Below are 56085 nucleotides of genomic sequence, written 5' to 3'. Positions count from 1 at the left end.
GTCGAGGGGCGCTGGCTGGACTGGAAGACCGCTGCGGCCACGACCGAGGACGGACAGCTCATCGGCTACGGCACGGACGCCGGACCCCAGGGCGTCTGCTACCGCGCCGACCTCTTCGAGAAGGCCGGCCTGCCGAGCGACCGTGAAGCCGTCGCCGAGATGCTCAACGGCTCGTGGCAGGACTACTTCGACGCGGGCAAGAAGTTCGTCGCAGCCAGTGACGGCGTGGCGTGGTTCGATTCCGCCGGAGCGACCTACCAGGGCATGATCAACCAGGTCGAGAACGCGTACGAGGACGACGACGCCACCGTCATCGCCACCGAGAACCCCGAGGTCAAGGACATCTACGAGCAGGTCCTGCAGGCATCCGTCACCGACGGCCTCTCCGCGCACCTCACGCAGTGGGAGGACGACTGGGTGGCCAGCTTCCAGTCCGACGCCTTCGCGACGAAGCTCTGCCCGGGCTGGATGCTCGGAGTCATCGAAGGAAATGCCGAAGGCGTCGAGGGCTGGGACATCGCTGATGTCTTCCCCGGCGGCGGCGGCAACTGGGGCGGGTCCTACCTGACCGTTCCTACCCAGGGCGAGAACCAGGCAGAGGCCAAGAAGCTTGCCGAGTGGCTCACCGCTCCTGAGCAGCAGATCAAGGCCTTCGAGTCCAAGGGCACGTTCCCGAGCCAGGTCGAGGCACTCGAGAGCGAAGAACTCACGGGCCAGACCAACGCCTTCTTCAACGACGCACCCACGGGCGAGATCCTGGCCAACCGCGCGAAGGCCGTCGAAGTCACGCCGTTCAAGGGTCCGAAGTACTTCGCGATCAATGATGCGATGCAGCAGGCGCTGACGCGTGTCGACGTCGACAAGACCGACGATCCCGCTTCCTCCTGGGAGAAGTTCGTCACCGCTGTAGGCGCTCTGTAACGCATGGCAGTCACGGACCGGGTCCAATCCCCACCTCCCAACACCGACCAGCGAGGTTCGCGCGACAAAAGCGTGAAACGGCTGGCCTTCTCCCAGAAGGTGTCGAAGTGGGACGTCAAGCTGTCCCCGTATCTCTACATCTCGCCGTTCTTCCTCCTGTTCGCGATCACGGGCCTGTTTCCCCTGCTGTACACCGCATGGGTCTCGCTCCACACCTGGAACCTCATCGGAGGCCAGGGCAAGTTCACGGGGCTGGAGAACTACGAGTTCGTGCTCGCGCAGCCGTTCTTCTGGAACGCGGTAGGCAATACGTTCAGCATCTTCCTCCTCTCGTCCGTCCCGCAGGTCGTCCTCGCCATCGCCATCGCGGCAGTGCTGGACGCCAACCTGAGGGCCAAGACGTTCTGGCGGATGGGCGTCCTCGTCCCCTTCGTGGTGGCCCCCGTGGCCGTTGGGTTGATCTTCAACAACCTCTTCGCTGATCAGGCAGGCCTGTTCAACGAGCTGTTGACGGGGATAGGGCTGGACCCGGTCCGCTGGCATTCGGACTCCCTCGCGAGTCACGCCGCCATCGCGACGATGGTCAACTTCCGCTGGACCGGATACAACGCCCTGATCTTCCTCGCCGCAATGCAGGCGATTCCCAGGGACGTCTACGAGGCGGCGACCATCGACGGTGCCGGCCGCCTCCGTCAGTTCTTCTCGGTCACCGTGCCGATGCTGCGTCCGACCATCATCTTCGTGGTCATCACGGCAACCATCGGTGGACTCCAGATCTTCGACGAGGCCAGGGTCTTCGACCAGGCAGGCCTCGGCGGAGCGGACCGGCAATGGCAGACGCTCACCATGTACATCTGGGAGCTCGGCTGGGGCCAGCGCAACTTCGGCAGGGCCTCGGCGGTCGCCTGGCTCCTGTTCCTGATCATCGTCATCATCGCGATGGCGAACTTCCTCATCACCCGCCGTATCGCGAACCAGGGAGGCCGACGATGAGCTCGATCCCGATGATCGAACAGACCGCAGGGAAGGGTGCGGCCCGCGCGGCCCAGCGCGGGCTCGGCGCCCGACGCCGCGGCGCCCCCGGCGGCACCATGCGCCGCCCCGGCTTCCTGACCTACGGATTCCTCGGAGCGGTCATCCTCGGCTCGGTCTTCCCGCTGTGGTGGTCGTTCCTGGTAGGGAGCCACGACAGCTCGGTCATCAGCCAGGGCGTACCGCTCGTTCCCGGCGGGAACTTCTTCGCCAACGCGGCCACGGTGCTCGACAGCGTCCCGTTCTGGAAAGCGCTCAGCAACAGCATCATCGTCTCCACCGTCACGGCGGCTTCCGTGGTGCTGTTCTCCACCCTCGCAGGATTCGCCTTCGCCAAGCTCCGGTTCCGGGGCAGCAAGGCCCTGCTGGTCTTCGTCATCGCGACGATGGCCGTGCCCACCCAGCTCGGCGTGGTTCCGCTGTTCATCGTGATGTCGAAGCTCGGCTGGACCGGCTCGCTGTGGGCCGTCATCGTTCCCGGTGTGGTCACGGCCTTCGGAGTCTTCTGGATGACGCAGTACCTGCGAGACGCGCTGCCTGACGAGCTCATCGAAGCAGTCCGCATCGACGGGGCATCCATGATCCAGGCATTCTGGTACGTGGGTCTCCCCGCGGCCCGGCCCGCGGCGGCCATGCTCGCCCTGTTCACGTTCGTCGCCACCTGGACGAACTTCTTCTGGCCGTTCATCGTGCTGGATCCGTCGAACCCCACCCTCCCGGTGGCACTGCAACTGCTGCAGGCCGCGCACTTCGTCGATTACTCGATCGTGCTCGCCGGAGCCGTGCTCTCCACCATCCCCCTGCTGCTCCTCTTCGCGGTAGCGGGACGTCAACTCGTATCAGGAATCATGCAAGGAGCAGTCAAAGGATGAGCAGCACCGACATCACCTTCCCCGAGGGCTTCCTCTGGGGCGCGGCGACAGCCGCCTACCAGATCGAAGGCGCTGCCCAGGAGGGCGGCAGGGCGCCTTCCATCTGGGATACGTTCTCCCGCGTCCCCGGAGCGGTGGCGGACGCGCACAACGGAGACGTGGCGTGCGATCACTACCACCGTTCCGCCGAGGACGTCGCCATGATGAAGAGCCTCAACCTGCAGGCCTACCGCTTCTCGACGTCCTGGTCGCGGTGCATGGGAGACGGGGTCACGCCCAACATCGAGGGCATCCGCTTCTATTCGACGCTCGTCGACCAGCTCCTCGAGGCCGGCATCAAGCCGTGGCTCACGCTGTACCACTGGGATCTCCCGCAGGCCCTCGAGGACAAGGGGGGTTGGACCAACCGCGACACGGCGTACCGGTTCGCGGAGTACGCGGCCGTCATGCACGAGGCACTCGGCGACCGCGTGCGGGTCTGGACCACGCTGAACGAGCCCTGGTGCGCCGCTTTCCTCGGTTACGCCGCGGGAGTGCACGCGCCAGGCAGGCAGGAGCCGACCGCGGCCCTCGCTGCAGCGCACCACCTCCTGCTCGGCCATGGTCTCGCGACGCAGGAGCTGCGCCGTCGCGATGCGGAGGCGACACTCGGCATCACGCTGAACCTCACGGTCCCGGACCCCCTCGACCCGACCAGCGACGCCGATCGCGACGCCGCCCGACGGATCGACGGACAGTTCAACCGCATCTTCCTGGACCCCGTGCTGCGCGGCGAGTACCCGGAGGATGTCCTCCGCGACGTCGAGCACCTGGGGCTGACGGACCACATCCGCGAGGGTGACCTGGACATCATCGGCACTCCGATCGACGTTCTGGGCGTGAACTACTACCACGGAGAGGCCGTCACGAAGACGCCGTCGGACGAGGCCGTGCCGCAGGAGGGGCACGCGCCCCTCGAGCGCCCCGTCTCCTCGCCGTACGTTGCCGCTCACGGTGTGCGTTCCGTGCCACGGGGCCTGCCGGTCACTGCCATGGACTGGGAGGTCCAGCCCGAAGGGCTCCGACGCCTCCTCAACAGGCTGCAGGACGAGTACACCGGACCCGCGGGCATCCCGATCTACATCACGGAGAACGGGGCTGCCTACAACGACTCCCCGGACGAGTCGGGTTTCGTGGACGACCAGGACCGCCTCGGGTTCTTCGACGTCCATGTGCGGGCCATGAAGGACGCCATCGACGACGGCGTCGACCTTCGCGGCTACCTCGCGTGGTCCCTGATGGACAACTTCGAGTGGGCCTGGGGCTACCACCAGCGCTTCGGGCTGGTGCGGGTGGACTACGAGACGCAGCAGCGCGTCCCGAAGGCGAGCGCCCTCTGGTACTCCCGTCTCGCCGCCTCGAACGTGGTGCCGGAACGCGCTTCATCATCGGACGCGAACCAGCGGGGTGTCGTATTGTCGAGGTGATGAAAACCTCTCCGCCCCGGTCGCTGCGGCAAGTGGCAGCCCGCCCGAGCCCCACGCTCGAGGACCTTGCCGTGGCTGCCGGGGTGTCGCGCTCCACCGCGTCGCGCGCGATCAACGGCGGGGACCGCGTCAGCCCGGAGGCGCAGGCCGCCGTGGACCGCGCAGTGCTCGCCCTCGGGTACATCCCGAACCGGGCCGCGCGCAGCCTGGTGACGCGCCGCACCTCGTCGATCGCCCTGGTCATCCCCGAACCGGATGTCCGCGTCATGATGGATCCCTTCTTCGCCGTCGTCATCACCGGCATCACGGAGGCGCTCCGCGAGACCGACGTGCAGTTGGTGCTGCTGATGTCGAGGACCGATGACGACTCGTCCCGCACCCTGCGCTACCTGCGGGGCGGGCACGTCGACGGCGCCATCGTGGTCTCGCACCACAAGGCTGATTCGTGGGCGAGATCGCTCGCCGAGACCGGCCTCCCCACCATCTTCATCGGCCGGCCGTGGGACATGACCTTCGATGTCACGTATGTGGATACCGACAACGAGGGCGGTGGCCGCCTGGCCGCGCAGCATCTCGCCGGCATCGGCCGGCGGAGGCTGGCGACCGTCGCCGGTCCGGCGGACATGACGGCCGCCGTCGACCGCCTGCGGGGCTGGCGGGCAGGACTCGCCGAGGCGGGCATTCCCGAAGGGCCGGTGGTCCACGCGGACTTCACCACGGATGGCGGGGCGGCGGCGGCACGCCGGCTGCTGGCCGACCATCCGGACATCGACGGCATTTTCGCGGCCTCCGACCTCATGGCACTCGGCGTCCTCGATGCCATCCAGGCGGTCGGCAAGACCGTTCCGGGGGACATCGCCGTGGTGGGTTACGACAACCACGCCGTGGCGGAGACAGCTCCGACGCCGCTCACCACGATCACCCAGCCCATGGTCGAGATGGCCGTGAAGGCGGGTTCGATGCTCCTCGAGGAGATCGAGGCTCCGGGCTCGCACCCGGAGCCCGTCATCTACTCGACCGAACTGGTGGAGCGCGAGAGCACCTCGGTGGCACCCAGCGCGTCCGCCACGAAGGCATAGTCCCAGGCGACGTCGCGCCAGCGGGAGTAGCGCCCGCTCGCACCGCCGTGGCCTCCGTCCATCTCGGTCTTCAGCACGATCGGCTCGCTGCCCGTCGTGGTCTCACGCAGCTGCGCCACCCACTTCGCGGGCTCCACGTACAGCACCCGTGTGTCGTTGTAGCTGGTGACCGCGGCGATGCGGGGGTAGGCCACAGGGCGCACGTTCTCGTAGGGGGTGTACTCCTTCATGTAGCGGTACACCTCCGGATCGGTGATCGGGTTTCCCCATTCCTCCCACTCGAGTGCCGACAGCGGCAGCTCCGGGTCGAGGATCGTCGTCAGGGCGTCGACGAAGGGCACCTGCGCCACGATGGCCCGGTACTTCTCGGGGGCCAGGTTCGCGACGGCGCCCATGAGCAGCCCACCGGCCGACCCGCCGATCGCCGCGATCCGCCCGGCGTCGATCCAGCCCGACGTGCCGAGGTAGCTGGTGGCGTCGACGAAATCGGTGAAGGTGTTCTTCTTCGCGAGCTTCTTGCCGTCGTCGTACCAGCTGCGACCCATCTCGCCGCCACCGCGGATGTGCGCCGTGACGTAGATGATGCCGCGATCCAGCAACGACAGGCGCGCGACCGAGAACGAGGGATCCATGCTGGCCTCGTAGCTGCCGTAGGCATAGACGACCGCGGGGTTGGTGCCGTCCTGGGCGAGCTCCGCCCGGCGGACCACCGAGAGCGGGATCAGCGTGCCGTCGGCGGCCGGGGCCCACTGCCGCTCCGCGATGTACTGGCTCGGATCGTAACCGCTTCGCACCTCCGTCTCCTTGCGCAGCTGCAGAGCGCCGTCATCGAGCAGGTAGTCGTAGACGCGCGGGGGAGTGAGGTACGAGGTGTAGGAGAGGCGGATGATCGGGGAGTCGAACTCGGCATTCGCCAGGGTGCAGGTGAACAGCTCCTCGTCGAAGTCCGGTTCCGTCGGAGGCTCCTGGGCCGACGTCCCGAGCCCCGCCAGTGGGAGGACCTGAACACGTTCGATCGTGTTCTTGCGGATGGAGAGCACCAGGTGGGTGCGGGTGACGGCTACGCCGTTCACGCGGACGGCGTCGTCATGCGTGACGACCGTCGTCCACTGCTGCTCGGCGAGCGGCTTCCCGAATTCGCTCGCGGCGACGAGGCTGACCATGGAGTTCCTGGCGTCGCGGTCGTGCGTCAGCAGGTAATGCGGGGTGCCGTCGATGCTGACCGGCTCGGCGTCGTACAGGATGCGCTCGGAGCGCGGGATCAGGGTGGTCAGTCCGCCGTCGGGCTTCGCGAAGTCGAGGACGCGGTATTCGCTGTACTCCGAGCAACCGATGCTGACGAGGAGCCGGGTCCTGTCCGCCGAGACCTCGAAGCCGGTCCACATGGCGACGTCGTCCTCCTGGTAGACGACGACGTCGTCCGCGACCGGCGTTCCCAGCGTGTGGGCCCGTACCTGGTACGGACGCCAGGAGTCGTCGACGACGGTGTAGTAGACGCGCTCGCCGTCGGGTGAGAAGGAGAGCCCGTAGAAGATGTTCGGTACCTCGTCGGGGAGCAGTTCGCCCGTTTCGAGGTCCTTGATGCGCAGCGTGAAGCGCTCGTCGCCGGCGTTGTCCTCGCAGTAGGCGAGCAGCCGTCCGTCCTCGGTGACGGACAGGCCGCCCAGGGAGAAGAAGGGCTTGCCCTCGGCGAGTTCATTGCCGTCCAGCATGACCTGTTCGCCCTCGACGGGCCGGCCCGGCACCACCTCGGGGGGCGTCCAGTCCCGGCCGAGGTCCCCGGTGTCCGCCGCAGCCACGCGGCACTGGATGCCGTACTGCTTCCCTTCCTCGGTCCGGGAGTAGTACCACCAGCCCTTCTTGCGGGCCGGAACGGAGAGGTCCGTCTCCTGCGTCCGTTCCTTGATCTCGGTGAAGATGGCTTCGCGCAGCGGCTCCTGGTGGCGGGTGACGGCGTCCGTGTACTCGTTCTCGCGCTTGAGGTGGTCGATCAGCTCGGCGCTCTCCTTGTCGCGCATCCACTCGTAGTTGTCGACGAAGGTATCGCCGTGATGGGTGCGTTCGATGGGCACCTTCCGGGCGGGCGGCGGGACGGGGACAACGAGGGTGGTGGCGTCAGCGGTCATGGCTCCCATCTTGCCACCGCCGCTCCCGGCTCCGGATGGATCGGAGCAGCTCGAAGGCACCCACCGGCAGCGGTGGGCCGGTTGACCGTACCGGAAGGGCGTGCAATTCTGGAGCAGGCTATTACAGAACGAACGTTCGGTAATTAGCCCGCCGGACCACGATGACGAGGGAGACGACCATGGCCGAGGCATTCCTGGTGGGTGGCGTCCGCACTCCGGTGGGCCGCTACGGCGGAGCGCTCTCGGGTGTCCGGCCGGACGACCTCGCAGCCCTCGTGCTGTCCGCCGTCGTGCAGCGCGCCGGCGTCGACCCGGCCGCGATCGACGAGGTCATCCTCGGCAACGCGAACGGCGCCGGGGAGGAGAACCGCAATGTCGCGCGGCTGGCCTCCCTGCTCGCAGGCTTTCCCGACAGCGTGCCCGGCATCACGGTCAACCGGCTCTGCGCCTCGGGGCTGTCGGCCATCATCATGGCCTCACAGATGGTCAAGGCGGGTGCCGCGGACGTCGTCATCGCGGGCGGCGTCGAGTCGATGAGCCGCGCACCCTGGGTGATGGAGAAGCCCGACAGGGCTTTCGCCAAACCCGGCGCCGTCGTCGACACCTCCATCGGCTGGCGCTTCACCAACCCGAGACTCGCGGCACGGGACAAGGTCACGTACTCCATGCCGGAGACCGCGGAGGAGCTGGCGGCCCTCGACCGCATCACGCGCGAGGACGCGGACGCCTTCGCCCTCCGTTCCCACCAGCGCGCGCTCGCAGCGACGCAATCGGGACGGTACGACGACGAAATCGTCGCCGTTCAGGTGAACCGCGGCAAGACGTCCTTCGCGGTCGACGCCGACGAGGGCCCACGTGCCGACACGACCCTCGAGGTGCTCGCGGGGCTCCGTCCGGTCGTCCGACCCGACGGCATCGTCACGGCGGGCAACTCGAGTTCGCTGAACGACGGCGCCTCCGCGGTCGTCGTCGCATCGGAGGCGGCCATCGAGCGCTACGGACTGACGCCCAGAGCCCGCATCCTCGACGGCGCGTCCGCAGGAGTCCCGCCGGAAGTCATGGGCATCGGCCCGGTACCCGCCACGCAGAAGGTGCTCGAGCGGACGGGGCTGTCCGTCGGCGACCTCGGCGCCGTCGAACTCAACGAGGCGTTCGCGACGCAGTCGCTCGCGTGCATCCGCCGGCTCGGGCTCGACGAGGAGATCGTGAACCGCGACGGCGGTGCGATCGCCCTCGGCCATCCGCTGGGATCATCGGGTGCTCGGATCGCCGTCACCCTGCTCGGCAGGCTCGAGCGGGAACTCGGCGGTCCGGCCCGACGGCTCGGACTCGCGACGATGTGCGTCGGCGTCGGGCAGGGCACGGCGATGCTCGTCGAGGCGGTGTGATGGCCACCGCCCTCAGGATCACCGGCGGCCCCGATCGCGTCGTCGTCGAACTCCACCGGCCCGAGGTCCGCAATGCCATCGACCGCCAGATGGTCGATGAGTTGCACGGCGTCTGCGACGACCTCGAACGCGCGCCGCGCACGCTCATCCTCGCAGGATCCGACGGCGTGTTCGCCTCCGGTGCTGACATCGCCGAGCTGCGGGAGAGACGCCGCGACGACGCCCTCGCGGGCATCAATTCGACGCTCTTCACGCGTATCGCCCGGTTGCCGATGCCGGTCATCGCGGCCCTCGACGGGTACGCGCTGGGCGGCGGGGCGGAGTTGGCGTTCGCTGCCGACTTCAGATTGGGCACCCCCCGCCTGACGATCGGCAATCCGGAGACGGGGCTCGGCATCCTCCCGGCGGCCGGGGCCACCTGGCGGCTCAAGGAACTCGTGGGGGAGCCCCTCGCGATGGAGATCCTGCTCGCCGGGCGCATCCTCACGGCCGAGGAAGCCCTGGCGGCCCGGCTCATCTCCGCGATCCACGCGCCCGAGGACCTCCTGCAGGCGGCGTACGACCTCGCGGACCGGATCGGCCGGCAGGACCCGCTGGCAGTGAGGATCACGAAAAGCGTGTTCCATGCCCCGAGGGAGGCCCATCCGGTCATCGATCAGCTGGCACAGGCCGTCCTGTTCGAGTCCGAGGCGAAGTTCGACCGCATGCAGCGGTTCCTGGACCGGAAGAAGGGCTCATGAGCACGATCCCTGCACGCGTCGGTGTCCTCGGCGGCGGACGCATGGGCGCGGGCATCGCCCACGCCTTCTGCCTCGCGGGATCCGACGTCGTGGTCCTGGAGCGGGATGACACGGCAGCACAGGCGGGTCTTGGCCGCATCACGCAGGCGCTGGCCCGCAGCATCGAACGGGGTTCGACGTCGGTGCCCCTCGTGGACCTCAGGTCGCGCGTCTCGGTGTCCACTCGGTATGCCGATGTCGGTTCCTGCGGGCTCGTCATCGAGGCGGTGCCGGAGGACCTGTCGCTGAAGCGGCAGGCGCTGACGGCTGTGGAGGAAGAGCTCGACGCCGGCGCCTGGCTCGCCACGAACACGTCGTCCCTGTCCGTCGACACGCTCGCGGAGACTCTGCGGCGTCCCGAGCGGTTCTGCGGGCTCCATTTCTTCAACCCCGTCCCGGCGTCGACCCTGATCGAGGTGGTCCTGGGCGCGAGGACGTCGCCGGAGCTCGCGTCGGCTGCCCGCTCGTGGGTCGCCGATCTCGGCAAGAACCCCGTCGTCGTGCGGGACACGCCAGGCTTTGCCAGCTCGCGCCTCGGCGTCGCCATCGCGCTCGAGGCCATGCGCATGCTCGAGGAGGGCGTAGCGAGCGCGGAGGACATCGATGCCGCCATGGTCCTCGGGTACAAGCATCCCGTGGGACCGCTGCGCACCACGGACCTCGTCGGCCTCGACGTCCGCCTGGGCATCGCCGAATACCTCGAGTCCACCCTCGGTCCGCGGTTCACGCCGCCCGCGATCCTGCGGAGGAAAGTGGAGCAGGGCCAGCTCGGGCGCAAGAGTGGCCGGGGCTTCTTCGACTGGGACGACGCCCCGCCGTCGCCCGCTACCGTCCGGGGCGAGCATCGGACCGGACACCAGCCGGACACGTCCCAGTCGGACACATCACGGCCGGCCATACCAGCAGCACGCATGAAGACCAGCGGAAACCAGCGAAAGGTGAGCGGGCCATGACAACCACCCCGGAACGAGTGCAGATCGACGTCGTCCCCAGTTTCATCGAGGACGCCTGGTGGACCCCGGAGCGGGCAGCCGCCGCCGACGACGGAACCGTGGTGCGCGATGCGAGCACCGGTGAGCACCTCGCCATCGTCAGCACGGCGGGCATCGACACCGCGGCGGCCGTCCGCTTCGCGAGGAGCACGGGCCAGGCGGCCCTCGGCCGGTTCACGTTCCACGAGCGGGCGCTGAAGCTCAAGGAGCTCGCGCAGTACCTGACCGCGCACCGCGAGCCGCTCTACGAGCTGTCCGCGAAGACCGGCGCCACGAAGATCGACTCCATGGTGGACATCGACGGCGGGATCGGCGTCCTCTTCACCTTCGGTTCGAAGGGGCGCCGCGAGCTGCCGAATTCACACGTCATCGTCGACGGTCCGCCCGAGGTGCTGTCCAAGGACGGGTCCTTCCTCGGCACCCATATCCATACGCGCATCCCCGGTGTGGCCGTGCAGATCAACGCCTTCAACTTCCCCGTATGGGGCATGCTCGAGAAGCTCGCTCCCTCGTTCCTCGCGGGCGTGCCCACGATCGTGAAGCCGGCGACGCCCACCGGGTTCCTGACCGCGGCCGTGGTGAAGCTGATCGTCGGTTCGACGATCCTTCCCGAGGGGGCGTTGCAGCTCATCTCCGGTCCGGCCCGGGACATCCTGGACCACCTGGACTATAGGGACCTCGTGTCCTTTACGGGATCGGCGTCGACCGCCAACCACTTGAAGTCCCATCCCTCCGTCGCGCAGGGCGGGGTGCGGTTCACGTGTGAGACGGACTCGCTGAACGCAGCCATCCTCGGCCCGGATGCCGTGCCCGGGACTCCCGAGTTCGACGCCTTCGTCAAGTCACTGGTGACCGAGATGACGGTGAAGGCAGGCCAGAAGTGCACCAGTATCCGGCGGTCCATCGTGCCCGACGCCCTCGTCGACGACGTCGTGCGAGCTGCCGGGGAGCGGATCCGGCAGCGCGTCACGCTGGGTGATCCCCGCGCGGAGGGCGTCACCATGGGGGCGCTCGCGTCGCTCGATCAGCTCGAAGGCGTCCAGGACGCGGTGCGGGAGCTGATCGCCGGTGGCGCTTCCCTCGCCTTCGGGTCGCTGGAGGCGCCTGACGTCGTGCTGGCGGACAATACGTCGGGCAAAGCGCCCGGAGGGGCCTTCATGGAGCCGGTGCTGCTCACCTGGAACGACGTCGAAGCCGGCGCGCTCCACACCGTCGAGGCCTTCGGTCCCGTCGCCTCCGTGATCGGCTATGCCGACCTCGCCCACGCCGTCCGCCTCGCAGCCCTCGGTTCGGGCTCACTGGTCGCGACGGTCTGCACCAACGATCCCGCCGTGGCGCAGGAGCTCGTGCTCGGTATCGCGGCGCACCACGGCCGCGTGCTCATCCTCAATCGCGAGGACGCGCGGTCCTCCACGGGCCACGGCTCGCCCGTGCCGCACCTCGTGCACGGCGGGCCCGGCCGTGCTGGCGGTGGCGAGGAACTCGGCGGCATGCGTTCGGTGCTGCACCACATGCAGCGGACCGCCATCCAGGGGTCGCCGAACATGCTCACCAGCATCACTGGCGAGTGGCACACGGGAGCGGACCGCCGGTTCGACGACGTGCACCCGTTCCGCAAGGACCTCTCGACCCTGCGTATCGGTGACGCGGTGCGGTCCGAGCTCCGCCAGGTGACTCTGGAGGACATCAGCGCCTTCGCCGGGACCACGGGCGACAGCTTCTATGCGCACACGAACGAGGAGGCAGCGGCGGCCAACCCGTTCTTCCCCGGGATCGTGGCGCACGGATACCTGCTGCTGTCCTGGGCTGCGGGGCTGTTCGTCGACCCGGCTCCCGGGCCCGTCCTCGCCAACTACGGCCTGGAGAGCCTGCGCTTCCTCACGCCGGTCGCGGCGGGAGACTCGATCCGGGTGACCCTGACCGCCAAGCGCATCACGCCGCGTGAGACGGACGAGTACGGCGAGGTGGCCTGGGACGCCGTCCTGCACAATCAGGACGACGACATCGTGGCGACCTACGACGTGCTCACCCTCGTGCGGAAGTAGCGCGCAGCAGGTGGCGCGGGGCGGCTAGCGCCGGTGCAGGCCGTCGAAGACCATCAGGATGACGTCGTCCGCCAGCTTGTCCGCAGTCAGGGGGCCGCCCGGCCGGTACCATTCGACGATCGAATTGATGGTCCCGAAGATGAGGCGCGTGGTGGTCCTGGGATCGATGTCCCGGCGGATCGATCCCTCGTGACGCGCGGCGTCCACCAGCGCGGCGACCTCGCGGTCGAAGGTCCGACGTCGTTCCAGGGCCTCGCGCTCCACGTCGGTATTGCCACGCAGCCGGAGCAGGAGGGTCACGAAGGGAAGGCGCTCCGCCAGAACGGCGAGTGTCCCCCGCAGCACGAACTCGAGCCGTGCGTCCGCCGCTCCCACCATCGCCCCGGGCCGTGTCAGCACTGACTCCAGGCCTCCGAGCGCATGGTCGAGGGCGAGCCGCAGGAGATCGCCCTTGGAGGGGACATGGTGGTAGATCGCGGACTTGCTGATGCCCAGCTCCTCGGCCAGCATCCCCATCGAGGTCGCCTCGTAGCCGTGCCGGTTGAAGGCGGCGACGGCGACGGCGAGGACGGACTGCTGGTCGTACCCGGGCCGCCCGCGGCGGGCGGCGGGGGTGGAAGGGCTTCCGGCGACGGTCATAAGCTCATTTTTGCACGACCGTTCGGTCGGGAAGGAGGCCGCCGGCGCCACTTTGCTGCACGAGCCGGGCGACGCCCCGCCTGTCGGAGTCGACGCTCTCCCCCGGCCCCTTACGTCCGCCTCGTGTCCGTGCTACTTTCTGCGCAGGTGTAGCGCCGTCCGCACGACGCGTGTTCCCGTGCAGCGTTGCACCGGTCGAGGGAGATCTATGCAACGCCTGGTAGCTGCGGATGGAAGGGCGACCCTGACGCTGCTCGCCCCCAACCTGCAGCGCCTCGAATGGGTTGCGCGGGTCAGCATCAATCCCGGAGACGCACAATCGGTCCTGGCGGCAAGCCGGGTCCTGTCCAAGGGGGAGCCCTACGCGATCCTCGTGATCATGACGTCCATCGTCGATCTTCCGCCCGATGCTCGTGCTGTCTTCAATGCCGAACCGCTCGTGGTGGCGGCGGCGTTGCTCGGTCGCGGTCCGATGGACGAGGTCCTGGCGGCTGGTGCGTGCAGGGCCGTGCATCCCACGCGGTTCTTCCTGTCGGAGTCCAGCGCTCGGGAGTGGCTCGAGCTATCACTCGCAGCGCGCTCCCCCTAGGGGAGTGCAGAGCCTCGTTGACGGCCTCCCGGCCCCATCCCTATACTGAACGAACGGTCGGTAAGTCACCGGAAGTCCAGACGAGCGAGGCAGGCACGATGACGGCACCAGCGATTGAGGCAGACGGTCGGACGGATGACGACGCCGCCGGCGAGAGGCTGTTCAACGAGCTCATCGCCCAGGACTCGCGCATCGAGCCCCGCGACTGGATGCCTGCCGACTACCGCAAGGCCCTGACCCGCCAGATCTCGCAGCACGCGCACTCCGAGATCATCGGCATGCAGCCCGAGGCGAACTGGATCACGCGGGCGCCGTCGCTCAAGCGCAAGGCCGTCCTGATGGCCAAGGTGCAGGACGAGGCGGGCCACGGGCTCTACCTCTACTCCGCGGCAGAGACCCTCGGGACGCCGCGGGACCGGATGACCGAAGACCTGATCGCGGGGAAGGCCCGGTACTCGAGCATCTTCAACTACCCTGTGCTGACCTGGGCCGACATCGGGGCCATCGGCTGGCTCGTCGACGGAGCAGCCATCTGCAACCAGGTGCCGCTGTGCCGTGCTTCCTACGGCCCGTACGGGCGCGCGATGGTACGCATCTGCAAGGAGGAATCGTTCCACCAGCGGCAGGGCTTCGAGATCCTGCTGGAACTCGCCAACGGCACGCCCGAACAGCGCGCCATGGCCCAGGACGCCGTCGACCGCTGGTACGCGCCGTCGCTCATGATGTTCGGTCCGCCGGACGAGGATTCGCCAAACTCGCAGAAGTCGATGGAGTGGAACATCAAGCGCTTCTCGAACGACGAACTGCGCTCGCGGTTCGTGGGCATGCTGGTCGAACAGGTCAGGGCGCTCGGGCTCGAGCTGCCGGACAAGAACGTCCGCTTCAGCGAGGAGACCGGCCGCTGGGAGCACGGACCCCTGGACTGGAACGAGTTCAGGGAAGTCCTTGCAGGGCGCGGACCGTGCAACGCGCAGCGCATGGAACGGCGGCGGGAAGCCCATGAGGAGGGCGCATGGGTCCGGGAAGCCGCGATCGCCTACGCGGAGAAGCAGGCACTCAGGAACGGGCGGGCGGCCTGATGACCGGTGGATCGACGACGGGCGACGACGGCGCGAACGCACCGTCGTCCGGCCCGCAGGAAGCGCGGGCGCCATGGCCGCTCTGGGAAGTCTTCGTGCGGTCGTCGCGGGGTCTCTCGCACGTCCATGCAGGGTCCCTGCACGCGCCGGACGCGGCGATGGCGGTCCGGAACGCGCGTGACCTCTACACGCGGCGGAACGAGGGCGTGAGCCTCTGGGTGGTACCGGCCGCTGCCATCGTCACGAGCGACCCCGACGCGAAGGACACGTTCTTCGAGTCCCCCCAGGGCAAGGACTACCGCCACGCCACGTACTACACCAAGAGCGAGGGAGTGAAGCACCTGTGAGCGAGTCCAGTGCCAGCGCGACCCGCATCACCCCCGGGAACGCGCTGCGACCGGAAGACATCGCGCTCCTCGACGTGAAGCCGGGCGATGCAGTCGCGGAGTATGCGCTCTGCCTGGGCGACGACGCCCTGATCCTCGCGCAGCGACTCGGCTGGTGGATCTCGCGGGCGCCGGAACTCGAGGAGGACGTGGCGCTGGCCAACATCGCCCTCGACCAGATCGGCCACGCGCGCTCCTTCCTCACCTACGCAGGCCGGGCCTGGGGTCGGACGGAGGACGACCTCGCGTACTTCCGCCGCGAGCCCGAGTTCCGCTCGGTGCATCTCGTCGAACAGCCGAACGGTGATTTCGCCAGGACCATCGCGCGTCAGTTCGTCGTCGCGCTCTACCAGTGGGAGCTCTATTCGCGCCTCGTGGAATCCGACGATCCTACGATTGCCGCGATCGCAGCCAAGGCGGTCAAGGAGGTCGACTACCACCGCGACCACAGCGTCCAGTGGGTCCTGCGCCTCGCCCTCGGGACCGACGAGTCGCGCCGCCGCATGGTCGAGGGCCTCCGGCTGACCTGGCCCTACGTGGACGAGCTGTTCGCCGATTTCCCGCTGATCGCCGCGCTCGGCGGTGCCGGCGTCCGGCCCAGCACGCTGCGCGCACCCTTCGACGCCGCAGTGCAGGAGGTGCTCGTCGAGGCCGAACTCGAGGTACCCGCAGTGCCCGGTGCCGTCGGTGGTGGGCGCCTCGGACGCCACAGTGAACACCTCGGCTACATCCTCGCCGAGTTGCAGGTGCTCGCCCGCGAACATCCCGGAGCGTCATGGTGATGCCATCGTGACGGAGGTTCATGTGCGTCCCTCGACGGCGACCGATGCTGCCGTCTGGAGCATCGCGGCAGCCATCTGCGACCCGGAGATCCCTGTCCTCACCATCGAGGACCTCGGCGTCCTGCGGGACGCGCGCGTCACGGCGTCGGGCCAGGTCCAGATCACGATCACGCCGACCTACTCGGGGTGCCCGGCCATGGACGCCATCCGTGACGATGTGACGTCAGCGCTCCGCGATGCCGGGTACGACGACGTCGCGGTGCGCCTGGTGCTCTCGCCGGCCTGGACCACGGACTGGCTCAGTGATGACGGGAAGGCGAAGCTCGCAGAGTACGGCATCGCACCGCCGACGGGTACGGCCGCGGCAGGACCGGTGCGAGTCGGGCTCAGCGTGAAGTGCCCCCAGTGCTCCTCGCTGCACACGCGCGAGCTGACCCGCTTCGGGTCCACGTCCTGCAAGGCCCTCTACGTCTGCAACGACTGCAGGGAACCCTTCGATTACTTCAAGGTGCACTGATGGCCGTTGTCCTCGCCCCCTCGACCACGCGGCGCAGCGCCTTCAACAGCCTCACGGTGCGCGATGTGCGCCGCCTCACGGAGGACGCCGTCGAGGTAACGCTCGCCGTGCCGCCGGAACTGCAGGACAGGTACGAGTACCTGCCGGGACAGTACGTCGCACTGCGCACGACGCTCCTCGTCGACGGCGAACCGAGGGAGGTGCGCCGCAGTTACTCGATCTGCGCCGACCCGCGCCCAGGCGAACTGCGGGTCGCCGTCAAGCGGGATCTCGGCGGGATCTTCTCGACCTGGGCGAACGAATCCCTCAAGGCAGGCGACACGCTGGACGTCATGAGCCCGCTCGGGCAGTTCACCCCGCGTACGGAGCCGGGGGACCGCGCCGTATCACTCGTCGCCGTCGCAGCCGGTTCCGGCATCACGCCCGTGATGTCGATCGCCCGGACCATGCTCGCCAGCGGCCCGAACGTCCGCTTCGACCTCATCTACGCGAACCGGGCGGCGATGGACGTCATGTTTCTCGAGGAACTGGCGGACCTGAAGGACCGGTACCCCTCCCGTTTCGCGCTCCACCACGTGCTCTCCCGGGAGCAGCGCATCTCGCCGCTGCTGTCGGGCAGGATCGACGCCGGAAAGCTGGAGAAACTGTTCGGGACCGTGATCGCCGCGGAGCAGGTCGACGAGTGGTTCCTGTGCGGGCCGTTCGAGCTCGTCCAGCTGTGCCGCGACTCCCTCGCCGCCCGGGGTGTACCGGCAGAGACGGTGCGCTTTGAGCTGTTCTCGACGGGCGAGCCCAGCCGCCCCGAGGGGAACACCGGGAGGCCCGTGGTGCCCTCGGACAGCGGCGAGAACTACAGCATCTCGTTCACCCTCGACGGACTCAAGGGCTCCGTGCAGAGCCCTACCCACGCGCGTGAATCCATCCTCAATGCGGCACTGAGGGTCCGCCCCGACGTCCCGTTCGCCTGCGCTGGAGGCGTCTGCGGAACCTGTCGGGCGAAGGTCGTCGAGGGAAGCGTCGCCATGACGGAGAACTACGCCCTCGAGCCCGACGAAGTGGCTGCCGGTTACGTCCTCACCTGCCAGGCCCACCCGACGAGCGACGCCGTCTCCGTCGACTACGACGTCTAGGAGCCCCCATGACCGCTGAATCGGTACCGACACAGCACGACGGCCCCGAGGGCATGGTCCGCCTCACCATCGCGGACGGAATCGCGGAAATCGTGCTCGACGCCCCCTACAGGCTCAACGCCGTGGACGAGCAGGCGCTGAAGGACCTCTCCATGGCGTACGACGCCGCGGCCGACGGCGTCCGCGACGGCACTGTGCGGGCGCTGGTGCTGCGCGGGGAGGGGCGCGCGTTCTGCGCAGGCAGGAATCTCGGCTCCATCGAGCCCGGCTCCGACGACGCATTCGGCTTCCTGGCTGCCGCGCTCACGCCGCTACTACGGAAGATGGCGGCATTCCCGGCCCCGACCTTCGCCGCCGCGCAGGGGGCGTGCCTCGGCGTCGGGCTGGGCCTGCTGATGGCGACCGACGTGGTCTACGTCGCCTCGGACGCGAAGATCGGTTCCCCGTTCGCCAACCTCGGGCTCATCCTCGACTCGGGCGGGCACTGGCTGTTCACCGAGCGGCTCGGACCGCACCGGGCGCTCGACCTCATGTACACGGGGGACCTCATGAGCGGAGCGGAGGCTGTGGCCGGAGGACTCTTCAGCCGGGCCGTTCCAGCGGGCGAACTGCTCACGCTGACACGTGCGAAGGCGGCTCGGGCCGCCGGCGGTCCGCTGCAGGCGCTCGTCGCCTCGAAGCAGCTCGTCGGCCGCATCCGCGACGAGCGGCTCGGGCTGTGGCAGGCCATCAGTGCCGAGAACGATGCTCAAGGTATCCTCGGCGCCTCCGAGGACTACCGTGAGGGCCTCGAGGCGTTCAGGGAGAAGCGGGCGCCGCGCTTCGGCGTCTAGTGCCCGACCTGCGGCGCCGCGCTCAACTCGCTGCCAGGACCGTCGCGCCGCGCATCGCCTGCGCCAGGTCCGCGGCAGCTCGCCTTGCCCGCTCGTGCAGAGCCTGTGAGGAATGTGCGCTTGCCCAGTCCGACGACGTCGCGAACACGGTTGTCGGGACGACGGCCGCCCTCAGGTAGGAGAACAGGGGGCGCAGGGCGTATTCGAGCACCAGGGCGTGCCGGAGGGTGCCGCCGGTCGCGCCGATGATCATCGGGGTGTTCGTGAGGGCCGTCGGGGCCAGCAGATCGAAGAAGGCCTTGAACATGCCGCTGAACGACCCGGCGAACACCGGCGTCACGACGATCAGGGCGTCGGCTGCCGCTACCTGGTCGAGCGCTGCGCGCAGTCGCGGGCTCGTCGGACCGGTGAACGCCGCCGCGATGTCAGCGAAGAGGGCGCGCAGTTCGATGACCACCGGTTCCAGCGGGACGCCCGATGCGGCGAGTGCGTTTACCGCCTCCTCGGCGAGGAGGTCGGCCAGCACCCTGCTCGACGACGGCGTTCCCACGCCGGCGGACAGTACCACCAGTCCGGTCCGCGGCCGTTGTGCTTCTCCATCTACATACGTTTGCATGTACCCCTCAACGGCTGCACGGCGGGCGCCATTCCCGCCCGTCGAGGTCACGGAGCGGGGATGATGTACAGCTCCGCGATGGCCTGCTCGAAATAGTCGGGATCTGCCGCGACGACGGATTGCGGGCAGGTGATGATCGTGCTCACGACACCCGTGCTGGCAGGCATAGCGCGCGTGGCGACGAACCTGACGCCGTCATCGCCGTCCAGGGTCACTCCGGGAAGGGTGGTCGTCGCGAGGTCCAGGGTAGGGCCACCCGCGAAGTTGATGCTCACCGGAACGGAGCCGGCCGTGCCCTCTGCCGTGCCACCCTCGAGGTCGGCCAGGAACTCCAGCAGGTAGGTCATGTAGCTCCGGGTCGCCGCCGCGTCGCTCGACAGGTCGTCATCGCCCTCAAGCGGTGGCATGTACGCCTGCTCGAGGAGCATGTCGCAGCTGTTCGTGTTCAGGAGGACGAACGTGCCCTCCGCCGGAGAGCCATCGAGCGTCCACGGATCGTCGGGCAGGCCCCACACAGGTCGAGTGAGGAAGGATGCAGAGGTGTCGAGGGGCTGGAGCAGAGGGGCGTCGATCATCTGACCGTCCGCCGCTCCGCCGCCGCTCGGCGCCGGCACCGAGACGGCGGTCTCCTGGAACGTGCTGTCCGCAGTCGTCGTGGCAGCTAGCCCGATGGCGAGGAGGGCCCCCAGGATTCCGATGGCACCCACCACCAGTACACCCGCTCCGATCAGGACCCAACCCCATACCGGCATGCCCCCTCGGCGCGGCGACGGATTGCCGTAGAAGGCGCCGGGACCGACGTAGGGGCCCTGTGGCGGTACGCCGCCACCGCTGGCATAGGCGCCGGGGCCGCCGTACGGGCCCTGAGGCGGTACGCCGGGACCGCCTGCAGATGGGTCGGGACCGATGTAGGGACCCTGTCCCGTCGGGTCGGATCCCGGACGCGGGGGATAGGGGCCCTTGCCGGGGGACTGGAACGGCGGAACCGGGACATGGGGTGCGGTCGTGGGACGCCCCTCGTGGTGCGCACCGGCGAGCGGGCCAGGAGGAATGGGCGGAACTCCGCCCTGTCCGTCCCCACCGGCGGCGCGCCGTTCGTCGTCGTTCCTGAAGCCGCCCGAATGGTTCGTGTCCGTCAATGGTCCCCCCAGTGGGTCTGCACGTGGCGTGCGGCGGCACAGCGAGGCCGCTCCTGTCATCATGCCGCCGCCGCGGGGTCGGCACGATGGGGAGGACTGCCCGTCCGCCGCGCGTGTCGCTGCCCGTGTCGCTGCCCGCCGAGGCGCGTCAGCGCGTATCGAGGTCCTCGAAGACGAGGAATGTCTGCGTATCGAGGACGCCCGGCATCGACTGCAGCTGGTCGAAGATGACGCGGCGCAACCCCACGTTGTCCTCCGCCCGCACCAAGAGGATGACGTCGAAGTCGCCTCCGACCAGAGCGATGTGGTGGATCTCAGGAATCCGCCGCAGGGCTTCGCGCAGTTCGCGCCAGGAGTGTTGACGCACCTTGAGCGTCACATAGGCCGAGGAGCGCAGGCCCGCCTTCGCGGGATCGATGATCGCCGTGAACCGCGTCAGCACGCCGTCCTCCGTCAGCCTGGCGATGCGTGAGTAGGCGTGGGCGCGGGAGATGTGGACGCGCTCCGCGACCGAGGTCACCGACTGCCGGCCGTCGCGCGTGAGCTCGGCGAGGATCTTGCGGTCCACGTCGTCGAGGACACCATCCACCATGCGTGCACGCTCCTTTGCGTAATGCAGGTCACATGAACAATTCGTCCACACGATACCCCTTGTCGAGCACGATCATCCACACTTCCTGCAGCTCATGGATACAAAAGCAGGGCGCTGACCATACTGGACCAACACAGCATCCAGCGTCGGAGCTACTGCCGGCGCCGTTGAAGGAGTGCCGCTCCGGCGGCCGATGATGGAGGCGGGATGAGTACGGCAACCAATGGCGGTCGCGGCAGCATGATGGGCGGAGCGTCGGGCGGAACGCCGCCAGCGGGTGCCGGTGCCCTGCTTCCTTCCGCGGAGCCCGTACAGCTGGTGGGCCCGGACGGGCAGCATGTCCATGACGATCGCTATCCCCTTCCGGACGGTGAGCAGCTGCTGCGCGCCTACGGGTGCCTCGTCGCCGGCCGCCGGATCAACGACCAGGCGAATGCGCTCGTGCGGCAGGGGCGCATGGCGGTGTATCCGTCGTCGCACGGGCAGGAGGCATGCCAGGTCGCCGCAGCCCTCGTCCTCGGGGACGAGGACTGGCTGTTCCCGACGTACCGCGATACGGTCGCGGTCATCACGAAGGGTGTGGACCCGCTCCAGGTCCTCACATTGCTGCGCGGCGATTGGCACGGTGGCTACGACCCGCACGAGCACCGCGTGGCGACCCAGGCCACTCCGTTGGCGACGCAGCTGCTGCATGCCGTCGGCGTCGCCCACGCCGCGAAGCTGCGCGGTGAGTCCACGGTGGTCCTCGCGATGTGCGGCGATGGTGCGACCAGCGAGGGGGACTTCCACGAGGCCCTGAACTTCGCAGCGGTCTTCCACGTCCCGGTGGTCTTCTTCATCCAGAACAACGAATTCGCGATCTCCGTGCCCCTCAAGAACCAGACGGTGGCGCCGTCGCTCGCGCACAAGGCCATCGGGTACGGGATGCCCGGCGAACGCGTGGACGGCAATGACCTCGCCGCCCTGCTGGCCGTGCTGGGAGCAGCGGTGAACCGGGCCCGGGACGGCGGCGGGCCCTCACTGATCGAGGCGCACACCTACCGGATGCAGGCACACACCAACGCGGACGACGCGACGCGCTACCGCTCGGCCGACGACGTCGAGCGCTGGGTGCCCAGGGATCCGATCCTGCGCATGCGCACCTACCTGCGGGCGCTGACCCTGCTGGGTGACGAGGGCGAGCGCGCCTTCGCCGATAAGGCGGATGCGATAGCCACAACGATCCGCAAGGGACTCAACACGGAGGTCGAGGTGAATCCGGCAGAGCTCTTCGAGTACGTCTACACGGAGAAGACGACGCAGTTGCGTGAGCAGGCCCAGCAACTGCGTGAGGAACTGGCGCGGGATGCTGCAGCCGACGCAGCCTCCGTCGACGCAGCCTCCGACGACGTCGAGCACCAGGGCAAAGGGGACCAGCGATGACGCAGACGACGGAAGCACCAGCCGCCCGCCTCACCCACCAGCCGGAGGCCGTTGCGGCACCCCCGGCGCGAGCCACCGCTACCTTCGCGAAGGCACTCAACGCCGCACTGGCAGACGCCATGGCGGCGGATCCCGGCGTCCTGATGTTCGGTGAGGACGTCGGCAGGCTCGGCGGGGTCTTCCGGATCACCGACGGCCTGACCGCCAGGTTCGGGGAGGAGCGCTGCTTCGACACCCCGCTCGCCGAGGCCGGCATCATGGGCATGGCCGTCGGCATGGCGATGAACGGCATGAAGCCTGTCGTCGAGATGCAGTTCGACGCCTTCGCCTACCCGGCCTTCGAGCAGATCGTCAGTCACGTCGCCAAGATGCCGAACCGCACGAAGGGCGCAGTGCGTCTGCCGATCGTCATCCGCATCCCGTACGCGGGCGGGATCGGCGGCGTCGAGCACCACTGCGATTCCTCCGAGGCCTACTACGCGCACACGCCGGGCCTCACGGTGTTGGCTCCCGCCACGGTCCGCGACGCCTACTTCATGCTGCGGGAGGCCATCGCCTTCCCGGACCCGGTGGTGTTCCTCGAGCCGAAGAAGCTCTACTGGTCCAAGGAGGAGGTGGATCTCGCCGAACTTCGCAGGACCTTCGAGAACGGAGAGGCGCCGCGCCGCATCGGCCGTGCCGTCGTCGCACGCCCCGGCACGGACGCGACGCTGATCAGCTACGGCCCGTCGGTACCGACCGCGCTCGCAGCAGCCGCCGCGGCGGAGGAGGAGGGGCGCTCGATCGAGGTGATCGACCTCCGCTCCATCGTCCCGTTCGATGACGAGACCGTCTGTGCGAGCGTCCGCAGGACGGGGCGGGCAGTCGTCGTCGCCGAGGCTCCCGGCTTCGCGTCGGTGGCCTCCGAGATCGTGGCGAGGGTCCAGGAGCGCTGCTTCCACTCGCTCGCCGCACCCGTGCTCCGCGTGACGGGCTTCGACATCCCGTACCCCTCGCCCAAGCTCGAGCACTTCTACCTGCCGAGCGTCGACCGGATCCTCGACGCCGTGGACAACCTGCAGTGGGAGGACTGACCGTGACCACGCCGACCGTCGCACCGCAGCTGCTGGTCTTCGCCCTGCCCGATCTGGGAGAGGGCCTCACCGAGGCGGAGCTGGTCACCTGGCTCGTGGCCGAGGGCGACGCCGTCGCCGTCGACCAGCCGATCGCCGAGGTCGAGACCGCCAAGTCCGTCGTCGAGGTGCCGTCACCCTTCGCAGGGACCGTGGCCGTCCTGCATGGCAGGCCCGGTGAGGTGCTCGACGTCGGAGCGCCGTTCCTGTCGGTACGGCCGAACGGTGCGCGGAACACTGTGGCCGCGCCGGACGACGAGGTAATCGACGAGGTCCCCGACAGCCGTGGCGTCGCATCCGTGCGTGAGGACGCCGGAGTGCCGATCGAGGCGACCCGGGACTCCGGTGAGGCGGAAGTCGCCACCGGGGGATCCGGGAACGTCCTGATCGGTTACGGGACGCCCGGTGGAGGCCTGAGCGGGAGGCAGCGACCGCGCAAGGCTGTTCCGAAGCGCACCGCGACGAGCGCCGGGCCTACCGACATGCCTACCGCTGTGCCGGAGGACGGGCCCCGGCGTGCAGGCCTCGCTCCGATCTGCGTCTCCCCGCTGGTCCGTAAACTGGCCCGCGACCACCACGTTCGGCTCGACGACGTCCGCGGGTCAGGGCAGGAGGGGCTCATCCTCCGCCGCGACATCGAGCGGGCAATCGCCGCCCTGTCGGCGGGGCAGGACGACCAGCGTGCCGCCGCTGGCGGCCCTGCATCGACGACCAAGCAGCGTGCCGCCGCCGACGGCTTCGCCACGCCGGATGCCGTAGCTTCACGGGACTCCCGCTCGGGCCTCGCCGTGCTGGAAAGGACCCCGCTCCGGGGCACGCGGCGGACGATCGCCGATGCCATGTCCCGCAGCCGACGGGAGATTCCCGAGGCCACCGTCTGGGTGGACGTCGATGTTACCGCGCTCGTCGAACTGCGCGAGGGCATGAAGCGCCGCACCCCGGACGCGGTCCCGGGGATCCTCGCCTTCGTGGCCCGCTTCGTCGTCGCCGGTCTCGCCCGCTACCCGGAGCTGAACAGCAGGATCACCACGGGCGACGACGGGACGCAGGAACTCGTGCGCGTGGACGGTGTCAATCTGGGAATCGCCGCGCAGACGGACAGGGGCCTCGTGGTCCCCGGTATCCGGCGCGCCGACACCCTGTCAGCGCGTGAGCTGGACGCCGAGATCCGTCGCCTCGCGGTCCTGGCCCGCGAGGGGAAGGCGACGCCGTCGGACCTTTCCTCCGGCACCTTCACGCTCAACAACTACGGCGTGTTCGGCGTCGACGGCAGTGCCGCGATCATCAACTATCCGGAGTCCGCCATCCTCGGCATGGGCCGCATCATCGACCGCCCCTGGGTCGTGGACGGGCAGCTCGCGGTGCGGAAAGTGACGGAGTTGACGCTGGCATTCGATCATCGCGTCTGCGACGGCGGCACGGCCGGCGGTTTCCTGCGCTTCGTCGCGGACGCGATGGAGAACCCGGGCGGTGTGCTCGCCGACCTGTAGCGGTCGGCGGGAAGAACCCTCATCCCACCGTCTCACATCAGGTGGTTCTACCTCGCCCTCGAGGGCGGTTCGGGTCCGGCGCCGGCGGGGTCGATGCGGGCGTTCCGTCGTCACCGACCGCCCGCCGAGGAACCGCCGCGTCAGCGTTCGGCGTCGGGATCCCCAAGCAGGCCGCGCTGGGCAAGATCGGCCTCGGGGGACGACCCTTCCGGCAGCGGATCGGTGGCGGGCGGGACGTCGTCCGGTACATAGTCCTTGAGCCCCAGAGCGACCTCCTCGCGTTCCGTGGCGAGGGCGAGCGCGTCGTCGTCGACGTGGTCGTCCGACTTCCCGTGCGTCTGGCGGGACGGGCGCGGCAGGGCGTCGTTGTCGGGGTTGAGGTCGTCCAGGGTCGGGAACTCTTCATTGATGTCAGCCATGACTCCAGCCTAGGAACGGGAACCGGGCAGGTCGATCCGGCAACGCGGTCCTCCGGCGCCTTCCGTTCCGATGACCGGCGACCTATGATCGGCGCCGCGGGTGCCAGGCAGAATGGGATCCGCGCTGGCGGGCGAAGCCGCAGCCCGTAGGGTTGTCCGGTGACCGACCTGATGCGCGAGATGCCCGCCGACGCCACGACCACCAGGGACGGATTCGTCCGGGTCCGCGGTGCGAGCGAGAACAACCTGCGGGACGTCGACGTGGACTGCCCGCGGGACGCCGTCGTCGCCTTCACCGGCGTCTCGGGATCCGGCAAGTCCTCCCTGGCCTTCGGCACGATCTATGCGGAGGCCCAGCGCCGGTACCTGGAGTCGGTGGCACCCTATGCGCGGAGGCTCATCCAGCAGGGGAACACGCCCCACGTCGAGTCGATCACGGGCCTGCCACCCGCCGTCGCGCTCCAGCAGCGCCGTGGGACACCGAGCGTCCGGTCGACGGTCGGTACCCTGACCACGCTGTCGAACTCCCTCCGGATGCTGTACTCCCGCGCCGGTACGTACCCCGCGGGTGCTCCGGGTCGACTCGAGTCCGACGCCTTCTCGCCCAATACCGCAGCGGGTGCCTGTCCCCGCTGTCACGGCCTCGGTATCGCGCGGGACGTCACGGAGGCGACGCTCGTTCCCGATCCCTCCCTGACCATCCGGCAAGGCGCGATCGCCGCGTGGCCGGGAGCATGGCAGGGGAAGAACCTCCGCGACGTCGTCAGCGAACTGGGCCATGACATCGACACCGCGTGGCGGGACCTGCCGAAGGCATCCCGGGACTGGATCCTGTTCACGGAGGAGCAGCCCGTCGTCGAGGTCACGCCCCAGCGCGATCGCGTGGCCAAGCCGTACAAGGGACGATTCTGGAGTGCGAAGAGCTACGTCCTGCACACTCTGCACGATTCCAAGAGCCAGCAGATGCGCGACCGCGTCCTGCCGTTCATGGAATCCGGTCCCTGTTCCCTGTGTTCCGGCAGCGGACTGCGGCCTGAAGCGCTCGCGGTGACCTTCGCGGGCCTCTCGATCGCGGAGGCGAATGCCCTGCCGCTGGCCGACCTGGCGGCCCACCTCGAACCCGCCGCGAGCATCGGGCGCCCGACGGCGGCTCATCGCTCGTCCGCGTCGCCAGAGGGGACGGAGGTGTCCGCCACCATCAGCAGGGACCTCGTGCAGCGCCTCGGGACCCTGGTCGACCTGGGACTCGGGTACCTGAGCCTCGGCCGTGCCACGCCTACGCTCTCACCCGGCGAGATGCAGCGGCTGAGGATCGCGACCCAACTGAGGTCGGGCCTCTTCGGCGTCGTCTACGTGCTCGACGAACCCTCGGCAGGGCTGCATCCGGCCGACGTCGAGCCACTGCTCGCCGTCCTGGAAGCCCTCAGGGACGCCGGGAACTCCGTCTTCGTGGTCGAACACACCATGGACGTCGTCCGGCGCGCGGACTGGATCGTCGACGTCGGCCCGCGTGCGGGCGAGGGCGGAGGGACCATCGTCTACAGCGGCCCGGTGGACGGACTCGCGGATGTCCCCGGATCCCTCACCGCACCCTTCCTGGCCGGAACCACCGACTCCGCAGCCGACGCCCGGGAACCGCGGAAAGCGTCGGCCTGGCTGACGTTGACGGGCATCCACCGGCACAACCTGAACGGAGTGGACGCCGCGATACCCCTCGGCGTACTGACGGCCGTGACCGGCGTGTCCGGGTCGGGCAAGTCGACACTGGTCAGCACGGTCCTCGCCGAAGTGGTCGGAACATACGTGCGCAATGACACGCCCGACGACGGCGCCGCGGGGGACGACGTGGCGGACGTGACGCATCCCGCAGCAGTGGCGGCCATCAGCGGACTGGACCATGTCGACCGACTGGTCAGCGTCGACCAGAAACCCATCGGCCGCACGCCGCGCTCGAACCTCGCGACGTACACCGGGCTCTTCGATGCCGTCCGCAGGGCCTTCGCCGCGACTCCCGATGCCCGGTCGAAGGGATTCGGTGCCGGCCGTTTCTCCTTCAACGTGCAGGGCGGCCGGTGCGAGACGTGCCAGGGCGAAGGCTTCGTCTCGGTCGAGCTCCTCTTCCTGCCCGGCAGCTACGGGCCGTGCCCCACCTGCCAGGGAGCCCGCTACAACGAGGAGACCCTGACGGTCAGGCTCAGGGGACGCAGCATCGCGGACGTCCTCGCGATGACGGTCGACGACGCCGCCGGTTTCCTCTGGGACATCCCCGCTGCCGCCCGCTCCCTCGCGACGCTCCGCGACGTCGGACTGGGGTACCTGCGCCTCGGTCAGCCGGCCACCGAGCTGTCGGGCGGAGAGGCACAGCGCATCAAGCTCGCGACCGAGCTCCAGCGAACCCGCCGGGGCCACACCCTCTACCTGCTGGACGAGCCGACTACCGGCCTGCACCCGGCCGACGTCCTCCTGCTCCTGGCACAACTCGGTGCACTGGTGGACGCCGGCAACACCGTGGTCGTCGTCGAGCACACCATGGCCGTCGTCGCCGCCGCGGACTGGGTGATCGACCTCGGCTCGGGCGGTGGCTCGGACGGTGGGACCATCGTCGCTACCGGTACGCCGCGGCAGGTCGCCGCACTCGATGCGTCGATCAGCGTGACTGCGCCGTATCTCGCGGCCTCCCTCGACGGACGTCGACCGGCCTGACAGCCAGGGTGCGGCACCCGGGGGCCGGACTTCGGGGGCGCTGGCTTCCGACGTCGTTCGCCCGGCATCCGGTACGGACACCCGGGAAGCGTCACACCAGCGCCGGTGCGAAGTCGTCCTGGACGGCTACGCGGGTGTCCAGGGACTGCCAGGCGGAGGAGAGGATGCCGAGTGCCCGGCGCGTGTCCTCGACGGGGTAGCTGAAGGGCACCCGGAGGAACCGCTCGAAGACGCCGTCCATCCCGAAGCGCGGGCCGGCACCGAGCAGCAGGCCCCGGTCGCGGGCGGCGAGGGCGAGCTGCGAGCTGAAGGGAGCACCCAGGTTGACCCAGGTGCACAGGCCGCCGGTCACGTGCGGCACGTTCCACTCCGGCAGCAGCTCGCGGAGGAGCGTTTCCAGATGGTCGCGTCCCTCCCTGAGCTGCGTCGCGCGGAACCGCAGCAGCTCGTCATAGGTGCCGAGCATCTCGAGCGCGATCAGCTGCTCGAGGATGGGCGTCCCCAGGTCCTGCGCATACCGGGACTGGACGAGCCGCCGGATCAACTCCTCGTCGGCCCGGATCCAGCCGATCCTCAAACCGCCCCAGACCGTCTTGCCCATCGAACCGATCAGCACGGCGGGGCCGAACGCGGCGAGGGGGAGCTCGGTGGCGCCGTCGATCCGCAGCTCGGCCATGGTCTCGTCCGCGATGACGACGGTTCCCTGTCGCGCGGCGGCAGCGGTGAGCCTCTCCCGTTGGGCCGGGGGCATCACCGCGCCGGTGGGATTGTGGAAGTCCGGCATGACGTAGGCCAGCGCGGGTTGCGTGCGCTGCAACGCCTGCTCGAGTCCGTCGCCGTCCCAGCCGCGGTCCGCATCGACGGACACAGGGACGAGGCGCCGCCCGGCCGCGCGGAGGGCCTCGTACGCGTGAGGGTAGCTGGGCGCCTCCACGAGCGCGGTGTCGCTGCGTCCCAGGAGGGTCCGGGCGAGCAGGGAGATCGCATGCTGCGCCCCGAGGGTGACCATGATCTGGTTCGGGACCGTGGGCAGCCCCCGCGCCGAGTACCGGTCGGCGAGGGCCCGCCGCAACCGTGGCAGTCCGAGCGGATCGTACCCGTTGCCGTTGAGGTAGGCGGGAAGCTCGCGGGAGGCCCGCGCTGCGGCCTCACCGACCTGCGGCGCAGCGGGGAGGGCGGCCTTGCTGAAGTCGAGCACGACCGCCGCGTCGTCGTCGTTCGTTGGAGCCGTACCACGATCCGGCAGGGCGACGACGCTGCCCGAGCCACGCGTGCTCCTGAGGTATCCCGCGTCCCGGAGGCGCGCGTAGGCCGCCGCCACGAGGGTCCTGCTGACGGCGAGCTGCGCGGCGAGTTCCCGCTCGGCCGGCAGCCGGGTGCCCAGGGGGATCCGGCCATCGAGAGAGAGCAGCCTGATGCGGTCGGCGAGGGCGATGTAACCGGGGCCGGTAGTGCGCCAGGCACCCAGTTCCGCTGCGAGCCGACGGGCGGCGAGAACGATCATGGGGCCACCATGCCATGATTGGCCTCTTGATGTAAGTCCAATCAGCGGCTCTACTGAAAGCATGACCTTCTTCGGCGTGCGGCGCGGACTGCAACTCCTCATCGGCCTCTTCTTCTACGGTCTCTCGCTCGCCATGATGATCCGTGCCACGCTCGGGGTACCGCCGTGGGACGTGTTGGGCCAGGGCGGTTCGCAGCAAACCGGCATCCCGTTCGGGTTCATGACGAACATCATCGGTGGGATCGTCCTGCTGCTGTGGATCCCCCTGCGGCAGCGCCCGGGCCTCGGCACGGTGCTGAACGTCCTGCTCGTGGGGCCGAGTGCGGAAGTGGGCCTCGCACTCCTCGATGAGCCGACCCAGCTCTGGGCGCGGGTCCTGCTGTTCGCGGGCGGCCTGATCCTGCTGGCGGTCGCGAGCGGGCTCTACCTCGGCGCACGCCTCGGCCCAGGACCACGTGACGGGCTGATGACCGGCCTTCATGATCGGTTCGGTGCCCCGATCTGGCTCGTACGCACAGCGATCGAGGGGACGGTCCTGCTGATCGGCTGGCTGCTCGGCGGTTCGGTGGGACTGGGAACGGTCGCCTTCGCGCTGTTCATCGGGCCGTTGGTCAACCTCGCGCTGCCGCTCTTCCGGATGCCCGAGCGTCCACGGCCGGTGGCAGACGCCGTCGTCGCCGGCTCCTGATCGGTGGCCGCCGACCCTAAACTGGTAGTCCTGCCGCCATCGAGAGGATTCCATGACCACCGACGTCCCCAGTGCCGAGAGCCCCAGCCCCTGGCGTGAGCTCAGCCCGGGTATCCACGTGCTGCGGACCGCGGGGTTCCGGATGAACGTCGGGCTCGTCGTGGGGACGGAACGTGCCCTCGTCGTGGATACCGGCGCGGGCCCACGCAGCGCGGCCGAGGTCTACTCCCATGTGCGCGATATGACGGACCTGCCACTCATCGCGGTGAACACGCACGCCCACGCGGACCACTTCTTCGGCAACAGCTACTTCGCCGACCAGGGTGTGGAGGAGTTCTGGGCGACGTCCCGGTGCAGCGAGGTGCAGGCGGAGCACGGCGACGAGCAGCGTGCGCTCGTCGCCGCCGTCGAACCCGCAATGGGGGCGGGCGACGGCGCACGCACCGCCATCCTGCCGGCCAACCGTCTGGTGGCGGGAACTCCCGTCGACCTGGATCTGGGGGGCGTGTCCGTGACGCTGTTCCACCTCGGCAAGGGCCACACCGACCACGACCTCCTGGTGGGAGCAGGCAATGTCCTGTTCACGGGTGATCTCGTGGAGGAAGGCGCGGATCCCGCCTTCGAGGACTCGTTCCCGACGGACTGGGTGCGGACGCTCGGCAAGATGGTCGCTCTCGAGGACCTGTACGACGTCTTCGTGCCCGGACACGGTGAGCCCGTGGACGTGGCCGCGGTGATCACCCAGATGAACAAGATGCGCAGTGCCATCCGGGTGACCCGGCTCGCGATGGACGAGGCGTCCCTGGACATGACGAAGGCGATCCCGATCCTCCCGTACGGACCGGAGCAGTCCCGCGTCCTGCTGACCCGCCTGCGCACGCTCGCCCACTGGAAGTGGCTGACGCGCAAGCACTAGCACGAGAGGTCCTCGGGCATCATGTGACGTTCCTCCGGCGCGTGGTCCTTGTCGTCGTGGTCCGGGCATCCCTAGCGTTGGACGCGGTACCGGTGGGTTAGCAGTGGCCCCTCGTCGATGCGACCAGGAGACTGTCATGACCGAGCGCCCTTCCCTGCACGAACCCCTGTCCCTGCCCGATGTGATCTCCCGGCCCGAGGACCGCCCGGGCGACGCTCCGGTTCAACTGCCCGCCTACGACCCGTCGGAACTGCGACCGGGCGTCGTGCATTTCGGGGTCGGCGGATTCCACCGGGCGCACCAGACCGTGTACTTCGACGAACTGGCGAGCAGGGGCATCAGCATGGACTGGGGTGTCATCGGCGTCGGTATGCATCGCCGCAAGATGCAGGACGTCCTCGATGCGCAGTCCAATCTCTTCACCGTCGTCGAGCGCGGCGAGGACGACACCGCCCGGGTCGTCGGCTCCATGGTCGGCTACCTCTACGCTCCCGAGGACCCGGAAGCCGTGCTCGACGCCCTGGCCGACGAGCGCACGAGACTCGTCACGCTGACCGTCACGGCCTCGAGCTACCACGTCGACCAGGCGACGGGTGAGTTCCTCGCGGACGACGACGACATCGTGGCGGACCTGCAGCACCCCGAGCGGCCCTCATCCGTGTTCGGCTACCTCGTGGAGGGCCTGCGCCGTCGACGGGACCGCGGGATACCGCCCTTCACGGTGCTGCCCTGCGACAACATGCAGCACGGGGGAAGGACTGCCCGCACGGCCGTCGTCTCGCTCGCCCGGCTGCGCGACGAGGACCTCGGGGACTGGATCGACCGCGAGGGAGCCTTCCCGTCCAGCATGGTGGACCGCATCACGCCCACGACGTCGCCGGAGGAGCGCGACGCCGTGGCCGAGCGATTCGGCGTGGACGACCGGTGGCCTGTCCTCACGGAGGCGTTCTCGCAGTGGATCGTCGAGGACGAGTTCTGCAACGGCCGGCCCCCGCTGGACGAGGTCGGGGTGCAGTTCGTCGACGACGTCGAGCCGTTCGAAGCGATGAAGACCCGGATGCTCAATGCCGGGCACTGCGCTCTCGGGTTCTACGGTCTCCTCCTCGGACACCGGACCACGGTGCAGGCCATGGGCGACCCGTTGATGAGGAACTTCCTCACGGCCTTCCTCGACGAGGTGATGCCCCTGCTGCCCGAGGTGCCCGGCATCGACCTGCAGGAGTACCGGGACACCCTGCTGGACCGGCTGGCCAATCCGCACATGGAGGACCAGCTCGAGCGGCTGACCCGCCGCAGCTCCTCGAAGGTGCCCGACTACGTCCTGCCGTCGCTGGTCGCCGCACTCGAGCAGCAGGACGGGCAGGCCAGGTACCGCATGCTCATGCTCACGATCGTCGGCTGGTTCCGTTACCTCCGGGGCGTGGACGACCAGGGCAGCGGGTTCGAGGTGCAGGATGCCCGGCTGGACGAATTGCGTCCGCTCGCGGAGGAATCGCAGTTCGACGAGTGGCTCCGCGACGCCTCACTCTTCGGTGGACTTGCCGATACGGGGGACACCCCGGGCGAACTCAGGGAACTGGCCGAGCAACTGGAGCTCCGCGGAACCCGTGCAGTCCTCGAGGCGGAAGTCGCAGCCGCTGGTCACGCGAGCGGCGACGCGCGGGAGGACGGGCCGCACGAGCTGGACAGGGCAGCGATCCGGTTCATCCTGTGCGACGCCGACGGCAACCTGTTCCCCTCCGAGGACATCGCCTTCGAGGCGTCGGTCGAGGTGACCAACAGACTGGCCGAGGAGGTGGGCGTGCCGCAGCGGTTCGATCCGGAACAGCTGCGGCAGGCAGCTCTCGGCAAGAACTTCCGCAGCCTCGCCGGGGAACTGACGGAGCCCGAGAGCACCTTCCCCGGGCCGGCGCGCGAGGTCGGCGCGGACGAGCTCGAGGAGTGGATCACCGAGGAGAAGCGCGTGGTCAGCGACCACCTCCGCAACGCACTCGAACCGGACGACGCCGTGCGATCGGCACTGCAGGCGCTCAGCAGCCGCTTCGAACTCGCAGCGGTGAGTTCGAGTGCCACCTCTCGGCTTCTTGCATCCTTCGAAGCCACCGACCTCGCCCGGTTCTTCCCGAGGGCCGGGTGTTCAGTGCCGAGGATTCGCTGCCCGAGCCCATCAGCAAGCCGGACCCGGCGGTGTACCTGTTCGCGCTGCAGCAGCTCGACGTCCCCGCGCAGGCCGCGCTCGCCGTCGAGGACTCGGTGTCCGGAGCGACGGCAGCCATGGCGGCGGGTTGTCCCACCGTCGGCAACGTCTGTTTCGTCAACCCCGACGAGAGGCCCGAACGGCGACGCCAGCTCGAGGGCGCCGGCGTCGTCGCGGTCGTCGAATCCTGGGCGGAGCTGCTCGGACTCCTCGGTATCGACGGCGCGGTCGACGCCCCGGCCTGACGAATCAGCCCGCGGTGCCGAAGATCGTGCGGTCCAGGAAGGCGTTGCGGAACTTGCCCTCCGGGTCGAGACGCACCGCCAGGTCACGGAAGTCATCGAACCGCGGGTAGACGGGCGCGAGCTGCCGCGCGTCCGCCGCGAACAGCTTTCCCCAGTGCGGGCGCATTCCGAAGGGTGCGAGCGCTGCCTCCAGTTCGGGCAGGAGCGCTTCGACCTCGGGCTGGAGAGGCTTCCACGTGAAGTGGAGGCCTATTCCGGCGCGCTGGTAGTTGTTGCTCAGCCACAACTCGTCGGCGGCCATCGAGCGCACCTCGGAGACGAGCAGCAGCGGTGCGATCTTCGGAGCGAGGGTGCGGACGGCCTGGATCGCGGCGACGGCGTGCTCGCGCCCGACGAGGTACTCGGTCTGCAGCTCCTCGCCGTTGCTGGGGGTGAAGGCCAGGCGGAAGTGTGCCAGCCGGTCCGACCACGGGCCGGGGACCCCGAGCTGCTGCGTGCAGTGGTCCGCAGCCACACCCGGCACCGGGTGGTACGCACGATCGGCTGCCACGCCGCCGTAGAACTCGCCGGGCACCGGTGAACCGCTGTCGATCCTGCTCTTGAGCCAGGCCTGGCCGATGGTGTCACCCGCCCAGTCCGTGAACAGGCTGACGCTGTAGGCGGCGGAGGTGGCGGCGTCGTAGTCCGCGAGCACCGCGTCCCAGGGCACCTCCGTGAACACGTCCTGGCGCACGTCGAACGAGGGTTCGATGCGCAGCGTCACGCGATGGACGACGCCGAGCGCGCCGAGGCCGACCACCATGCCGTCGAAGTGGGCGTCGCCCTTCGCGACGGTCATGACGTCGCCGGACGCCGTCACGAGTTCGAGCCCGACGACGGCGGTGGCGAGGTTGCCGTTCGCGTTCCCCGAGCCATGGGTCGCCGTCGCGATGGCACCACCGATGGAGATGTGCGGTAGCGAGGCGAGGTTGTGGAGTGCGAAGCCGCGGCGCTGCAGGTGCTCGGCGAGTACGCCGTACCGGACACCCGCTCCGACGGTGACGGTGAGGGCGGCCTCGTCCACGTCGACGGCGGGATCCATGACGTCGAGCGACACCAGCGTGCCGGGGGTGTCGGCGATGTCGTTGAAGGAGTGGCGCGAGCCCAGTGCGCTGATGCGGGTTGCAGCCGCGACGGCCCGCTGCAGGTCGGCGAGTGAGGTCGGGTGCTCCAGCGTCTCGGCGCGGTACTCGTAGTTTCCCGCCCAGTTCAGCGTGTCCCGTACGTGTTCCTCGATCATGGTGGTCCTTGTCTGGCCGGTGTCGCGACGGTGCGAAGGGAGGACGGCGCGAAAGCTGCGGCACCCCCATAAGAGAGGTGCCCGCCCATCCTACAACGTTGTAGACTCGCAGCACGCGTGACGTACAGGGCATCACGGTGGGACCTGAGGGGGCGGCATGGCGGCCACACTGAAGGATGTTGCGCTGGCAGCGGGCGTCTCGATCAAGACAGTCTCCAACGTCATCAACGACTACCAGCACATCCGCGCCGACACGAAACAGCGCGTCATGGAGGCCATCTCCGAGCTCGGCTACAGCCCCAACCTGTCCGCGCGGAGCCTCCGCTCCGGCAAGACCGGCGTGATCGGCCTCGCCGTCCCCGAATTGTCGCTCAGCTACTTCGCGGAGCTCGCGGACTCGATCATCAAGGCCGCCGAGCGGCGGGGACTCAAGGTCCTCATCGAACAGACCGGCGGGGACCGCGCCCACGAACTCGAGATCCTCTCCAGTCCCCGGCTGCAGATGACCGACGGACTGCTGTTCAGTCCGCTCGGCATGTCCAACGAGGATGCCCACCACCTGAACGTGAACTTCCCGCTCGTCCTTCTCGGCGAGCGGATCTTCGGCGGTCCCACCGACCACGTGACCATGAGCAACGTGGAGTCCGCACGGGCAGCGACGGCTCACCTGCTCTCGAAGGGCAGGCGCCGGATCGCCGTCGTCGGCGGGCACGAGGGGGAGGTGATCGGATCCGCCGGGCTCCGCCTGCGCGGTTACCAGCAGGCGCTCGAGGACGCAGGGATCCCGTTCGACCCGAAGCTGGTGGCCTACACGACCTTCTGGCACCGCGCCAACGGAGCGACCTCCATGCGGGACCTCCTCGAGTCCGGCGTGGAATTCGACGCGATGTTCGGCATGAACGACACACTGGCGCTCGGTGCGATGCGCGTCCTGCAGGAGGCGGGCCGACGAATCCCGGACGACGTCGCGGTCATCGGTTTCGACGACCTCGACGAGGGCAGGTACTCTCTGCCCACGCTGTCGACGATCGATCCCGGACGGGACGAGATCGCCGACACCGCGGTGCGCGTGCTGCAGGAGCGTATTTCCGGGCGGGAGAGCGACGCTCCGCCTCGTGAGTTCGAGGCGCGGTTCCAGGTCATCGAGCGTGAGTCGTCAGCGCTGCCCGGCTGACACTCCGGGGGCCGCCGGAAATTTCTCCGCGGCTGCTTGACAGTGGCCCACCTCACTCTGCATGCTTTCTCTACAACGTTTACCTACAACGATGTAAATGACGGAACCGGCACTTGCGGACAGCCTCCCCCAGCGGGACTGACCTGCAGGAGGACGGACCCGGATCAAGGAAGATTCGAGCGGGTGCGGCACAGTGCGCCCCAGCGATCCTCCTTCCTGCAGTACCCGGACCGGCCGCCCCCGGGCGGACCACGGTGGAGTACCACCGCGAGAGGAAGCAAGAGATATGAAAGCCAAGTTCCTGGCAACTGCCGGCATCGTCGCCGCAACTGCCGTAGCACTGACCGGCTGCTCCGGAGGAAACGGAAGCGGCGGAGGAGGCGGCGCGGAGGCCGCATCCTGCACCAACACCATCGTCAACGAAGAAGCGCCCCAGGTGACTGTCTGGGCCTGGTACCCCGCGTTCAACGAAGTCGTCGACCAGTTCAACAACGCCAACGACGACGTCCAGATCTGCTGGACCAACGCAGGCCAGGGCAACGACGAGTACACCAAGTTCTCGACCTCCATCGAGTCCGGATCCGGCGCGCCCGACGTCATCCAGCTCGAGTCGGAGGTCCTCTCCAGCTTCACGATCCGCGACGCGCTCGTCGACCTCACCGAGTACGGCGCCAACGACGTCAAGGACCAGTACGCCGAAGGCGCCTGGGAAGACGCCTCGAGCGGCGACGCCGTCTACGCGATACCGGTCGACGGCGGACCCATGGGAATGCTCTACCGCCAGGACCTGTTCGACGCGGCCGGTATCCAGGTGCCCACGACGTGGGAGGAGTTCGAGGCCGCGGCCAAGAAGCTGAAGGAATCCGGCGACGGCGCCGTCATCGCGGACTTCCCGACGAACGGGCGTGCCTTCAACCAGGCGCTCTTCGCCCAGGCCGGCTCGGTTCCCTTCGAGTACGATTCCGCGAACCCGCAGGAGATCGGCATCAAGGTCAACGACCAGGGCGCCAAGGATGTCCTCGAGTACTGGGACGGCCTCGTCAAGCAGGGCCTCGTCGCAACGGACGACGCCTTCACCGCCGACTACAACACCAAGCTCGTCGACGGCTCCTACGCCGTCTACCTCGCAGCTGCATGGGGCCCCGGCTACCTGCAGGGCCTGTCCGACGCCGATCCCACCGCCGTCTGGCGTGCCGCCCCGCTCCCGCAGTGGGACCCGGCGAACCCGGTTCAGGTCAACTGGGGCGGTTCCACCTTCGCCGTGACGGAGCAGGCCAAGGACAAGGAACTCTCGGCGAAGGTCGCCATGGAGATCTTCGGCAACGAGGAGCGCATGAACATCGGCGTGGACAAGGGCGCGCTCTTCCCGTCCTACACTCCGGTCCTCGAGTCCGAAGCATTCGCCAACAAGGAGTACGAGTTCTTCGACGGACAGCAGATCCAGAAGGACGTGTTCCTCGACGCGGCCGCCGGCTACGAGGGAGCGACCTTCAGCCCCTTCCAGAACTACGCCTACGACCAGCTGACCGTGCAGATCTACGCGATGGTGCAGGGCGAGAAGGACGCGGGCAAGGCGCTCGACGACCTCCAGGCGTCACTCGAGCAGTACGCGACCGAGCAGGGCTTCACCCTGAAGTAGCCGATGCGGAGGGTGCCCGCGCCAGTCGCGGGCACCCTCCCGTCAGGCCCCCGTGGAACACCTCCACCGCGCCATCCGTCCCACAGCTCCAGGAAAGACCATCATGGCTACGACCACCGCGCCGAGTTCGGCCCACCGGGCCGAAGCACCGGCCTCCGCCAAGCATCGCCCCGACAGGAACTACCGGCGCAAGCAGCGCTGGGGCTGGTTGTTCGTGGCACCCTTCGCCCTCGTCTTCGCGACGTTCCTCATCCTTCCCCTGGTCTTCGCCTTCCGGATGAGCCTGTTCACCAGCACCCTCGCGACGGGCAACAAGTTCGTGGGTGCCGAGAACTACGTCAAGGCCTTCACCGATCCGATCTTCCTCCAGGGCCTCGGCACCGTCGCCAAGTTCGCGCTGATCATGATCCCGGCCCAGATGGTGGTGGCTCTCGTCGCGGCGCTCGTCCTCGACAACCTGGCGACGTGGGCCTCGAAGTTCTCCCGGCTGATGATCTTCATCCCCTATGCCGTGCCGGTCGTCATCGGTGCCCTCATGTGGGGCTTCCTCTACAGTCCGCGCTTCGGGCCCGCCAGCTCCATCTTCGGCCTGTTCGGTGCCGCGGCCCCGGACTTCCTGGCCCAGGACAGCATCTTCGGCAGCCTCGTGAACATCGTGACGTGGCAGTGGGCCGGGTACTACATGATCATCATCTACGCGGCCCTGCGGGGCATCGATCCGGGCATCTACGAGGCGGCCGTGCTCGACGGCGCGACCGACCGCCAGATCGCCCTGCGCATCAAGGTGCCGATGATCTCCTCCTCCCTCGTGATGGTGGTCATCTTCGCACTGATCGGCACCCTCCAGTTCTTCACCGAACCGCAGGTCCTGAGGGCCGTGGCGCAGGGAGCCATCCCGACGTCGTACACGCCGAACATGTATGCCTTCTCCCTGGCGTTCTCCTACAGCCAGTTCAACTACGCGTCCGCCATCTCCTTCGCGCTCGGCATCGTCGTGTTCGTCTTCTCCTTCTTCTTCCTCTTCCTGACCCGCAAGCAGAGCGGACTGAAATAACCCATGGCACTCGTCACCGACACCCCACAGCAGCAGGACGGCGGCCGGAAGGTCCGCGGCGCCGGATCACGGAACCGCGCCCGTAACGGCGGTCCCCGTATCGGCTCGCACATCTTCCTGCTCATCCTCGTCATCTACTTCATCACTCCGATCTGGTGGCTGACCGTCGCGAGCACCAAGGACACCGCGGGCCTGTTCAGCGGTTCGGGCGGACCCCTCTGGTTCGACGACGAATTCCACTTCTTCAGCAACCTGCAGGGCCTGTTCGAACGGCAGGACGGCATCTACTGGCGCTGGCTGGGGAACTCGTTCCTCTACGCGATCTCCGGCGGAGTCGGCGCGACCATCCTGGCCGTCCTCGCCGGCTATGGTTTCGCCAAGTACAACTTCCGCGGCCGGGCGGCCTTCTTCGGCATCCTGCTCGGCGCCGTGATGGTGCCGCTGACGGCGCTCGTCATCCCGACCTTCGTGCTCCTGAGCTCCGTCGGACTCGTGAACACCGTCTGGGCCGTGATCCTGCCCTCGCTGCTCAGCCCCTTCGGCGTCTACCTGATGAGGGTGTTCGCCCAGGAGGCCGTGCCCGATGAACTGCTCGACGCCGCCAGGATTGACGGCGCGGGGGAGATCCGCACGTTCTTCCAGATCGCCCTGCCCCTGCTGCGTCCGGCCATCGTCACGGTGCTCCTGCTGTCCGTCGTCGGAACCTGGAACAACTTCTTCCTGCCACTTGCGGTCCTCAGCGATCCGCTGCTGCTCCCCGTCACGGTGGGCCTCAACGGCTGGCAGGCCCTCTCCAACGCGGGCAGCGGTGGCGAGGCGCTCTGGAACCTGATCACCACGGGAGCGTTCATCTCGATCATCCCGCTGATCATCGCGTTCCTCTCCCTCCAGAAGTACTGGCAGGGCGGACTGTCGCTGGGCTCGCTCAAGTAGCCCGCACTCCGTTCCCTGCCACGCCATCACGCACAGAAAGTAATTCGATGCAGAACGCACGCCTCACACTCGATCCCCACTTCACGGTCGGGCGGATCAACCGCAACATCTTCGGCGGATTCGTCGAACACCTCGGCCGCCACGTCTACGACGGCATCTACGAGCCCGGCCACCAGAGCGCCGACGACGAGGGCTTCCGCCAGGACGTCATCGAACTCGTGAAGGAGATGGGCGTCTCCACCATCCGCTACCCCGGTGGCAACTTCGTCTCCGGGTTCCGCTGGGAGGACAGCGTGGGCCCTCGCGAGGAGCGCCCCACGCGGCTCGACCTCGCATGGCACTCGACCGAGACCAACCAGGTCGGCATGCACGAGTTCGCCTCCTGGCTGCAGAAGGTCGGCAGCGACCTCATGCTCGCGGTGAACCTCGGCACGAGGGGCACACCCGAGGCGCTCGAGCTCCTCGAGTACTCGAACCTCCCCAAGGGAACGGCCCTCGCCGACCAGCGCATGACCAACGGCCGGCCTGACCCGTTCGACGTCAAGATCTGGTGCCTCGGCAACGAGATGGACGGACCGTGGCAGCTCGGCCACCGTTCGGCCGAGGACTACGGCAAGCTCGCCGCCATCACGGCCAGGGCCATGCGGCAGCTCGACCCCTCGATCGAGCTCGTGGCCTGCGGCTCCTCCAGCGCCCACATGCCCACGTTCGGGGAGTGGGAGCGCGTGGTGCTGAGCCACACGTACGACGTGGTCGACTACATCTCGTGCCATGCCTACTACGAGGAGAAGAACGGCGACCTCGGTTCCTTCCTCGCTTCCGCCGTGGACATGGATCACTTCATCGAGTCGGTGGTCGCCACCGCCGACCACGTGAAGGCCGTCCGCGGCAGCTCCAAGACCATCAACATCTCGTTCGACGAGTGGAATGTCTGGTACATCAGCCGCTTCGAGAACGTCGATAAGATCGAGGGGCTCGACAACTGGCCCGTGGCACCCCGCCTGCTCGAGGACTGCTACTCCGTCGCCGACGCCGTGGTGTTCGGGAACCTCATGATCTCGCTGCTCAAGCACGCGGACCGTGTGACCTCGGCGTCGGTCGCGCAGCTCGTCAACGTGATCGCCCCGATCATGACCGAGCCCGGCGGACCGGCCTGGCGCCAGACGACGTTCTTCCCGTTCTCGATCACGTCGAGGCTCGCGCAGGGCTCGGTGCTCGAACTGAAGCTCGACGCGGGTACGTACGAGACCGGCGAGTACGGCGTCGTGCCGCTCGTGGACGCGGTTGCCACGCACGACGACGCAACGGGAGCGACCGCCGTCTTCCTCGTCAACCGGTCACAGACCGAGGAGACGACCGTGACGATCGACGTCGCCGCGCTCAACGGGTTCAGCTCGGTGGACGCGCAGTCGCTGTACGATACGGACGTGTATGCGAAGAACACCCTTGAGGAGCCCGAGCGCGTGACCATGAGACCGAACACGTCAGCGAAGCTCGACGGCGGCGCCGTCACCATCACGCTTCCCCCGGTGTCCTGGACGGCCGTATCCCTCGCATGAACCACCCTGAATACAGGATCGAGGGCGGCGGCTACACGGCCGTCGTCCTCGGTCTCGGTGCCGCTGTCCGGGAGCTGACCCACGAGGGAAGGCCGCTCGTGGTCGGTTTCGCCGCCGATGAGGAGATGCCGAACTTCCGCGGAGCCTTCGTGGCTCCGTGGCCCAACCGCATCGCGGACGGCCGCTACTCGTTCGACGGCTCGGACTTCGAACTCCCGATCAATGAGCCGGAGCGCGGGACGGCACTGCACGGCCTGGTCTTCGATGTCGCCTGGACGCTCGTGGAGCACGCCCCGTCCGCAGTGACCCTGGCCTGCACCATCCGGCCCGCTGATGCATACCCCTTCGAGCTCTCGCTCCAGGCGAGGTTCAGCGTCGACGGGCAGGGCTTCAGGACGGACGTCACCGCGGTGAACACGGGCGACCGGCGCGCGCCGTACGGCGTGTGTCCGCACCCGTACCTGGTGGCCGGTGCGTCGCCTCTCGACGAGTGGGTGCTGGAACTGCCGGCATCGACTGTCCTCACGGTGACCCCTGATCGCCTGCTGCCGGTGGCCAAGGAGCCGGTCGCGGGAACTCCCTTCGACTTCCGGTCCGCGCACGCCATCGGCGACGTGCAGATCGACCACGCGTTCACAGACCTGGCTAGGGACGGCGCGGGACGCGCCACGGTCCGCGTCACCGACCCCGCCCAGGGGACGGGTACCGCGATGGAGTGGGACGGCAGCTGCCCGTGGGTGCAGATTCACACCGCGGACCTCCCAAAGAAGCCCGAGAACACGCGCCTCGGACTGGCCGTCGAACCCATGACGTGCCCGCCGGACGCCTTCAACACGGGCGAGGACCTGGTGGTCCTCGAGCCGGGGGAGTCCCACCTCACGGGCTGGACGATCAGCGCCGTGTAGCGGAAGCTCCCGCACAGCCGGTGAACATTGCGTCACCGCTCGCCTGCGCGGGGAACTGTCTCCCGCAGCAGGTCAGTGACGCGCGAGCGTGTCGTCCGGGAGGTGGGATCGCCCGCCCCAACCGGTCAGTGCGAGCAGGTCGCCGAGGACGTCCTCCGCCGGGCGGTCGGCGTCGATAAGCATGAACGTCGCGTACTCGGGCAGCCTGCGGTAGCCGCTGACGAGAGCCGTCAGGTCCTGGTGGCTCTCCCTGTCGGTGCCGCGGGCCCTGATCCGCGCGAGTGCGACGTCCACCGGCAGGTCGAAGTGCGCGACGACGTCGGGAGCGGGAAGGACCCGCTGGAGCCATGGCAGGAGTATCCCACGGGGAAGCCCGCGTGCCTCCCTCAGGGCCAATTGGCACTGGAGCCCGCGATCGAGGACCGCCACACCCTCGAAGCGACGCAACCGCGCCTCGTTCAGAAGGACGTTGATCACGCGCAATGCGGTCTCCAGGACGTCCAGCACGCGCGGATGGGGCGTCCAGCTCAGGGCCGCCCACCAGCCGTTCATCGTCCTGCGACCCGCCGGGGTCCTCAGCATGACCGCAGCGCCGCCCGACTCCGTGATGGCACGGGTGAGCCGACAGGCTGCCGTGCTCTTGCCGGAGCCGTCGATGCCGGTCAGGAGGATGCGCAGGGGAGGGCCTTCCGCTCGTGGTGTCCCCTGATCAACGGGGGTCGCGCGCATGCCGTTCCCGTTATGCGGTCAGCGGCGGTCCTGAGGGACTATCCGGCACGAAGACCACTGTCATCGAGCACCAGGCTTCCCTGGACCGCCTCGCCCCCGCAGTGCCTGCCGTTCGGGTAGACGACGGCCGGCACCACCCTGGCGGTATGGACGGCGGTCGTCCCGTCCACGCGGCGCAGGGTGACCTCGGCGTCGACCTCCTCCTCGGACAGTGCGAGGGTGGCGAATCCGGTCAGGGTTCCATCCGGAGTCGACCGTGCACTGCAGACCCCGTCCGGCGTGCACGTCTCGGAGGTCGTCGTCGAACCCGGATGGAGGGCGACGTCGGCAGCGCTGCAGCCGTCGTCCGTGCAGACCGACACGCCGAGGCTGTCCGCGACAGCGGCAGGACCCCCGGCAACGGTGAAGGACAGGCCCTGCTGCGCCCCGATCTCCGTACAGGCGAGGACATCGGGGGCGCACGACGTAAGGGCGAGGGTGGCGACCCCCAGTACCGCCGACGAGCGGAGCAGTCCCACGAGTCGCCCTCCGGTCAGCAGTCACGAGATGGTCGATCCCCAGGGTCCGGTGGCACCGGTCAGGGGCCGGAACGCCGTGGCGATTCCCCCTGGCTCGACGACGCCACCACCCGGGCTGCGAGCTGGCGGGCTTCCCGGAGCCGCTCCGGCGGGCAGGTGCCGACGGGCGGCATCGAGAATTCCGAGGGCACGTGGTTCGCAGGTCCACGCGCTGTGGTGCGGGGCTCTCCGGGCCGAAAGCACAGCCAGGCGAGGACGATGCCGCCGGTCGTGATCAGGAGGATCGGATACCCCCGAGCGCCCGCGAAGAGCGCGAGGACCCCGAGGGACATGGTGATCATGCCGAGCGGGGCGATATATCGTGTGTTCATCTTCCACGTCCGTCGTCGTTGACTGATGGTGGTGCAACAGATAGTACTCCCGCGTCCCACGGAGCGCACCCGACCGCGCCCTGTCCCACCGTGCGTCCGGCGAAGCGACCGGGGCGGCGTCAGTGCAGGATGCGCTGATACAGGAGATGGTCCTGCCAGCGCCCGGCAATGCTGAGGTAGGCAGGCGCGGTGCCGATGAGCGTGAAGCCGGCCCGGAGCAGGACGGCCTTCGACGGCTCGTTGTGCGGCAGCACCGATGCCTGGATGCGGTGCAGGCCCAAGGGGCCACGCGCGCGATGTGCCGCGCGGTGCAGGGCAGCTGAGCCGACACCGCGGCCCTGCAACCGGGCATCCACCCAGTACCCGACGTGCGCGTTCAGGAACGGACCGCGGACAATACCGCTCAGCGTGATCGTGCCGACGATGCGGTGGTCCGAGGTCAGGACCCACGGCACCTCCGTGCCCGAAGCAAGGCCGGCGAGCTTCCCTGCGATCTGGTCGGCCTGGCCGGCTTCCGTGAAGTACGCGTCGTCCCGGAGGGGCTCCCACGGCGAGAGGTGTTCACGGTTGTCCCGGTAGGCCTGTGCAAGGGCGACGGCGTCGGTCGGAGCGAGCAGGCGCATGCCTACTCCCGGGGGCAGGGCGGGTAAGGACACGCGGGCAACAGTAGTACAGGCGCACCTCGCCGACGGACGCGCAGGTGGTTGGCGCAGCATCACGAGACGTGCAAGCCTAGGCGGATGAGCCCGACACAGCACATCCCGACCGACAGCGGCACCCTGGCCGCCTACGTGGCGCGGCCCGAGGGGCCCGTGAGGGGAGGACTCGTCCTCATCCACGAGGTGTGGGGACTCGTCGGGCACACGCGGGACGTCGCGGACCGCTTCGCCCGGGAAGGGTACGTCGTCGTCGCTCCTGACCTGCTTGCCGACCGGGGCATCACCGAGGAGAGCACCGCGGGGATCGGGGAGGACCTCGCCGGGCCGGACGCGGAGGCACGCAACCGGGCCCAGCCGAAGCTCCGCGCATTGCTGGCACCGCTGCAGGACGCGGAGTTCGGTGCCACCACCACCGAGCGGGTCCGGTCCTGCTTCGAGTACCTGTACGACGACGCCGACGTGGCCGGACGCGTCGCCGTCACGGGTTTCTGCTTCGGCGGCACGTACAGCTTCTCCCTGGCGGTGCACGAGCCGCGCCTCCTCGCATGCGTTCCCTTCTACGGCCACGCGGACTTCCCGATCGAGGAGCTCTCCCGCATCAAGGCTCCCGTCCTCGCCTTCTACGGCCAGGACGACGACGCGCTCGTCACCGCGCTGCCCGAGCTCGAGGCGGCGATGGCCCGGGCCGGAGTGGACTTCACCGCGAAGGTCTACCCCGGTGCCGGGCACGCCTTCTTCAACGACTCGAACCGCTATGCCTACAGGCCCGGTCCGGCCGGCGACGCCTGGCAGCGGACCCTGGCCTTCCTCGCCCTGCATGTTGCCTGAGCATCCGGCGCGGCCCCGCCCGCCCGGTGGTGATAGGCCCTCGCACACCCGGCCCGCGCATCTCGGCCTGGTGTTCGCCGGCGGGATGGCCGGGACGCTGGCGCGGTTCGCCCTCGCCGAACTGATCCCGACGCCGGCAGCCCTTCCGCTGGGGATCCTGCTGATCAACCTCACGGGCGCCTTCGCCCTCGGTCTCCTCCTCGAGGCACTTGCCCGGCGGGGACCCGACGAAGGGCGTCGCCGAGCCCTTCGGTTGCTGTTCGGTACGGGATTCCTCGGCGGGTTCACGACCTACAGCGCGCTCGCCGTCGACTCCGCGCTCCTGCTCGACACGGGACGAGTGGTGGAGGGCCTCGCCTACCTGGCCGTCTCCGTGGTGGTGGGACTGTCGGCGACGGCGGCCGGCATCGCTGCCGGGCGCCTGGTCCCGCCCCGTCGGACGTCGCCCGGTGCGGGCTCCGGAGGTGGCTTGTGAGCGTCGCCGTCGTGCTGGCGTTGGGTGTCGCGGGCGGCATGGGGTCGGTCGCGCGTTTCATGCTCCACGGCGTGATCCGCTCCCGCACGCGAGGACCGGTCCCCATCGGCACAATCACCATCAACATCAGCGGGTCCCTGCTGCTCGGTCTGGTGGCGGGTCTCGTGCTCGCATCCGCACTTCCGCCGGCGTGGACGCTCATCGCAGGCACGGGCTTCCTGGGGGGATACACGACCTTCAGCACGGCGAGTATGGAGACCGCGCGGCTGGTCCAGGCGGGCCATGTCCGGGCGGTGCTGATCTCCGGAGCGGGAACCGCGGTGGCATCGCTGGCTGCGGCCGGCCTCGGGCTGTGGGTCGGAGTCCTGCTCGGGTAGGCCACGGGCGAGGACTGCAGGGTCACCGCGCGTGCGTCGGATCGCCCCCTCGGCCCTACGCGCTGCGGGCTAGGGTTGTCAGGTGCCTAAGGAAACCTTCGACCTCCGCGCGATCGCCGTGGGCGCCTACGGCCCGTCGCTGCTGTACGGGGTAGCGACGGGCGCCATCCTGCCGGTCATCGCCCTGACGGCGCGCGACCTCGGGGCAGACCTGGCGACCGCGGCCCTGGTCATCACCCTGTCGGGCATCGGATCGCTCGTCACCAACGTCCCGGCGACCCTGATCGCCACGCGCTTCGGGGAGCGGACAGCGCTCGTCGGAGCCGCGCTCTGGTGCGCAGCCGCGATGTTCCTCGCGATCGCGGCTCCCACCCTGCCGGTGTTCGCCGCTGCGGTGTTCATGGTGGGCATGGCCGGTGCAATCTTCGGACTCGCGCGGCAGAGCTACCTCACGGAGGCGGTGCCGCCCCACTTCCGTGCTCGCGCACTGTCCACGCTGGGTGGAGTCACCCGTATCGGCGTCTTCGTGGGGCCCTTCGCCGCGGCCCTCGCCATGAGGCCGCTGGGGCTGGACGGCGCCTACTGGGTGGGGGGAGTCGCGAGCCTGGCCGCGGCAGCCCTCAGCTGGCGGGTTCCCGAACTCCCGTCCCGCGGCAGGGCCCACCCCTCCGTGCAGTCACCGATCGAAGCCGCACTCGCGCCACCGCCCGCGCCGACGGTGCGATCGGTCCTGCGCAGCCACGCCCGGGTGTTCGGAACCGTGGGTATCGGGGTGCTGCTCATAGCTGCGGTGCGAGCCACCCGCCAGGCCGTGCTGCCGCTGTGGGCCGAGAACATCGGCCTGGACGCTTCGACTACCGCCCTGATCTACGGGCTCTCGGGCGCCATCGACATGCTGGTCTTCTACCCGTCGGGCAAGATCATGGACACGAAGGGGCGCCGGTGGATCGCGGTGCCGTGCATGATCATCATGGGCTCGGCACTCACGCTCCTTCCCCTCACAGGGGACTCCGTAGGCCTGCTCCTCGTCGCCCTGCTCATCGGCTTCGGGAACGGCATCGGATCGGGCATCGTCATGACCCTCGGCGCGGACCTGTCACCGTCACCCGGACGCCCCCAGTTCCTCGGGATCTGGCGTCTGCTCACGGACCTGGGCACCATGGGCGGGCCGGCACTCCTCTCCCTCGTGACAGCCGTGGCTACGCTCTCGGCAGGGATTTGGGCGACCGCCGTCCTCGGGTTCCTCGGCGCGGGAGTGCTCTGGTACTGGATCCCACGGGCTGCCCCCGGGGCGGCGGAACCGGCAGTGCCGCGCCGGTAACAGGGCGCCGGTCCGGCGCGATCAGCGGACGGCGTGCGGCGGGCCCTTCGTGACAGCCCGCTCCGCACCGACGTCAGTCCCGGCCGCGCCGGATTATCGCCCTCGCCACGAGGACGGCTCCCGCCGTCGCAGCCACCCACGGACCACCGACGACGATCGGGTCGAGCCACTGGTGGTTGACGTCGACGCGCCGCTTCCCGACCCGCGACGCGACACCGTGCCGGCGTCCCTCGGCCAGGACCCCGGTCTCGGTGATCGGGTTGTCCGGTCGAAGCGTCGCGAAGGATCTTGCGTGGGAGCCCCAGGCGTCCACGCGGTCACCGAGGAGGAGGATGAGCCAGTGCGCGGCGCGGCCCTCGCCGTACCGGTAGGCGTAGCGCCGGATGCCCCCGGAGACCCCTCTCAGTGGAGCGCTCGTGCCGAACACCGGGGTCAGCTGCCCGTGCTCGATCGACCGTTCGCGGCCCTCCCGCCCCTGCTGCTCATCCGGGTAGTCCCAGTGGGCCCCCGTCCCGGCGGGGTCGAACACCTCACGGGGGTAGGAGGGGCGGTCCTTCGGGTCGAGGTCCACACCCCAGCCGGGGATCCTCGCCCGGAGTGCTTCCGGTGTCGGGATGTCCTTCGGCTTGCTCGCTATGTATGGCGTCGACGGCATGGAGGTCTCCTAGCTGGGGTTCGCGATGACGAGGGTCTTGATGCAGTTGTCGAGCTTCGCGGAGAACATGTGGTACCCCTCCGCGATGTCCTCGAGCGGGATGCGGTGCGTCACGATGTCGTTGGGCTTGAGGTAGCCGTTCTGAATGTGCTCGAACAGGCGGGGCCACTGGCGCTTCACCGGTGTCTGGTTCATGCGCAGGGTGAGCCCCTTGTTGAGCGCGTCACCGAACTTCACCGCGCTGAAGATCGGACCGTATGCGCCCACGACCGCCACCGTGCCGCCCTTGCGTGCGGAATCAATGGCCCAGTTGAGGGCGACGGCCGAGCCACCCTGCAGCTTGAGCTTGGTGCCGGTCACCTGCTGGATGAAGTTGCCGTCGGCCTCCGCACCCACCGCGTCGATCACGACGTCGGCGCCGAGGAAGTCGGTGGTCCTCTTCATCTCCACCACGATGTCGTCGTACTCCGCGAAGTTGAACGTTTCGGCATGGGCGAAGGTCCGCGCCTTCTCGAGCCGGTACTCGAGGTGGTCGATGACGATCACTCGCCCGGCTCCCATGAGCCAGGCGGATTTCGCCGCGTACAGGCCGACAGGTCCGGCACCGAAGACCACCACGGTGTCACCCTGAACGATCTCACCGAGCTGTGCCCCGAAGTATCCCGTGGCGAGCGCATCCGTGAGCAGGACCGCGTCCTCGCTGTCCATCCAGTCTGGGATGATCGTGGGTCCGACGTCGGCGAAGGGCACACGAACGAACTCCGCCTGTCCGCCGTCGTACCCGCCCGTCGTGTGCGAGTAGCCGTAGATGCCGCCCACCGCCGTCGCGTTCGGGTTGACGTTGTGGCAGTTCGAGTACAGGCCGCGGGCGCAGTAGTAGCAGGATCCGCAGTAGACGTTGAAGGGCACCATCACGCGGTCCCCACGCTGGAGGTTCTGGACGGAGGGGCCCACCTCCTCGACGACACCGATGAATTCGTGGCCGAAGGTGTGGCCCACCCGGGTGTCCGGCATCAGCCCGTGGTAGAGGTGCAGGTCCGAGCCGCAGATCGCCGCTGTCGTGACGCGGATGATCGCGTCGTTCGGGTGCTCGATCTTCGGCATCGGTTTTTCCTCGACCCGGATCTTGTAGGGCCCGCGGTACACCATGGCTTTCATCAATCGCCTCTTTCATCGCTGGTCCGGCCAGCGTTTCACCCGCACGGTCGGCTCTTCAACGGTCGGAGCGCGGGTCGAAAGGACGTGCGGGAGCGGCGCGGGGATGTTACGGCCGCGGCTCCTGGCGCGGGGTAACGCGGGCCTGGGCGGAGAAGAGCCAGCCCGCGGCCGCCACCAGGGTGAAACCCGTGCCGACGATCCACGCGAGTCCCGACCAGAAGAACAGCGGCACGCTCGCGGTTCCCGGTTCCGGGGCCGGGCCGATCGCCTGGACATAGGCGTACAGGGCGGCGCACACCACGAGGCCGCCGAGTCCCAGGATCCAGCACAGCACCAGCCAGATCCGGGAGGATGCCCAGTACGCCCCGAATCCGGCCCACCTGTTCCAGTGGTCGCCCGTGCGCATGATGACCAGACCGCCGACGAGTGTCCACGTCCCGACCACCAGCAGCGCTGCGACGACGTCGGCCGGGCGGTGCCAGAGGTTGATGAACGTCGCCGCGCCCGCGAGCACCGAGTAGGCCCCGCCGGCCGCCGCTGCGAAGGGCCGCCACCGCGGCGTCGCGATGATGAACACCGCAGCGGCAGCGGAGGCCGCGAGCGTCGTATGCCCGGACGGTAATGAATTGAATGCCAGGGTCGCAACCCCGCGGTCCGGCCGGTCGAAGACGAGGTTCTTGAGCACCTGCGTCGTCAGGTTCGAGGTGCCGATGACGGTGACGGCGATCGCCGCCGCTGCGTACCGTCGCCGCCAGAAAGCCACGAACAGGATCGCGACGGCGGCGACGACGATCGAGATCATGGGCAGGGTGTCGAGGAACCGGAGGAAGGGGAGCTGAGTATCCGGCGCTGCGACGCCCGCCTCCCGCCACGCGGACTCGTCCGCGAACTGGCCGGTGGTGGTCCGCACGAAGGCCCAGTAGGTCCAGCCGAGCGCGGACGCACAGGCCATGGCTGCGAGCACGAACAGCAACGGCGAGCGGGCTGCCCGCCTGGATCGGGGAGAGGTTCGCTGCGACGTCATCCCTTCAATCGTTCCACACGTTCCTGGGGATTCCGCCACCGTCCGGGCCGGGGATGCACCCGCTGCTCCCGTAACCTGAGGTCGTGCATCCGAGTCCGACACCCACGCCCGCCCCACCGCCCCTGCCCCCGCTCGAGGAACTCGCTGCCTCGGCGCACGTGGTGTCGATCCCGATGCGCGTCAGGTTCCGCGGTGTCCTCGAACGCGAAGCCCTCCTCGTCCGCGGCCCTGCCGGATGGGGAGAATTCTGCCCGTTCATGGAGTACGACGACGTCGAGGCCTCCGCGTGGCTCGCGAGTGCGATCGAAGCGGCCTGGCAGGGTTTCCCGGCTCCGCTGCGTGACTCGGTGCCCGTGAACGCGACGGTCCCCGCCGTCGGACCCGGCGAGGTCGAAGGGGTGCTGTCCCGCTTCGGCGAGGTCCACGCCGTCAAGGTGAAGGTCGCCGAGCGTGGCCAGGTGCTGGCGGACGACGTCGCCCGCGTCGCCGAGGTCCGCGCGCTCTTGCCCGACGCGGGCATCAAGGTCGATGCCAACGGTGGATGGGGCGTGGACGGCGCGCTCGAGGCTCTCGAAGCACTCGAGCAGTTCGACCTGCAGTACGTGGAGCAGCCGGTAGCGGACATTCCTGGGCTCCGTACCGTGCGGTCCGAGTTGCGGCGCCGGGGCACCAGGGTGCTGGTTGCCGCGGACGAGAGCGTGCGGCGCCAGGACGATCCGCTCCTCGTGGCGAGGGAGGACGCCGCCGACCTCCTCGTCATCAAGGCACCGCCGCTCGGGGGCGTCCGCAGGGCGCTCGACCTCATCGAGCGGGCCGGTCTTCCCGCCGTCATCAGCTCGGCCCTCGACACCTCCGTCGGGATCCGTGCCGGAGCCGCGCTCGCAGCCGCCCTCCCGGACCTGCCCTACGCGTGTGGGCTCGCAACGGTGTCCCTCATGGCGGGAGACGTGACCGAGGCCTCCCTCGTTCCGCAGGAGGGGAAGCTTCCCGTGCGCGACGTCGAGGTGTCAGACCGGAAGCTTCGTCAGTTCGCCGCATCGCCGGAGCGGACCCTGTGGTGGCTGGAGCGGCTGGAACGCACGCATGCAGCCCTCGAAGCCTCCCGGCAGGAGCGCTGATGCGACTCATCCTGCCGACCCCAGTCAGAGTGAGGGGTCGATGCCGGTAGGCGTAGGGCACACTTCCGCATAAGGCGAGGGTTCGATCGCGCTGATCAGCCGGTGCGTGGGTCCTGTTAAGACACTCATACTCGTGCGACGGAATTTAGGAACGTGGCGTAGCAGGCTTGCGACTCTTCGTGGTCCGGCTGGTCCTCGCCCGATCTCAGATCCGCTGAATGATCTGATGCTCGAGTCGCTCGAGGTCGGCCGCGACCAAGTCGATGTCCCGAGCGAACTCGTCGTCGTCGAGCTCGATCTGGCGAACTGTGAAGATGATCTCGGATCCATCGGGATGCGGCAGAACCCGGACAGGATTCGTCACCACGGTCCCCGACGGTAGCGTCACATCATGGTCGAGTACGCCGAAGCGGTTTCGTTCGACGAATCGGACCTCCACCCGACCCATGGGGGATTCCACGATAAGCCGGTCACCATCCCGGACTGCCTGGGTCCGGGCGAGCCCGGCCGCCCACCGCGGGAGGTTCCCGACATTGGACGCGTACTCGTACACGACTTCGGGCGACGCGGTGATAACGCGGCTCACGTGCTGACTCCTCATGACGGCATCATGCGCCGCACGAGATCGAGCAATCAAGTACTCGACGCTGCCAGCTGGCATCACCATCCACGACTTCGAGTACTGGCGCAGCAGCTAGTGCCGTCACGGACACGAGGTCGCAGCTCGGGGAGTAGCCGGGTGTTCCGTCGAAGAACTGTTCAACCGGACGCCTACGGCACCTTCGTGGGAAGTTGGAGGGCAGGAGCCGTAAGCCGCAACGATGAGTGGCAGGGTTTCGTAGCGCTTCGTGGCCCAGTGACGAGTCCGCAAACCGGTCGTTTGCCAGGACCTCTGTGAATGGCTAAGGGCGCAAACCGCGAGAAATGATGTCCAGGAGTGCCTGCGCTTGATCACTGTCAGGCGCGAGTTGTGCGCTGCGGATCGAGTGTGCTGCTCCGCAGGCGAGGAGCAGGACCGAGCCCGTTCGGTCGGGAAGCGGAACGGGTTATGACGTGACTGATCAACTACTGTTGCGAGGCGATGTTCTGTAGCCCGATTCCCTCACCTGCCAGCCAGGGAATGATTTGATCGTGTGCGAAGATGTTGCAGCCGATGCATGGGGCTACACAAAGATGGGCAAGCGAATATCGGAGCAGGCAAGGATCGGATTCGAATGATCTGGCGCAATCGATGGCGCATCATGAAGATCTCGCGGTTCCTTGCACTGCTTTCTACGATCGCCATCGCTGTCGCCCTGACGGGACTTCAACTTGCGCTGTCTATCCAGGTGGGCCGCAGAATCGCTGATTTCGAGTCACAGACAGGCCTGACTGCTGACAATGATTTCGGTCAACGCGGGATCGCCGTGGGCGGCCTCGTAATGCTCGTCGCCTGGGCCCTTGCTGGACTCGCGATATGGAAGCTACTACGCAAGCGTGCATCAGGTCTCTTGTTTCACTCCGCGCTGTGGCTGGTGTTGCTCCTCGCGGTTGCTCTACGGCCGCTGCCGAACGTCTCTGAGACGCTCTATCAGGGTCTGCACATAGTTTGCCTAGTCGGGGCTATTTCGGGAGTTGCACTGAGCATTACCGCTATGGCTCTAACTCGAAGAAGACAGGCGGCAACCGTCAAAGCAGCAGTCTCACTGAAGGATCCCTAAGCGGCATGGAGATTGACAGGCAGGCCGTTGCCTGACTGACTGGCGAAATGGTCAATGCGAACCGGATCTTAACTGCTGTTCGCGTGTACGCGATCGCATGCGCCAACTCCCCGGCCATGAGTCCAGTGACTTGGGCGGAGGGACAAGATGCCCACCCAGCGCGCCACGGAAGTACATTCCATCGCCACCGTAAACCTTCAACCAAAACCCCCCCCGCCCTTGGAGGTGCGCTCCACGTATGAAGGATGGCACCTTGAAGCGCTGTTGACTGATCGAGCCGTTCAAAGGGGGCTGCTCCATCAGGGCTCCCAGCAGGGAAATCGGCTCACCGGACGCGAGAACGCCCAGGATGTCGCGTGGCCAGAAATCCGCAACAATTTTTGCTGGGTCACCGCTCTGAGCAATGTAGTTGGGGTTTGACCTGTCCAGTTGCTCGGGCCAGAACACGTACCCCTGGAGCTCGAGTAGGAAAGTGCCGTCTTCATCGAGTGCGAAGGTTCCCGGCACCTTTGTCTCGGGGTCCACCCAGAATGTTCCGTCGAGGCTGTTCATGGTCACCAGTATGTGGGGATCGACATCACCGGGCGAGAACGCCCTCCACTCTCTGATGTGGGGCGCAAATGACAGGGGTGGCAAAAAGGACCGTTTGAGATCCAGTTTTTTTGCACCACTCAAACTTGTGACTTTTTGCGAAGATGGCGGGGTTTGGTCGATCAACTTGGCGGGGTCAGCACCTGCTCCTGGCTCTGCGTCCCGTAGGGGATCGCTTCCCATGAGTCCCGGTCACCCGAACCTGACAGACTCGGGTGATGGAACTCCCCGAAATCGCTGACCGGCGGCCTGCTGTCGACCCAGCTTTCGGGAACGTGACGCTACGGGCCTTTCGCCTGGAGGATGCCGGCATGGCGGTCGATTTGTCCCGCGATCCGTACGTCTCCGCGACCGGGACCCTGACCCTCAATGCGACAGCTGACCAGGCACAGAAGTGGATACGGCGACAACAGACCCGTTACCCAGAGGGCGTCGGCTTCTCGTTTGCCGTCGTCGACAACACCGAAGGACACTGCGCCGGATTCACCGGGCTGTGGGTACGGGAGCTGCCCGCCGGCCGCGCTCAAATCGGCTACGGAATCGCCCTCTCCTTCAGTGGCCGCGGTCTTGCCTCTGATGCACTGTGCGCTGTTACGTCTTTCGCGTGGACGCTGCCCGAGCTGCATCGCACCGAGCTCTACATCGAGCCGTGGAACACAGCGTCCATTAGGACAGCGGAACGCGCCGGGTATTTCCGCGAGGGGCTGCTCCGGTCCCACCAAGAGATTTCTGGCCAACGCCGCGACATGCTGTTGTACTCCACCGTGCGCGACTGATTCCGGGATAGCGCTCGGCGTTCAAGCGCGGGCCATAATCAGCAGCGACGTGCAGTAAAGGATGTCCTGACGGATGAATGACAGGGCGATCGGTGGGCATCAGAGTCGCCTAGGTCCGTGGGGCAGACTGGGAGTTATGGGCGCAGAGGGTAATCAGCAACGTGGCTCGTTGGTTACCGGTCCAGTAATCGGTATCGGTCTGGCCGTGGCCTGCTGGTTCGCCATCGGTCCCGACCATGTTGTCTTTGCGCTGACCGTGCAGGGCGGCTTTCTCCTCATGGCATTGCTCGTGGGCCCCGCCCTAGTCGATGCCCGTCGAACCCGCTATCGGGTCCGAGCCTTCGAGCCGCAGCTCTATGCCCTGCTGGGCGCAGAGTTCGTACGTCGCGTCCTGGACGTTGTGGGATGGAATCGGATCATCGGTCAGATGCGCCACTCAGAGCGTGGGACTTCGATGCTCGCCCGCTTTTTGAGAGGAACGGAGCAATCAGAAACCGCTCACCTCGTTGGCGCTGTAGCAACCGTGGTTGTAGTCGTTATCGCCGCGGCTACGACTCACATCCAGGGGGCCTGCCAGATACTGGTTGTCGGTTTGGTGCTTCATGGGTACCCAATTATGATCCAGCGCATCGTCCGCTTCAGGGTCACCAGTCGGCAAACCGAAGCCAACAAATTTGCCCACTGAAGGATCCTCGATTGGACGGTCGAGCTTCGGTGGTCTCTATCGGGGACCAGAAAGCAGTACTGGGCACCGGCTTGGGTGTCACCTGCGTCCGCGGGATCGGGAGTAGCGACGGGCGAGGTCGTTGAGTGCCAGTATCGTGATGATGATAGAGACCGCTACCGCTGCTAGTCCGACGTATAGCCCGGTCAGCATCCTCATAGGTGAGCTGGCGTCAGCGAGGAACCCGCTTCCGCCGATCGCTCCGATAACCCAGAACATGGCTACGGCGAGCACTGCGGTAAGGGACGGTAGGGCTCCCCGATGTTCCTTCAACCAGAGCGCCGGACGTACCTTCTGAACCCCCATAAGTGCCATGCTTCAAGTTTCTGGTTGCAACATCACAAAGAGGCTTACGGCACGTACCGGAATGATCACAGTTCCCGGCACAGGAAGCTTGAAACCTACAGGCGGGTCGAGCGATGTCGATGATTAGGGCGGCTCGTTGTCTGATGGTTGGTCATCAGTAATGTCGGGGTGTCGTTGATGTTTCGCCAGACACCGTCAGGGGTGTGTCCGCGGTCCAGTTCCTGGCCGCCTAACGACAGAACAGCACCTGGGGACGGGATTTCGTCCCCAGGTGCTGTCGTATCTACCGGTCGTGCGTTCCCGGCAGTTCAACCCGTCCTGTTGCGGCCGGTTGAACCGTCAGGGTGATCAGGCGTTTCCGCGGCGTCGCACCCTGGATGCTGCGACGGCGCCTGCTCCGAGAAGCAGGACCGCGAGGCCGCCGAGGGCAATCTGACCGGCGGTGGAGCCGGTGTACGCCAGCTTGCCCTTCGCCGGAGCTGCCGGCTCCTTCGGAGCGATGACCACAGGTGCT

The 56085-nt window shown here is 68.1% G+C and carries 54 protein-coding genes and 2 pseudogenes (1 of these 56 only partly in view); 38 read left to right on the top strand and 18 right to left on the bottom strand.

Annotated features, from left to right (window positions below):
• The 5 genes in view from FDK12_RS13615 to FDK12_RS13595 are tightly spaced (at most 3 nt apart) and all read left to right on the top strand, a layout consistent with a single transcriptional unit that may run on beyond the window.
• A protein-coding gene (locus FDK12_RS13615; protein ID WP_411266174.1) for an extracellular solute-binding protein crosses the window boundary here: on the top strand, positions 1-921 show its 3' portion. Its footprint begins 327 nt before the window's first position; the window shows 921 of its 1248 coding nt (coding positions 328-1248); its start codon lies off the left edge, out of view; the stop codon is at positions 919-921.
• Positions 922-924: 3 nt separating this feature from the next.
• On the top strand, positions 925-1914 hold the full coding sequence (locus FDK12_RS13610; protein ID WP_137370061.1) for a carbohydrate ABC transporter permease: 990 nt from the start codon (positions 925-927) through the stop codon (positions 1912-1914).
• A complete protein-coding gene (locus FDK12_RS13605) occupies positions 1911-2825 on the top strand; it encodes a carbohydrate ABC transporter permease (protein ID WP_137370060.1) in 915 nt (304 codons plus the stop codon). Before FDK12_RS13610 ends, FDK12_RS13605 begins: the two co-directional genes overlap by 4 nt.
• Positions 2822-4291, top strand: coding sequence for a GH1 family beta-glucosidase (locus FDK12_RS13600; RefSeq protein WP_137370059.1), 1470 nt, complete (start codon positions 2822-2824; stop codon positions 4289-4291). Before FDK12_RS13605 ends, FDK12_RS13600 begins: the two co-directional genes overlap by 4 nt.
• Positions 4291-5370: a LacI family DNA-binding transcriptional regulator gene (locus FDK12_RS13595; protein ID WP_137370058.1), complete on the top strand. Its 1080-nt coding sequence runs from the start codon at positions 4291-4293 to the stop codon at positions 5368-5370. The genes FDK12_RS13600 and FDK12_RS13595 overlap by 1 nt, the downstream gene beginning before the upstream one ends.
• On the opposite strand, the gene FDK12_RS13590 is transcribed toward FDK12_RS13595, so the two are convergent.
• Entirely contained in the window at positions 5301-7496 is a 2196-nt protein-coding gene (locus tag FDK12_RS13590) for a S9 family peptidase (protein WP_137370057.1), read from the bottom strand. The two genes, FDK12_RS13595 and FDK12_RS13590, sit on opposite strands and share 70 nt — an antisense overlap.
• Positions 7497-7675: 179 nt before the next feature.
• Between FDK12_RS13590 and FDK12_RS13585 the strand changes: the two genes are divergently transcribed.
• The 4 genes and pseudogenes from FDK12_RS13585 (at position 7676) to paaZ (ending at position 12700) form a co-directional block, all read left to right on the top strand.
• On the top strand, positions 7676-8884 hold the full coding sequence (locus FDK12_RS13585; protein WP_137370056.1) for a thiolase family protein: 1209 nt from the start codon (positions 7676-7678) through the stop codon (positions 8882-8884).
• Positions 8884-9624: an enoyl-CoA hydratase/isomerase family protein gene (locus FDK12_RS13580; protein ID WP_137370055.1), complete on the top strand. Its 741-nt coding sequence runs from the start codon at positions 8884-8886 to the stop codon at positions 9622-9624. Before FDK12_RS13585 ends, FDK12_RS13580 begins: the two co-directional genes overlap by 1 nt.
• Positions 9621-10472: pseudogene (locus tag FDK12_RS13575) on the top strand (3-hydroxyacyl-CoA dehydrogenase family protein); the annotation flags it as partial. The gene FDK12_RS13580 and the pseudogene FDK12_RS13575, both read left to right, overlap by 4 nt.
• Before the next feature lie 140 nt (positions 10473-10612).
• Entirely contained in the window at positions 10613-12700 is a 2088-nt protein-coding gene (paaZ, locus tag FDK12_RS13570) for a phenylacetic acid degradation bifunctional protein PaaZ (protein ID WP_137370053.1), read from the top strand.
• A gap of 24 nt (positions 12701-12724) precedes the next feature.
• Here paaZ and FDK12_RS13565 read toward each other — a convergent pair whose 3' ends face one another.
• On the bottom strand, positions 12725-13339 hold the full coding sequence (locus FDK12_RS13565; RefSeq protein ID WP_137370052.1) for a TetR/AcrR family transcriptional regulator: 615 nt from the start codon (positions 13337-13339) through the stop codon (positions 12725-12727).
• 208 nt (positions 13340-13547) lie between these two features.
• Here FDK12_RS13565 and FDK12_RS13560 point away from each other — a divergent pair, with 208 nt between their 5' ends.
• The 7 genes from FDK12_RS13560 to FDK12_RS13530 all read left to right on the top strand — a co-directional run bounded on the left by FDK12_RS13560 (position 13548) and on the right by FDK12_RS13530 (position 18655).
• Positions 13548-13928, top strand: coding sequence for a hypothetical protein (locus FDK12_RS13560; protein WP_137370051.1), 381 nt, complete (start codon positions 13548-13550; stop codon positions 13926-13928).
• 98 nt (positions 13929-14026) lie between these two features.
• On the top strand, positions 14027-15007 hold the full coding sequence (gene paaA, locus FDK12_RS13555) for a 1,2-phenylacetyl-CoA epoxidase subunit PaaA (RefSeq protein WP_137370050.1): 981 nt from the start codon (positions 14027-14029) through the stop codon (positions 15005-15007).
• Complete coding sequence (gene paaB / locus FDK12_RS13550; RefSeq protein WP_137370049.1) at positions 15007-15354, top strand: 1,2-phenylacetyl-CoA epoxidase subunit PaaB; 348 nt, start codon at positions 15007-15009, stop codon at positions 15352-15354. Before paaA ends, paaB begins: the two co-directional genes overlap by 1 nt.
• On the top strand, positions 15351-16175 hold the full coding sequence (gene paaC / locus FDK12_RS13545; RefSeq protein WP_137370048.1) for a 1,2-phenylacetyl-CoA epoxidase subunit PaaC: 825 nt from the start codon (positions 15351-15353) through the stop codon (positions 16173-16175). The genes paaB and paaC overlap by 4 nt, the downstream gene beginning before the upstream one ends.
• A 7-nt stretch (positions 16176-16182) precedes the next feature.
• Positions 16183-16692 (top strand): 1,2-phenylacetyl-CoA epoxidase subunit PaaD, encoded by a 510-nt coding sequence (gene paaD, locus FDK12_RS13540; RefSeq protein ID WP_223263281.1) that lies wholly within the window; start codon positions 16183-16185, stop codon positions 16690-16692.
• On the top strand, positions 16692-17822 hold the full coding sequence (gene paaE, locus FDK12_RS13535) for a 1,2-phenylacetyl-CoA epoxidase subunit PaaE (protein WP_137370047.1): 1131 nt from the start codon (positions 16692-16694) through the stop codon (positions 17820-17822). The genes paaD and paaE overlap by 1 nt, the downstream gene beginning before the upstream one ends.
• Positions 17823-17875: 53 nt before the next feature.
• A complete protein-coding gene (locus tag FDK12_RS13530) occupies positions 17876-18655 on the top strand; it encodes an enoyl-CoA hydratase/isomerase family protein (RefSeq protein ID WP_137370135.1) in 780 nt (259 codons plus the stop codon).
• 22 nt (positions 18656-18677) lie between these two features.
• Here the strand turns inward: FDK12_RS13530 and FDK12_RS13525 are convergent, their stop codons facing one another.
• The 3 genes from FDK12_RS13525 to FDK12_RS13515 form a co-directional block, all read right to left on the bottom strand.
• Positions 18678-19223, bottom strand: a complete 546-nt coding sequence (locus FDK12_RS13525) for a CE1759 family FMN reductase (RefSeq protein WP_262983390.1) — start codon at positions 19221-19223, stop codon at positions 18678-18680.
• Between the two features lie 95 nt (positions 19224-19318).
• Positions 19319-20410 (bottom strand): hypothetical protein, encoded by a 1092-nt coding sequence (locus tag FDK12_RS13520; RefSeq protein ID WP_137370045.1) that lies wholly within the window; start codon positions 20408-20410, stop codon positions 19319-19321.
• Positions 20411-20558: 148 nt separating this feature from the next.
• Positions 20559-21002 carry an Lrp/AsnC family transcriptional regulator gene (locus tag FDK12_RS13515; RefSeq protein WP_137370044.1) on the bottom strand — a complete coding sequence of 148 codons (444 nt, stop codon included), beginning with the start codon at positions 21000-21002 and terminating at the stop codon, positions 20559-20561.
• Positions 21003-21242: 240 nt separating this feature from the next.
• On the opposite strand from FDK12_RS13515, the gene pdhA reads away from it, so the two are divergent.
• The 3 genes from pdhA to FDK12_RS13500 are packed head-to-tail and all read left to right on the top strand — an operon-like array spanning position 21243 to position 25026.
• Positions 21243-22424, top strand: coding sequence for a pyruvate dehydrogenase (acetyl-transferring) E1 component subunit alpha (pdhA, locus tag FDK12_RS13510; RefSeq protein WP_189636354.1), 1182 nt, complete (start codon positions 21243-21245; stop codon positions 22422-22424).
• Positions 22421-23497 (top strand): alpha-ketoacid dehydrogenase subunit beta, encoded by a 1077-nt coding sequence (locus FDK12_RS13505; RefSeq protein WP_137370042.1) that lies wholly within the window; start codon positions 22421-22423, stop codon positions 23495-23497. Before pdhA ends, FDK12_RS13505 begins: the two co-directional genes overlap by 4 nt.
• A 2-nt stretch (positions 23498-23499) precedes the next feature.
• Positions 23500-25026, top strand: coding sequence for a dihydrolipoamide acetyltransferase family protein (locus tag FDK12_RS13500; protein ID WP_223263280.1), 1527 nt, complete (start codon positions 23500-23502; stop codon positions 25024-25026).
• A 140-nt stretch (positions 25027-25166) separates the two neighbouring features.
• On the opposite strand, the gene FDK12_RS13495 is transcribed toward FDK12_RS13500, so the two are convergent.
• Positions 25167-25445 (bottom strand): hypothetical protein, encoded by a 279-nt coding sequence (locus tag FDK12_RS13495; RefSeq protein WP_137370040.1) that lies wholly within the window; start codon positions 25443-25445, stop codon positions 25167-25169.
• A 171-nt stretch (positions 25446-25616) separates the two neighbouring features.
• Here FDK12_RS13495 and uvrA point away from each other — a divergent pair, with 171 nt between their 5' ends.
• Positions 25617-28148 (top strand): excinuclease ABC subunit UvrA, encoded by a 2532-nt coding sequence (gene uvrA / locus FDK12_RS13490; protein ID WP_137370134.1) that lies wholly within the window; start codon positions 25617-25619, stop codon positions 28146-28148.
• Between the two features lie 91 nt (positions 28149-28239).
• On the opposite strand, the gene FDK12_RS13485 is transcribed toward uvrA, so the two are convergent.
• Positions 28240-29652, bottom strand: a complete 1413-nt coding sequence (locus FDK12_RS13485; protein ID WP_137370039.1) for a PLP-dependent aminotransferase family protein — start codon at positions 29650-29652, stop codon at positions 28240-28242.
• Positions 29653-29713: 61 nt separating this feature from the next.
• Between FDK12_RS13485 and FDK12_RS13480 the strand changes: the two genes are divergently transcribed.
• The 3 genes and pseudogenes from FDK12_RS13480 to FDK12_RS15475 form a co-directional block, all read left to right on the top strand.
• Positions 29714-30340 carry a YczE/YyaS/YitT family protein gene (locus FDK12_RS13480; protein ID WP_137370038.1) on the top strand — a complete coding sequence of 209 codons (627 nt, stop codon included), beginning with the start codon at positions 29714-29716 and terminating at the stop codon, positions 30338-30340.
• Between the two features lie 52 nt (positions 30341-30392).
• Positions 30393-31256: an MBL fold metallo-hydrolase gene (locus tag FDK12_RS13475; protein ID WP_137370037.1), complete on the top strand. Its 864-nt coding sequence runs from the start codon at positions 30393-30395 to the stop codon at positions 31254-31256.
• Between the two features lie 136 nt (positions 31257-31392).
• Positions 31393-32757, top strand: a pseudogene (locus FDK12_RS15475) (mannitol dehydrogenase family protein); the annotation flags it as partial.
• 21 nt (positions 32758-32778) lie between these two features.
• On the opposite strand, the gene FDK12_RS15270 reads toward FDK12_RS15475, so the two are convergent.
• Positions 32779-33234: a hypothetical protein gene (locus FDK12_RS15270; RefSeq protein WP_223263279.1), complete on the bottom strand. Its 456-nt coding sequence runs from the start codon at positions 33232-33234 to the stop codon at positions 32779-32781.
• 155 nt (positions 33235-33389) lie between these two features.
• Here FDK12_RS15270 and FDK12_RS15265 point away from each other — a divergent pair, with 155 nt between their 5' ends.
• Positions 33390-33698 carry an HAD-IA family hydrolase gene (locus tag FDK12_RS15265; RefSeq protein ID WP_223263278.1) on the top strand — a complete coding sequence of 103 codons (309 nt, stop codon included), beginning with the start codon at positions 33390-33392 and terminating at the stop codon, positions 33696-33698.
• Positions 33699-33702: 4 nt separating this feature from the next.
• Here FDK12_RS15265 and FDK12_RS13460 read toward each other — a convergent pair whose 3' ends face one another.
• Complete coding sequence (locus tag FDK12_RS13460; RefSeq protein WP_137370036.1) at positions 33703-34977, bottom strand: FAD-binding protein; 1275 nt, start codon at positions 34975-34977, stop codon at positions 33703-33705.
• A gap of 157 nt (positions 34978-35134) precedes the next feature.
• Here FDK12_RS13460 and FDK12_RS13455 point away from each other — a divergent pair, with 157 nt between their 5' ends.
• The 6 genes from FDK12_RS13455 (at position 35135) to FDK12_RS13430 (ending at position 42241) form a co-directional block, all read left to right on the top strand.
• Positions 35135-36151, top strand: a complete 1017-nt coding sequence (locus FDK12_RS13455; RefSeq protein WP_137370035.1) for a LacI family DNA-binding transcriptional regulator — start codon at positions 35135-35137, stop codon at positions 36149-36151.
• Positions 36152-36437: 286 nt separating this feature from the next.
• On the top strand, positions 36438-37790 hold the full coding sequence (locus FDK12_RS13450; protein WP_137370034.1) for an ABC transporter substrate-binding protein: 1353 nt from the start codon (positions 36438-36440) through the stop codon (positions 37788-37790).
• 103 nt (positions 37791-37893) lie between these two features.
• Positions 37894-38844 (top strand): carbohydrate ABC transporter permease, encoded by a 951-nt coding sequence (locus FDK12_RS13445; RefSeq protein ID WP_137370033.1) that lies wholly within the window; start codon positions 37894-37896, stop codon positions 38842-38844.
• Between the two features lie 3 nt (positions 38845-38847).
• Positions 38848-39777, top strand: a complete 930-nt coding sequence (locus FDK12_RS13440; RefSeq protein WP_104116422.1) for a carbohydrate ABC transporter permease — start codon at positions 38848-38850, stop codon at positions 39775-39777.
• Positions 39778-39824: 47 nt separating this feature from the next.
• Complete coding sequence (locus FDK12_RS13435) at positions 39825-41336, top strand: alpha-N-arabinofuranosidase (protein WP_137370032.1); 1512 nt, start codon at positions 39825-39827, stop codon at positions 41334-41336.
• Positions 41333-42241 carry an aldose 1-epimerase family protein gene (locus FDK12_RS13430; protein WP_137370031.1) on the top strand — a complete coding sequence of 303 codons (909 nt, stop codon included), beginning with the start codon at positions 41333-41335 and terminating at the stop codon, positions 42239-42241. Before FDK12_RS13435 ends, FDK12_RS13430 begins: the two co-directional genes overlap by 4 nt.
• 72 nt (positions 42242-42313) lie before the next feature.
• Here the strand turns inward: FDK12_RS13430 and FDK12_RS13425 are convergent, their stop codons facing one another.
• From FDK12_RS13425 to FDK12_RS13410, 4 genes are all read right to left on the bottom strand, one after another.
• Positions 42314-42970, bottom strand: coding sequence for a thymidylate kinase (locus FDK12_RS13425; RefSeq protein ID WP_223263277.1), 657 nt, complete (start codon positions 42968-42970; stop codon positions 42314-42316).
• Positions 42971-43008: 38 nt separating this feature from the next.
• Entirely contained in the window at positions 43009-43488 is a 480-nt protein-coding gene (locus FDK12_RS13420) for a hypothetical protein (protein WP_137370030.1), read from the bottom strand.
• A 59-nt stretch (positions 43489-43547) separates the two neighbouring features.
• Positions 43548-43859: a hypothetical protein gene (locus tag FDK12_RS13415; protein ID WP_137370029.1), complete on the bottom strand. Its 312-nt coding sequence runs from the start codon at positions 43857-43859 to the stop codon at positions 43548-43550.
• Between the two features lie 119 nt (positions 43860-43978).
• Positions 43979-44515: a GNAT family N-acetyltransferase gene (locus tag FDK12_RS13410; protein ID WP_137370028.1), complete on the bottom strand. Its 537-nt coding sequence runs from the start codon at positions 44513-44515 to the stop codon at positions 43979-43981.
• Positions 44516-44599: 84 nt separating this feature from the next.
• Here FDK12_RS13410 and FDK12_RS13405 point away from each other — a divergent pair, with 84 nt between their 5' ends.
• From FDK12_RS13405 to FDK12_RS13390, 4 genes are all read left to right on the top strand, one after another.
• On the top strand, positions 44600-45346 hold the full coding sequence (locus tag FDK12_RS13405) for a dienelactone hydrolase family protein (RefSeq protein ID WP_137370027.1): 747 nt from the start codon (positions 44600-44602) through the stop codon (positions 45344-45346).
• A complete protein-coding gene (locus tag FDK12_RS13400; RefSeq protein ID WP_137370026.1) occupies positions 45336-45821 on the top strand; it encodes a fluoride efflux transporter FluC in 486 nt (161 codons plus the stop codon). The genes FDK12_RS13405 and FDK12_RS13400 overlap by 11 nt, the downstream gene beginning before the upstream one ends.
• Positions 45818-46198 carry a fluoride efflux transporter CrcB gene (crcB, locus tag FDK12_RS13395; protein WP_137370025.1) on the top strand — a complete coding sequence of 127 codons (381 nt, stop codon included), beginning with the start codon at positions 45818-45820 and terminating at the stop codon, positions 46196-46198. The genes FDK12_RS13400 and crcB overlap by 4 nt, the downstream gene beginning before the upstream one ends.
• Before the next feature lie 82 nt (positions 46199-46280).
• The gene (locus FDK12_RS13390; protein ID WP_137370024.1) at positions 46281-47519 is read left to right on the top strand and encodes an MFS transporter; all 1239 of its coding nucleotides are present in this window, start codon (positions 46281-46283) and stop codon (positions 47517-47519) included.
• A 73-nt stretch (positions 47520-47592) separates the two neighbouring features.
• Here FDK12_RS13390 and FDK12_RS13385 read toward each other — a convergent pair whose 3' ends face one another.
• The 3 genes from FDK12_RS13385 to FDK12_RS13375 form a co-directional block, all read right to left on the bottom strand.
• A complete protein-coding gene (locus tag FDK12_RS13385; protein ID WP_137370023.1) occupies positions 47593-48174 on the bottom strand; it encodes a hypothetical protein in 582 nt (193 codons plus the stop codon).
• Positions 48175-48183: 9 nt separating this feature from the next.
• Positions 48184-49332: a zinc-dependent alcohol dehydrogenase gene (locus FDK12_RS13380; protein WP_137370022.1), complete on the bottom strand. Its 1149-nt coding sequence runs from the start codon at positions 49330-49332 to the stop codon at positions 48184-48186.
• 106 nt (positions 49333-49438) lie between these two features.
• Positions 49439-50356 (bottom strand): phosphatase PAP2 family protein, encoded by a 918-nt coding sequence (locus FDK12_RS13375; protein WP_137370021.1) that lies wholly within the window; start codon positions 50354-50356, stop codon positions 49439-49441.
• A 173-nt stretch (positions 50357-50529) separates the two neighbouring features.
• Here FDK12_RS13375 and FDK12_RS13370 point away from each other — a divergent pair, with 173 nt between their 5' ends.
• Positions 50530-51474, top strand: a complete 945-nt coding sequence (locus tag FDK12_RS13370) for an o-succinylbenzoate synthase (protein ID WP_411266173.1) — start codon at positions 50530-50532, stop codon at positions 51472-51474.
• Between the two features lie 205 nt (positions 51475-51679).
• On the opposite strand, the gene FDK12_RS13365 is transcribed toward FDK12_RS13370, so the two are convergent.
• Entirely contained in the window at positions 51680-52060 is a 381-nt protein-coding gene (locus FDK12_RS13365; protein WP_137370019.1) for an SRPBCC family protein, read from the bottom strand.
• 628 nt (positions 52061-52688) lie between these two features.
• Between FDK12_RS13365 and FDK12_RS13360 the strand changes: the two genes are divergently transcribed.
• Entirely contained in the window at positions 52689-53174 is a 486-nt protein-coding gene (locus FDK12_RS13360; RefSeq protein WP_137370018.1) for a hypothetical protein, read from the top strand.
• A 51-nt stretch (positions 53175-53225) separates the two neighbouring features.
• Here FDK12_RS13360 and FDK12_RS13355 read toward each other — a convergent pair whose 3' ends face one another.
• The gene (locus tag FDK12_RS13355; protein ID WP_137370017.1) at positions 53226-53726 is read right to left on the bottom strand and encodes a hypothetical protein; all 501 of its coding nucleotides are present in this window, start codon (positions 53724-53726) and stop codon (positions 53226-53228) included.
• 257 nt (positions 53727-53983) lie between these two features.
• Between FDK12_RS13355 and FDK12_RS13350 the strand changes: the two genes are divergently transcribed.
• The gene (locus FDK12_RS13350; RefSeq protein WP_137370016.1) at positions 53984-54541 is read left to right on the top strand and encodes a GNAT family N-acetyltransferase; all 558 of its coding nucleotides are present in this window, start codon (positions 53984-53986) and stop codon (positions 54539-54541) included.
• A 136-nt stretch (positions 54542-54677) separates the two neighbouring features.
• Positions 54678-55226, top strand: a complete 549-nt coding sequence (locus FDK12_RS13345; protein ID WP_137370015.1) for a hypothetical protein — start codon at positions 54678-54680, stop codon at positions 55224-55226.
• Positions 55227-56085: the final 859 nt, after the last annotated feature.

Origin of the sequence: Arthrobacter sp. NamB2 (assembly GCF_005281365.1) — a bacterium.
Lineage (GTDB): Bacteria > Actinomycetota > Actinomycetes > Actinomycetales > Micrococcaceae > Arthrobacter_D.
This window is presented reverse-complemented; position numbering and strand designations above follow the sequence as displayed.

What these genes read in the sequence shown, in the direction of transcription:
- FDK12_RS13610 (WP_137370061.1), top strand. Translation starts at nt 925, where the DNA reads ATGGCAGTCACGGACCGGGTCCAATCCCCACCTCCCAACACCGACCAG.
- FDK12_RS13605 (WP_137370060.1), top strand. Translation starts at nt 1,911, where the DNA reads ATGAGCTCGATCCCGATGATCGAACAGACCGCAGGGAAGGGTGCGGCC.
- FDK12_RS13600 (WP_137370059.1), top strand. Translation starts at nt 2,822, where the DNA reads ATGAGCAGCACCGACATCACCTTCCCCGAGGGCTTCCTCTGGGGCGCG.
- FDK12_RS13595 (WP_137370058.1), top strand. Translation starts at nt 4,291, where the DNA reads ATGAAAACCTCTCCGCCCCGGTCGCTGCGGCAAGTGGCAGCCCGCCCG.
- FDK12_RS13590 (WP_137370057.1), bottom strand. Translation starts at nt 7,496, where the DNA reads ATGACCGCTGACGCCACCACCCTCGTTGTCCCCGTCCCGCCGCCCGCC.
- FDK12_RS13585 (WP_137370056.1), top strand. Translation starts at nt 7,676, where the DNA reads ATGGCCGAGGCATTCCTGGTGGGTGGCGTCCGCACTCCGGTGGGCCGC.
- FDK12_RS13580 (WP_137370055.1), top strand. Translation starts at nt 8,884, where the DNA reads ATGGCCACCGCCCTCAGGATCACCGGCGGCCCCGATCGCGTCGTCGTC.
- paaZ (WP_137370053.1), top strand. Translation starts at nt 10,613, where the DNA reads ATGACAACCACCCCGGAACGAGTGCAGATCGACGTCGTCCCCAGTTTC.
- FDK12_RS13565 (WP_137370052.1), bottom strand. Translation starts at nt 13,339, where the DNA reads ATGACCGTCGCCGGAAGCCCTTCCACCCCCGCCGCCCGCCGCGGGCGG.
- FDK12_RS13560 (WP_137370051.1), top strand. Translation starts at nt 13,548, where the DNA reads ATGCAACGCCTGGTAGCTGCGGATGGAAGGGCGACCCTGACGCTGCTC.
- paaA (WP_137370050.1), top strand. Translation starts at nt 14,027, where the DNA reads ATGACGGCACCAGCGATTGAGGCAGACGGTCGGACGGATGACGACGCC.
- paaB (WP_137370049.1), top strand. Translation starts at nt 15,007, where the DNA reads ATGACCGGTGGATCGACGACGGGCGACGACGGCGCGAACGCACCGTCG.
- paaE (WP_137370047.1), top strand. Translation starts at nt 16,692, where the DNA reads ATGGCCGTTGTCCTCGCCCCCTCGACCACGCGGCGCAGCGCCTTCAAC.
- FDK12_RS13530 (WP_137370135.1), top strand. Translation starts at nt 17,876, where the DNA reads ATGGTCCGCCTCACCATCGCGGACGGAATCGCGGAAATCGTGCTCGAC.
- FDK12_RS13515 (WP_137370044.1), bottom strand. Translation starts at nt 21,002, where the DNA reads ATGGTGGATGGTGTCCTCGACGACGTGGACCGCAAGATCCTCGCCGAG.
- pdhA (WP_189636354.1), top strand. Translation starts at nt 21,243, where the DNA reads ATGATGGGCGGAGCGTCGGGCGGAACGCCGCCAGCGGGTGCCGGTGCC.
- FDK12_RS13505 (WP_137370042.1), top strand. Translation starts at nt 22,421, where the DNA reads ATGACGCAGACGACGGAAGCACCAGCCGCCCGCCTCACCCACCAGCCG.
- FDK12_RS13495 (WP_137370040.1), bottom strand. Translation starts at nt 25,445, where the DNA reads ATGGCTGACATCAATGAAGAGTTCCCGACCCTGGACGACCTCAACCCC.
- uvrA (WP_137370134.1), top strand. Translation starts at nt 25,617, where the DNA reads ATGCGCGAGATGCCCGCCGACGCCACGACCACCAGGGACGGATTCGTC.
- FDK12_RS13485 (WP_137370039.1), bottom strand. Translation starts at nt 29,652, where the DNA reads ATGATCGTTCTCGCCGCCCGTCGGCTCGCAGCGGAACTGGGTGCCTGG.
- FDK12_RS13480 (WP_137370038.1), top strand. Translation starts at nt 29,714, where the DNA reads ATGACCTTCTTCGGCGTGCGGCGCGGACTGCAACTCCTCATCGGCCTC.
- FDK12_RS13475 (WP_137370037.1), top strand. Translation starts at nt 30,393, where the DNA reads ATGACCACCGACGTCCCCAGTGCCGAGAGCCCCAGCCCCTGGCGTGAG.
- FDK12_RS13460 (WP_137370036.1), bottom strand. Translation starts at nt 34,977, where the DNA reads ATGATCGAGGAACACGTACGGGACACGCTGAACTGGGCGGGAAACTAC.
- FDK12_RS13455 (WP_137370035.1), top strand. Translation starts at nt 35,135, where the DNA reads ATGGCGGCCACACTGAAGGATGTTGCGCTGGCAGCGGGCGTCTCGATC.
- FDK12_RS13450 (WP_137370034.1), top strand. Translation starts at nt 36,438, where the DNA reads ATGAAAGCCAAGTTCCTGGCAACTGCCGGCATCGTCGCCGCAACTGCC.
- FDK12_RS13445 (WP_137370033.1), top strand. Translation starts at nt 37,894, where the DNA reads ATGGCTACGACCACCGCGCCGAGTTCGGCCCACCGGGCCGAAGCACCG.
- FDK12_RS13440 (WP_104116422.1), top strand. Translation starts at nt 38,848, where the DNA reads ATGGCACTCGTCACCGACACCCCACAGCAGCAGGACGGCGGCCGGAAG.
- FDK12_RS13435 (WP_137370032.1), top strand. Translation starts at nt 39,825, where the DNA reads ATGCAGAACGCACGCCTCACACTCGATCCCCACTTCACGGTCGGGCGG.
- FDK12_RS13430 (WP_137370031.1), top strand. Translation starts at nt 41,333, where the DNA reads ATGAACCACCCTGAATACAGGATCGAGGGCGGCGGCTACACGGCCGTC.
- FDK12_RS13425 (WP_223263277.1), bottom strand. Translation starts at nt 42,970, where the DNA reads ATGCGCGCGACCCCCGTTGATCAGGGGACACCACGAGCGGAAGGCCCT.
- FDK12_RS13415 (WP_137370029.1), bottom strand. Translation starts at nt 43,859, where the DNA reads ATGAACACACGATATATCGCCCCGCTCGGCATGATCACCATGTCCCTC.
- FDK12_RS13405 (WP_137370027.1), top strand. Translation starts at nt 44,600, where the DNA reads ATGAGCCCGACACAGCACATCCCGACCGACAGCGGCACCCTGGCCGCC.
- FDK12_RS13400 (WP_137370026.1), top strand. Translation starts at nt 45,336, where the DNA reads ATGTTGCCTGAGCATCCGGCGCGGCCCCGCCCGCCCGGTGGTGATAGG.
- FDK12_RS13385 (WP_137370023.1), bottom strand. Translation starts at nt 48,174, where the DNA reads ATGCCGTCGACGCCATACATAGCGAGCAAGCCGAAGGACATCCCGACA.
- FDK12_RS13380 (WP_137370022.1), bottom strand. Translation starts at nt 49,332, where the DNA reads ATGAAAGCCATGGTGTACCGCGGGCCCTACAAGATCCGGGTCGAGGAA.
- FDK12_RS13375 (WP_137370021.1), bottom strand. Translation starts at nt 50,356, where the DNA reads ATGACGTCGCAGCGAACCTCTCCCCGATCCAGGCGGGCAGCCCGCTCG.
- FDK12_RS13370 (WP_411266173.1), top strand. Translation starts at nt 50,530, where the DNA reads ATGCGCGTCAGGTTCCGCGGTGTCCTCGAACGCGAAGCCCTCCTCGTC.
- FDK12_RS13360 (WP_137370018.1), top strand. Translation starts at nt 52,689, where the DNA reads ATGATCTGGCGCAATCGATGGCGCATCATGAAGATCTCGCGGTTCCTT.
- FDK12_RS13355 (WP_137370017.1), bottom strand. Translation starts at nt 53,726, where the DNA reads ATGAACAGCCTCGACGGAACATTCTGGGTGGACCCCGAGACAAAGGTG.
- FDK12_RS13350 (WP_137370016.1), top strand. Translation starts at nt 53,984, where the DNA reads ATGGAACTCCCCGAAATCGCTGACCGGCGGCCTGCTGTCGACCCAGCT.
- FDK12_RS13345 (WP_137370015.1), top strand. Translation starts at nt 54,678, where the DNA reads ATGGGCGCAGAGGGTAATCAGCAACGTGGCTCGTTGGTTACCGGTCCA.